The organism is Acinetobacter nematophilus, from assembly GCF_026344175.1.
In the GTDB taxonomy this organism is placed as follows: Bacteria; Pseudomonadota; Gammaproteobacteria; order Pseudomonadales; family Moraxellaceae; genus Acinetobacter; species Acinetobacter nematophilus.
Genome location: NZ_JAPKMY010000002.1, coordinates 634,387 through 692,057, shown reverse-complemented (window position 1 = coordinate 692,057; position 57,671 = coordinate 634,387). Strand labels below are relative to the sequence as shown.

Sequence of the window (57,671 nt, the reverse complement as noted above, 5' to 3'; positions counted from 1 at the left end):
TATAGCACATCGCAGTAGCTTGCTTTATGCACCTGCAAGCTTAATTTTGGCGGTAATGGCGTACTGCTCGAGTTTTCAGGAAATAATTAATTTACTCTGTGTCATGGTGAATTTATTTTTTTTTAGTTTTTCTATAGCAAGTTATGTTTTACATGGCTGGCTCAAAGATACGACGAATCAATTTAAGCAGCCCCATCAACTAGGCAATATACATTTACCGAAAACGTTACTTCGTTTAGCAATGATTTTATTGGTGATCGGAGAGATTTTTGCAACAGGAGTATTACTTTTAGGGATGATCAAAGGATTATTTTAATTTTTTGTTATACATGAAGATGGATGCTTGGCATCCATCTTTCATTCAGTGATTTTTGCGAGTTTTCGCGACTTATGATCTACAACATCCCAAATATAAAAAGCCGCAGATACAGCTAATGCATAGGCAAAATATTCAGGTTTTAAATTGTCCTGAATAAGTCCGTGGATGAGCAGGGTAGCCAAAAGGGCAATCGTTGTACTCAAATATGTGACTAGTTTTGTGTTTGCCTTCAAAGAATTAATGAAGACTTGCTTGTTGAAATGTAATGATAACATCTCCATCCCTCCTGTCTGCTCGACAAAAACCTAATTGTTTTAGTCTGGATTGGTTTATTCAGTTGTACCATATTTAATAATTATTTCAAGAGCAAATACTTCTATTATTCAAAATAATTATGACATATTTATTACAAATATGACTTATTTTATAAAAAATGAAAATATAAGTGATTTTTTTCTTAAATAGTGTAGTTAATGTTGAATAAGTGTGAATTGGTTATCAAATTAAAATACAGCAACTTATAATATGTGCAAGAGAATTTTGACTAAAGTCGATGAAAATTATGCAATATTTATGCAAGTTTTATAAAAAATTATGATCATGGGTAAAAAACAGATTTTAATTGTAGTAAATTGTAAATTGCTGTGATTTGTGGTTGAATTTTGAGCAGGTTGTAATCCTGCATATCATATATAGGTAAAATTCTTGTTGTCTAACTAATTTAGAAAATCATGTTCAGGATGTAAAGTGTAAATGTAGTTTACAGCAATCAAGAATAATGGGATGGCAAGTATTGAATTCGTTTTGAGTTGTGTCGCAAACAATAACAGTCTGTTGGGTAAACATGACAATTATTGATCACAGTTAAAATTGGATTTGGGTAAAATCAAATTTTAATGACGATGGTTAAGACGCTTTATTTCTTAACTTTATCGATAACGACACAAACAATTAAAACAATCAATGATGGAATAAGCCAAGCAAGGTTTTGTTCATTTAAAGGCAAGTTTTGGATCACTAAGGGTAAACTATCTTTAAATTCCGTGACTTTAATACCTTCAATAATTCCAAATAAAAATGCAACGCCAGTTACTGGTGCAATTACTGTTGCAGGATGATTAAATTTGCTCCAAAAGAAGCTCAATAGAATAACCACAATAGCGGGTGGGTAAATTGCACTGAGGACAGGTACAGAGAATGCAATCAGTTTAGTCAAACCTAAATTTGAAATGACCAAAGAGAATAAAACTAAAATGATCACTAAAACTTTATAAGGAATTTTAGTCAGTTCGGAGAAGTATTCTGCACATGCACAGGTTAATCCAATTGCAGTGACCATACAGGCAATAAAAATTAAAGCAGTAAGAAATAATGAGCCAAGATCGCCAAAAGCATGCTGAACATAGGCATGCAAAATCACTGCACCGTTTGCTGCATTGGGTGCTGCATCATGACTGCCTAAACCCAGTTTAAATAAGCTGATATAAACCAGTGTTAAACCGACACCAGAAATTAAACTTGCAATAATGGCATATTTAGTTACCAGTTTTTTATCAGTGACACCACGAGAATGAATGGCGTGGATAATCACGATACCAAACACCAATGCACCTAAAGTGTCCATGGTTAGATAACCATTTACAAAGCCTTCAGAAACAGGGCTGGTTGCATAATTATTTATGGCAGGAGAAATTGAACCCGTCGGGATGATAAAGGCTGCAATACCAAGAATTGCCAGTGCAATAATCTTAAGTGGAGCAAGAATATGACCTACGGTATCCAAAAGTTTGTTTGGATAAAGAGACACTAATGTTACAAAAGCAAAGTAAATCACGCTATAAATAAATAGCGGCGTACCACCTGTACCAAAGTATGATGAAAAACCAATTTCATACGAAACTGTGGCAGTACGTGGCGTTGCAAAAAGTGGACCGACTGATAAGTAGCATACGACGGTCAGAATTAAGCTTGCAACTTTGCCTAAAGGAGAACTTAAAATGGCAATAGAACCTTCAGTTTTTGAAAGTGCCATAATGGTGATTACAGGTAAGCCTACAGCGGTGATTAGAAAACCTAATGCTGCCAGCCATACATGTTCACCTGCTTGTTGAGCGACAATGGGTGGAAAGATAATATTGCCTGCCCCAATAAATAAGGCAAAAGTCATGAACCCTAAAGCAATAATATCCTTGGTACGGAGATTAGTCATAAAGTGTGGTTAAAAACGCAAAACAGCGATTTTAGTGGAAATGCGACATTTTTTGTATTTTATTTTATGGATAATATTCCTGTTTTTTATAAATTTTAACCAATTAACCATATGAGTTATATTTATGTGGATGATTCAGCTCTTAATTTGGTTAAATTCGAATAAGACATTTTTATAGAAAATTTTATGTGCTTAAAAAGCAAATCATCGCGGTTTAATACTCATTTTAATCATTACGAGTACCACTCCACATTTTTAAGTTATATCCTCTACAAGAAAAAGCCCTAAAGCAATTGAAAAAGCATATAATATCAATTCACTTTTGCGGACAGATCCAATGAAAGCTTCCACAGTCACCATCAAAACTGAACAAGACCTTGAAAAACTCAGAGTGTCAGGGCGTCTAGCGGCTCAAGTTTTAGAAATGATTGGTGCATATGTTAAGCCAGGCGTAACAACTGAATATTTGGATGATATCTGTAATGATTATATTGTGAATACCCTCAAGGTTATACCGGCGAATGTGGGATACTATGGTTATACAAAAACCACCTGTATTTCACCGAACGAAGTGGTATGCCATGGTATTCCATCCAAGAATACTGTTTTAAATGATGGTGATATTATCAATATTGATGTTGCAATCATTAAAGATGGTTATTTTGGCGATACCAGCCGTATGTATTATGTGGGTACTGTCAAGCCTGAATCTAAAAAGCTAGTAGAAACTACATATAAGGCGATGGTTGCAGGCATACATGCCGTAAGACCAGGTGCAACACTTGGTGATATTGGTCACGCCATCCAAACTGTTGGTCAAGGTGAAGGTTATAGTATTGTTCGTGAATATTGTGGTCATGGAATTGGCAAAATTTATCACGAACAGCCTAATGTGCTGCATTATGGAAAACCAGGACAGGGGCTTGTATTGAAACAAGGTATGGTATTTACCATTGAACCTATGATTAATGCCGGTAAAGCCAGTGTAAAAGAATTAAAAGATGGCTGGACTGTTGTGACCGCAGATAAATCTTTATCTGCCCAGTGGGAACATATGGTTGCTGTGACGGAAACAGGATTTGAACTGTTAACACCTTGGCCTGAAGGTACAGGTCATTATCCTGAAATCTAAAACTTTGGTCTAATGTTTGGCAGGTTTGACGCCTGTTATAAATTTTTATATTAAAAAAAATGAGATGTTTTCAACGTTAATTTTTACAGTTGTGAACTGTTTAATTTTATTCTAGCGTAAAAAATTATTGAGTTAGTTTTTTTATATATTGGTTTGCGTGTTAATTGGTCATTATAATCTGCCGCAGATTCTCTTGAAGTTTCTATTGTTGTTACAAGTTTCAAGCTTATCCATCCTAGGATAAGCTTTTTTTTATTTAAAATTGCCTTTCTCTATCGTATAAATTTTAAATTCAACAGCTTTTTAAACATATTGTGGCGCTGTATTGTTTGAAACAATAGAAGCATGAATGCATCTATTCAACTGAAGTTTGGATAAGGTAAGTCAAGCACTCATCTTATCGTGAGCAGTTATTTTCTGACGCCGAAATTTAAAATCAGTGAAACGGCAAAACCAAATAATAATCCCCAAAATGCAGAACCAATCCCAAAGAACTGTATCCCAGAGGCACTAAATAGAAAGGTCAGTAATGCCGCCTCACGGTCCTTGACTTCATGAAATGCAATCGCAATGTTGTGGCTGATGGTGCCAAACAATGCGATACCCGCCAAAGCAACGATAAATAAGTGTGGAAAAGACATCAATAAACTTGTTAATGTAGCTGCAAATAGCCCCATTAAAATATAGAAAAATCCACAGCTCATACCTGCAATGTAGCGTTTAGATGGATCAGGATGGACCTGATCATCAAGACTTACTGCCGCACTAATTGCTGCAATATTCACGGTATAACAACCAAAAGGAGAGAGCAGCGTTTGAGCCGTACCTGTCCAACCAATCAACTGATTGACATGTGGTTGATAGCCATAACTTTTAATCATGGCAATCCCAGGTAAGTATTGAGATGCCATATTGATCACAAATAACGGTAGCGCCAGTCCCAAAATTGCAGACCATGTGAATTCAGGCGCCATCCATACAGGTTTTGCCAATCCCCAATGCATTACTGGAACATGAAACTCCATAAAGAAAGGACAGATGATGATTCCTGCAATTACAGTAATCACGATACAGTAACGTGCCCATAAACGTTTTGTAATCACATAGACTGCCAATAAACTGAGGATAAATGCCCAGTCATTTTGCATACTGGCAAATAAGGCGATTCCAAATTTTAGCAATACCCCTGCCAACATGGCACTGGTCAAACTCTGTGGAATATAATTGATTATTTTTGCAAAAATACCTGAAAACCCAAGAACTGCTGTAAGCAAACCTGATACCAAAAAAGCGCCGATGGCTTCATAAAGTGAATAACCACTTGCTGTTGCAATGATTAATGCGAGTGCAGCAGTCGACCATGAGGTTGCAACGGGATATTTGAATTTCCAAGACAGAATTAAGCCTGAAAGACCAATACCGAGACCTAATGCCCAAAACCATGAGGTAATTTGTGCTGGATTTGCACCAAGTAATTGAGCAGCTTGAATCACCAAAACAGCTGAAACACTGATACCAATAAGAAAAGTTATAAAGCCTGCGAATACAGCAGGTACTGAGAAGTCTTGGAGAAGCTTTTGCATGATCCCTTGCTTTTAAATTTGATTGAATGGTTGAAAATGCATCCATCATACATGGATCATTTTAAAGCTGACAGCGTTAATTAGTATTTAATATCAAAAGCAAATAGAAAAATTGAATTTATTATCATTGTTGGATAATTCAAGCTTTTTGCGATCAAGCGATTGTATCCATGAGAATTGCTTGATCCTGACTTGGGCGCTTAAATTGGAATATTTTAACTTCAATAAAACATTGAATTAGAGTTTACCCCATTTCTTTCCTGCTTTTACATGGTTGAAACTGCAAGCTTTATACCAAAAGCGCAAAACAATAACCCTACCGCTGCTACACATCCCGCTGCAACTTTATAACGTGTATTAAAGAATGCTGCGAGTTTTACTCCAGAAAAAATTAAAATGGTTAAGTAACTCATGCTAATGATTTGTAAAATTATAGAAAGTGCAGCAAAACTTAATGCAGGATAAGGATAATCGGGATCAACAAATTGAACAAAAAAAGATAAATAAAATAAAATGGCTTTCGGGTTTAACAAACTAATCGTCAATGCTGTACGAAAAGGATGAAACTGTTCAGTCGTAGTTGATTGAGGAGAGTCTGATTGAATTGTCTGTGGTGTACTACGCCAGGTTTTAACACTGGCGATCAATAATCGAATCCCGAGGTAGGACAAATAAGTCGCCCCCACCACTTTAAGTATTACAAATAACCAAGGAAAAGCATGTAATAAGGATGCAGCACCCAATACCGTACAAAGGATCAGGATTAAATCACCTGTAAAAACACCCAAAGCACCAATATAACCTGTTTTAATGCCAAATCTTGATGCAATAGACATCACATAAAGTGAGTTTGGACCCGGGAGAATGACGATAAAAATTGTCCCTAATATATATGTCACGACATCCGTAATACCAAACACAATATTCTCACAGGTTAAGAAAAGCGAATAAAAAAGCCGAGTGTTTATGATAGCAAACTCGGCTTTAGAATGTGAGCCACTTTAGTGCATTTAAAGCACATCACATGGTTGAAATTTAATCAATAAAATCGGCTTCAAGTCCAAAAGATTGGCGTAATAATAAAGCCAATTGTTCACGGGCTTTAATAAAGCCATCGATTCCACTTTGCAACAATTGGAATGCCATCAAGTCTGCTTCTAGTTGCTGCTTAAATTCAGCTTTAGAAATTTCCTGATGCGGATGATCTTGGTGTGTTGGTGCATGGTCAGGATTTAACTGGGTGCTTACAGTACGTTGATCATCTTCCAATTTCTCAAGAAGTGCAGGAGCAACAGTAAGTAAATCACAACCTGCCAGTCCTAGAACTTGGTCTACACTACGGAAACTTGCTCCCATAACTTCTGTTTTAATTTGGTGCTGTTTGTAGTAATGATAAATCTGTTTGACAGAGAGTACACCTGGATCTTTTTCAATCGGATAGCTTTCAACATTTTCAGCTTTTTTATACCAGTCTAGGATACGCCCAACAAAAGGAGAGATCAGGGTGACTTTGGCATCGGCACATGCTTTGGCTTGATGTAAACCGAATAATAAAGTCAGGTTACAATGAATCCCTTCTGCTTCCAGTGCTTTTGCTGCCTGAATACCTTCCCAAGTCGATGCAATTTTAATCAAAATTCGATCTTGATTGATTCCGTAGGCTTGATACAGTGCTAACAGTTCTTTGGCTTTAGCAATCGTTTCTTCGGTATTGTAGGAAAGCGCAGCATCAACTTCAGTTGAAACTCGTCCTTCAACAAGATTTAAAATCTCTACACCCAGTTTCACTGTCAGAATATCAATGGTGCGTTCTACCAGTTCATCAAGTACATAGCCTTCTTGTTTAGCTTGTGTATAAGCATCTTCAATCAAGGTACGACTTTCAGGCTGTTGAGCTGCTGCTGTAATCAGTGAAGGATTTGTTGTTGCATCTAATGGGCGAAATTGTTGAATAGCATTTAAATCACCTGTATCAGCAACAATAGTGGTTAAGCGTTTTAATTGGTCTAATGCAGATTGAGTCATTACCGGTTATTTCTTAGTTAAAATATTTGTGATTTAGTTATAACACAATGCGATTTCAGCAAAATAGGAAAATGTACTGAAAGACATATTATTTTGTATGAATTCTTTGATTTCGAATGTGATTAATCAAAAAACGAGCAGCCGAACCTAAATTACTTTCACGGCTCCAAACCAAATCAACAAAATATTCAAATTTTGGCGTGAAATCGAGTAAATCTAATATTTTTAACTTATGTTTTAGTTCTGGGTTTTCATTAAACATTTCCAAGGGAAGTACTCCCCAGCCTAATTCCTTTAAAATGAGTGAACATGCCGAGTGGTGATTGTCGGTACGCCAGTAGTTTTTAGAATAGAGTAGCTCTGGTTTAATTGTGCGGTCTCGGCTGGCAACGACAATCTGTCTGGATTGCAATATTTGTTCAAAACTCACTTTTGAGTGGGCTGATAGTGGGTGATTGATTGCAGAAACTGGCACTAAAGCTTCTTTTTTTAACTCAACAAATTGTTCGCGGCTTTCTAGCATCTCACGTTCAAACATCAATGCCAATTGTGCTGTCTGATTCATGAGCATTTTAAGAGCATCTTCTTGTGGTGCCGAAAAAATGTTGATCTGTAAACTTGGAAACTGTTGGGCAAGCAATGCGATATATTCGGTCCAATCGGTATGTACCAACTCTGAAACCACCACTATATTCAGTGACGATTCCAAACCTTCACTGAGGGCAATGGCTTGTTGTTTCCATTGATTCATTTCGATGAGCAGTTGTTCTGTTTTTTCATATAAAAGTTGTGCCTGTGGCGTTGGTATAGGCTCACGCCCGACCCGTTTAAATAATTTGAGATTTAAATCAATTTCTAAATTGGCAATAGACATGCTGACCGCAGAGGGTACTTTTCCAAGCTGTCTTGAGGCAGCAGAAAAAGACCCTGTTTCTATAACTGTTTTAAAAATCACCAACTGTTCTTGATTGATATTCATGTGGAACCGTGATTAGTAATTTCAATCATGTGAAAATGAAAGAAATATAGAAAAAAGAATGAAGCTGATCTTTCAATAAAATTGAAAGAATCTAACTCGATTGATCAATATTATAAAAATATAATGCCATTATCGAAACAAAAAGAGTAGTTTTAAATGATGGTTTCCAAAAGAAGGATTATTCATGCATTGAGCTATGAAATCATCCTATTGGTGATCATAGCGATTGCGTTAAGTTTTATTTTTGAAGTTCCTATGGAAGTTACGGGTGTGTTAGGTGTGGCTATGGCTGTAACATCTGTTATATGGAATATGATTTTTAACCATTTTTTCGAGAAGTTCGAGCATAAAAGAAAGCTTAAGCGTACGATTGGAGTGCGAGTTCTGCATGCTATTGGTTTCGAAGGTGGTTTGATGTTGGCGACCATTCCAATGGTTGCTTATGCAATGGATATGACATTGTGGCAGGCAGTCCTATTGGATTTAGGAATGACCACATGTATTTTAATCTATACCTTTATTTTCCAATGGTGCTACGATTTGATCGAGGATCGTATGGGAATAAAACCCGTTCATTCTTAATTGAACACTAAAACATCCAACTTGATTTTGGTCAGAATAGTCATCGTTGCTTGAAAATGGTTCTGCTGTTTAAAACAGCAGAACCATTTTTCTCATTTTAATCTGCCATGTAAATCGGATATGAAATCTCCACAGAGACTTAACAAACTTTTGCAAAAGATAATCTAATGCGATTTGTTTTGTTAAATGATTCGCATAGAATATTCAACTCTATACAATCTAAAAGAGATGGATTAAGCAGATTATGGTGCAGACAGTTCAAGATCAACTGCCAAACAGGCACCAACTTGCTGCACAAGAATTAATTCAAGTTTCAGCAAGCTTAGAGCGTATTTATCTTGATCAGTTGCACTATTTAAAAGAGGTGAATGCTGATAACTTTTTTCAATTTGATCATGTGCAACAAAAACTTGGTATAGCCAATCAATTATTGCAGATTAAATTTGATGAGACAGCAGGGCTGTCTTTTGAGTTTCATCAGGACAAGCTGGTACATTTATCTGAGGCACCGTGTTATCCCAAGCGACTGATCGAATACGTCTCGCAAGAGATATCTTTTTATACCCGATCTTATGATGAAATTCACCCTACTGATCTAAAAACGAAAGCACAAATCCTCCGTCAAACATTGATTGAGCAGATTTTTGATTGGATTGAGGGTGAAAATAGAGTAGAGCAGTATTTATATAATATTCGTGAGGCAGATGCTGAGCAGATTGATCGAATCTTAATGCACTATAATTATTTTGATCGTGCTTATGTTTCTGATTTTGCTAAATATGGCAAAGCTATTCCGCTGAGTGTAGAAATTAATATTAAGCATTTACTGTTGATTAATTCTGTCTTGGGGCAAACATTCCTGTCTATTCAACAATTCATTCCAAAACTCCATCACGCTATTTTTGCACTAGACCAATTCCTGCCTAAACACTTTTTCCGTATTTTTAAAGTTTTTCATCCTGAGTCATTACGTTTGTGTGAGATCGAACAATATTTCACAAGTTATCGATTATTGTCTAAACATGCACAAGAGTTTCCACAAATGCTGGCATATACCAAGCATATGAAACGAGGTTTTTGGCAGTATCAGGATTTATTGAGTAAACAGCATTTTTTGCAGGCAGAGGATGAATATTGGGAATTAGATCAGCTTGTAAAATTACCCATATTCACATTAAAGCGTACAGTGAATTGGCTATACAAACAAAACGAACAGGTCAATGATTGGATTAGTCGGCATATGGTGGATGTAAACGTCAGAGTGACAATCACTGTATTAAGCCTGATTGATACTTCAAAAATCTCTCCTGAAGTCATATTGGCTGTATTGAAGTATTTTAAAAATAGTGCCGCACGTTTGTTTTTAATAGAGTGTCATTCGTTTGCAATTACAAATGAATGGCAAAAACATCCCAAGAATACTCGTTACTGTTTTGGTGGATCACTAAGTGAACATAAATCAAAGCAAAAGTTGATTTCAAATTCTTATTTATATATCGAAGAGTGGTTGGATTTCGCTGCATTGATTCTAGGTGATCAAGCTCAATCCTATAAGAAAATATTTGCTAAGCTCAGCCGTGTTGTTCAGGCATTTATGTTGTTTGTTCAGCATATTGCCAACCAATTACCTCCACAATTGCTAAGATTCATAGACCCTCAGTTGCAACAACATCCTGATTTTTTTATTCAAATGCGCAAACACAATATTCAGGTTGATGATTTTCGCAAGAAGTTTAAGCATATCAATACGGATCGAATGCCGCATTACAGTATTTATGACAGCTTTGTGCTTGATTATGTAATGCATTTATTTAATACGCATCATGAAATTGAACGTAATGTGACTTGGTCTGGTCTTTATCAACAGGCGAAGAAATGGCACATGCACAATGATCTTGTTGCAACAATGTCGAAACTCAAAGAAAAAATCACAGTGGATTCGTGGGATCGCATTACACCGATGCAAAAGATTTATTTTGAAGGGTGGTGTTATGAGGAGCTCAACAGTCTTCAAGGAATCACTCAAGAGTCTGTGGTTTTCAAACATTGTCTAGCTGTTTCATACAGCACAAGAATAGTGGAACGCGAATATGCTGCATTTCATATGTCAAATATAACCGAACCCAATCAAGTCATGACTTTAGGTTGTTATTATAAACTGGGACAGTTGAATTTTGATCAACTGCGTTTGCCCAATAATCATATCCCAGAGCAATATTACATAAGCAAGGCACTGTCATTTATTGAAAATGTAAATCAGCATTTAAAATGGAAAAGCAGTATTCAACCGAATGAGGAACTCGGTAACTTATAAGCATCGTTAACGGGGTTTATTCTGTTTTCTAAACTATTTTTGGCTTAACTTTTTAATTAAAAATCGTTAGGCTATAGCCGTCCCATCCTGTTTAGGTAATTCAAGGCTGTTATGAAACAAGAAACTGCACTCAAACTCATGAAAGCGGGTGAAAATGTCTTTTTGACTGGCTCTGCTGGTGCAGGAAAAACCTATACGTTGAATCAATACATCAATTATTTGAAAGTCCGCAAAGTCCCTGTTGCAATTACTGCATCTACTGGGATTGCGGCAACGCACATGAATGGTATGACGATTCATACATGGGCAGGTATCGGTATTAAAGACACGCTTTCAGATGATGATTTAAAGCGGATGAAAGAGCGTAAATATCTCAAAGAACACTTAGAAAATGCTCAAGTATTGATTATTGATGAAATTTCAATGTTGCATGCCAAGCAATTGAATTTGGTTAATCAGGTTTTGAAATATTTTAAAGAATCTGATGATGCCTTTGGTGGAATTCAAGTAATTGCTGCCGGTGACTTCTTTCAGCTTCCGCCTGTAGGAAAAAATAACGAACTAAATCGTGATAAGTTTTGTTTTATGTCTAATGCATGGGTCGAGGCAAAATTTCGGGTGTGTTATTTGACTGAACAGCACCGCCAGGATGACTCAGCACTCAATGATATTCTCAATGCAATTCGTGCACAGCATATCCAGCCACAGCATATCCAAGCCTTACAGAATACGCGTCATCAAGATATCGGGGATACATTTACTCGTTTATATACACATAATATGGATGTGGATAGCATCAATTTTCAGCATTTAAATGCAATTGATGGAGATGATCATCAATTTGTTGCAGTCACAGATGGCAATGAAAAGCTGATAGAAACATTAAAATCTTCAGTTCGAGCACCTGAAGAACTGACCCTAAAAAAACACGCCAAAGTAATGTTTGTTAAAAATAATTTTGACATGGGATATATCAATGGCAGTTTGGGCGAAGTGATTGGTTTTGAAGAAGATGATGAAATGGGAATGTTGCCAAAGGTGAAAATGACCGATGGGACAACTTTATTGGTCGCTCCGGAAACTTGGTCAGTAGACAATGAAGGAGGCAAAACCATTGCAAGTTTACAACAAGTTCCACTGCGTTTGGCTTGGGCAATTACCATTCATAAATCTCAAGGCATGACTTTAGAAGCTGCTGAAATTAATTTGAGTCACACTTTTGAAAAAGGACAGGGTTACGTTGCTTTATCACGGCTAAAATCAATCGAGGGGCTTAGATTGCTTGGCTTTAATGATCAGGCATTAGAACTTGATAGTTTGGCAATCAAGGCAGATCGTCGTTTTCAAGAACTTTCCAATGAAGCAGAACAGCACTATGCTGATGCTGATCTGACCACGCAGCACAATGCATTTATTCGTCACTGTGGTGGAACCTTGAATGCGACTGAAATAGAACGTAATGAGAAAAAATTGGCGCGTAATAACGGTAAAGTCAATTATGCTTCAGCTACATTGGACGAAACCCGAGAGTTGTTTGAAAGTGGTTATGAAATTCAAGACATTGCCATTGAGCGAGGTTTAACGCCAGCAACCATCATTAATCATTTGGCCAGACTGCATAAAGAGCAGGGGCTTGATATTTCTGTTGCCAATCCCGGTGAAGAAGTTGTCGAGAAAATACGAACCATTTATAAAAAATTAATGAAACGTCAGGATCCAAGTCATTTCAATGATGATGGGGCGATTAAATTACGCCCAATCGTAGAGCTGACAAGCCCCAAAATGGGTTATGACCAAGTGCGTCTAGCACTGCTGTTTGTCGAATAAAATCATTCTTGTGATGAAACAATGAATAAGTTTGAGAAAAAATTACTCAATTCGCGTATGGCAGTGTTATCAAAAGATAAGCATATGCAGGATTATAGTCTCAGCTTTCAGTTATGCCCATTTTATCATGCACAAACATTAATTGATTCAAGTATTTCTTTTGAGGGACTGCCATTACCTTCATATCATTTAAAGGATTTGAGTGGCGTGAAGTTGGTCTTTGATCAAGATGAATGCGATCAATTTAATGGCTGTTTTACGATCAACAGTATTCATAATCCAGTCGAACTTTATCAACTGGAATTTATTGAAAGTCGTGATGGCTTTTTAAAAGCTATTGCAAAAATCAAAATTGTTTTTGAATTTGAACAATTTGATGATTATGAAAACCTAGAATTGGTCATCAGTTCTACAGTTGCATCACAAATTTTATGATAAAACCGCTATCAATTAAGGTGAAGTAAATGCCACAGATGTTTATTGATTATTCTGACAATATCCAGAATTTAGATAAAAAGAAATTAATGCTGGGCTTAAACCATGCATTGTTCAATACGGGATTAGTGAGCGATGCGCATGATATTAAATCGCGGGTTAAGTCAGTATCTGATTATCTGATTGGTTTTGGAGATGAGGATGGTGCAGACAAGCAACACGCATTTATCTTTGTGCGCTTACAAGGTCTGAGCGGACGCACTGAAGAACAAAAAGATTTAATGACTGAAAATTTGTCACAATTTCTACAATCATTTCAGGACTATTCAGCACGAGGCTTAGAAATTCAACTCTGTGTAGAATTTGCTGAAATGCCAAGAGAAATCTATAAAAAAGTCTTTGTGCAGAAATGATTCAACTGGGGCTGAACATATAAGCCCCAAGTTTCATAGCCACCACGATACCCCATTGGACAAGGCTTATTTTGTATTGGCTGGTCGAGGACTTACAGGATAAAGTCTGTCTGGCTAAACATTCGGTTTAAAAATCTATCTGGATTTGCTTGAAGACCATGACTTCTAAAAAGTTTACTTTAAACTATAGGTTGAAAATCTGAATATCGCTATATTCCCAAATCCTATCCGTATTCATTTGATAAATTTCATCTAAGAATGCCACATTAAAACTTCCCACAGATGACGCTTTTTCATAAGCCAACTGACCTGCAATGGCAAAATGAATATGAGCTGAAATGGCAGCAATTGTAGGTGTGGTTACTGCACTATATGCCGCAATTAAAGCACCCAGAGCACAACCTGTTGCTGTGATCTTCGGTTGTAAAAAGCTTCCACCATTGATTTGAATTACATGATTAAGTTCTTTTGAAAGAATAAAATCTGATTCTCCAGAAATTGCTGCACATTCACAATGGTTTAAAAGAGCATGAGCCTGCAAATAAACTTGATGACTTGAAGCTACACTATCAACCCCCTTGGATTCAACTTGGTTGCCTGCAAGTGCGCTGATTTCTGATGCATTGCCACGAATAATGGTCGGATTAAGTAAAACCAGTTGATCAACCATTTCACTACGCCATTTTAGAAATGGACCATATCCTACAGGATCAAGAACCCAAGGTGTATTTTTAGCCGCCACAGTCTGTGCTGAAATCTGCATGGCTTGCATTTGTTCTGATGTTGGTGTTCCGACATTGATACTTAAAGCAGCTGCGATTGATGCAAAGCTTTCTGCCTCAAAAGGATTATCAATCATTGCCGGAGATGCCCCAGCAGCCAATAGCACATTGGCAGCGTAATTTGCTGCAACACTGTTGGTAATACAATGTACCAAAGGCTGTTGTGCTTGTAATTCGGTCCAAGCATCTACAACTTTTTGCAAGATAACATCAGTTTGGATATGAAGTTGATCCGATTGAGAATGGCTAATATTTTCAGGATGATTCATATAAGGTCCTTACTGAGTGAAGTAATGGTCTTGGTGTTTACAGTTTCGACAGAATAATGTCACATAATTCTGAGCATCATATTCAACGGTAAGCTCATTTGACCCACAATACATGCAGCGTTTCTGTGAATAGAAATTTAAACGTGGTTCAATCTTTTTCCAAGATTTCCAAACGGGTTGAAAGAAGATGCCTTCATCGTAGCCTAAAAATTGATAAAACAGAATTTCACTCATTTTACTCAATGGAATATTAGGAGGGCGAGGGAGTGTCGAGGTTTCCCATTTTTCTGCTAAGGCACGTTCACGATATTGCTGTACAGTTTTCTTAAGAATATTGGTGTTGATGAAATTTTCATTACGCACTTGTAATGCTTTTTTCTGATACAAGTATTCTAGAGCTGTTTGAATCAAGTAGAAAATCTGTCCAACAGCCAGAGAGTCAAGCAGTCGATAGCAAAAGCTTTGGAAGTTCTTATTTCCTGAAATCTGAATACCCCAAGTACGGCAATAATGTTGGGTAAATTGCACGATCTCCTGATACAGCACCACATAAAGTGCATTTTTAACTTCTTCTGAATTTCTAAATGGTATGCCCTGGCTCAAATTTTCATAAAACCAATGGCGAAGCTGAGTAGTAATACTAAATAGACTGGGTTCAGAATAACCATCTAAACGAACATTGATATAGTATTGATGTGCATCATCACTAAAGTCTTTAGGCACCAGTATATTTTCTTTAATCAATTGATTAAAAAGCTGACTTTGAAAGTAATAGTTGGGTGTAATCGAGTGGTATTTAATTATTTCCCAGTCAATAAACTCATGATGATGCGTATTTTCATGCACTTGGTTGTCTAAAAGACTCAATAAAAATAATTTATGCAAAAAACTGAGATGATCTAAACCTATTTCAAAATCATCTTTTTTCTTTAATTTTCTGGTTTCTTGCAGACGTGTTTCTTTAATTAATTTACGCCGTTTACTTTGACAGGTTTCACAATGGCAATTACCTTGCTGGTTTGGAAAAACCTGATGATGACAATGGCTGCATTGATGAAAGTGAATTTCTTTTTCAAATTCTTCAGCTTCAATATAATACATACTTGCCTGACACAATGGACAAAATGCACTTTCATCGAGCTGTTTTTGTAGAATTTGAAGCATATGGAGTTAAATACAAATTTATTGATGATTTTTCATTATACACATCTATATTGAGGAAAGCTGATTGCTTAAAATGAATGTTTTATAAAATCTAGTTATCTGATGATGTTTGATGCAATCGTACGGTTATTCAATGAGATTGAAAGATTGAATCTCAATTATCGAATACAACTGATTGATACGTTTGAGGTATCAGCATGGGATCATTTTCTAATCTTTCCAACGCCAAACTACATTGAATGTCGATATGGTATTTTTCGACTTACAACACTTCGACAGATTCAAATTGATTCGATTGAAAATCGTTATATCGGGCGGCGAGTGGCTTTGAAACGTATTGACCACTCTAGACTGTGAGAAGAAAAAATACAGCACTCTGGATTGTATTACTCATTTGAAAATCATGTATTCACGATCACTTTACACAAATAGCAGTGTCGAGATTGTTAAACATTCAACATGTATAAGTAAAAGTGGCAAATACGAGACTAATGGTATTTGCCACTAAACATGGAATTTAAAGTACAAGCTAGGTACTGATAGAAATTAATAAGCAGCAGGACAAGGTAGTTTTGAATCCTCAAAATGATCCATTTTAGCCTGTAATAAAGCTTTAGCCTTTTGAGCTGAAACTCTGTGCTGTCCTAGGCAATCATAGTGTCTTAAAATACTGCTGACATCCTCTGTTGATAATGGAATACCTTCACAAGTCATAAATAATGCAATCACTTGATGATCTACTTTTGCATCACTCAGCATTTGCATGGTCTTGATATTTTCAACACGGACAATATGGTCTTTAAAAATCATGTTGCACCTCTTTTTCTGTTGAGTATCTTTTATTGTGCGATATGCACCTATTAAAACAAGCAAGAATTGTGCTCAAAATGTAGTCGCTTTGAAAAAAGTGTAATGTTATACAAACTCAGCTGATTGTTATAATGAGTCCATGTTTTAAATGAATTTAATGTAAAGTAGTCACTTTAAAAATCTGGTTGTAATGATCCTTGCAACATTTACAGTCAATTGCAGAAGGGTAAAATGACTGCTTTGCAAGTCAAATAGCGATTCAATGTTTTGACCAAAATGGATTCTGTATTGACTTGAATTTGGAGTAAATCTCTGTCAAATCAGCTGCTTTTGATCAAGATCGAGGCTAAATAATTAATCCGCTAAATCAAGATAAAGAACCAATCAATGAGGTTTCAGGATAAAACTACAGTCACTGTCATAAAACTGTCATCACCACATTGCATAGTGCAATAAATTTTACATATTTTTGACATAAGAGTAGAGTAACATGGCATTTAAATACGGCATTGCTGCATTGGGTTTAATGTTAAGTGGGTCAGTTTTTGCAGCAGTCACGCTATCTGCGCCAGAAGAAATTGTTGTATTGGCTGTAAATGATCAAGAAGTCAATTCAGGTTTGATTCGCAAGAAGAACGAATATCAAGTTGATCCAGGTCAGACGGCGGTAAGTGTACGTTACCAACAGTATTTTGAGCATTTAAACGGTGAACACGATATTTTAAAATCAGGTGTGGTTACGATTACAGCACCTGATTTAAAAGATGGGCAAAATTATAAATTGGCTTTGGTCGGTGCGCCAAAGAATTTCGATGATGCAAAAAAATATGCAGAACAGCCAACGATTGCAATTTTAGACACTAATAATCGATTAGTGGTTCAACAAACAGGTGTCAATACTGAAGCCAAACCATGGTTTGGTTCTGGCGTATTTGGGCGTGTGATTGATTTAACTTCAAGTAAAAAAACGCCTGTAAATCAACCTGCACCGGTATATGCCGCGTCATCTCAAGCGGCGGTTTCAAATACTGCACCAAAAAGTGTATCTGCTGTAGCCAATAGCAATGCTGCTGATGAGCAATTGATTCAAATTTGGCAAAAAGCAAGCAAAGCAGAACGTCAAAAGTTTATGACTTGGTTGGCTGATCAATAGAATCAGATGGCACTTTACAGATGTTTATGCGTATGACGTCAGGATTCTTAAACAAGATCAAAGGCCATTTCGATGGTCTTTTTTTATGATTTATAGCTTAAAAGTTCTGTTTTTTGTTTGAGGGAAATATTTAAGCTCGATATTTCTATTCAAAAACCGCTCTTCAAGATTGCTATGCAAAACCGCTTTTCAAAATAGCCATTAGGTTTTATAAAGTTATTTGTTCACAATAAAATGATAGACCTAAAATTCAATGAAACATCAGCTTAGATTTAGACCTGCACAAATTTTAGATATTCAGAAATTGGTTGATTTGATCAATTGCGCCTATCGGCAACAACAGGGAAATAGTTGGACAAGTGAAGTACAAATGGTCACTGGTGCTCGAATCAATGCCGAACAATTGGCACAAATGTTGTCAGCTGATCATTTTAAATTATTTGTTGCTGAATATGCTGAAGAGATGGTGGGGTGTATAGGTCTAACATTTCAGCCATTGGCTGTGGAGATTGGTACATTTTGTATAGCACCTAAAATGCAAAATCAAGGGATAGGTAGGGAAGTGCTGGATTTTGCAGAGCGTTACGTACGAGATGATATGCGATCCATTTATCCTGATTTAACGTATTTTGTCATGTGGGTACTCAGTGTCCGTCAGGAGTTGATTGCTTATTATGAACGCTGTGGTTATCAACCAACGGGGCTCATTGATGATTACCCTTTAAGTGCAAATGTGGGTACACCAATTATAGATTTACATTTAATTGAAATGAAAAAGAATATAGCTGACAGGATTTGAACGGATATCAAACAAAAAAACCCTGAATAAATCAGGGTTTTCTTGTTTTTAGATTAGGTCAAGAACCAAGTGTAATAGCCCCACAGCATAAGTGGCCATGCCACATAGGGGCTAAACAGCCATTTCCATAACCAAAACTGTGGCAGAAATCCTACACCATGTATAAATCCACCTGAGATACCAATCATGACCATCATCAAAGCACTATGGTTATAGTGCCCATTGGCATCAAGCATTGCACCAGGGTGAATGAGTAATACAGCTGCAAGTGGCAATGCCATCAAAAATGAAATGGCCATTGCAAACTTGTTCGGCTTCCTTTCTTTTGTTGTCATTGCGATCTCTGCCATAATTTATTCCTCATCTAAATCTTGATGATGTTCGATATAGAGGGCACTTAACACACCTGCAAAGCATGCCATCAAGATCCCTAAAATCCAAGCGAAATACCACATAATATTCTCCTATTTGCTTAGACACAGCCTTAGTACAGGCTGTGTGAGTTCTCTTGAACATGTTTGTTGGTAATGACGCCCCACATTTTGTAATAACACCATGTGGTGTAGGCTAAAATTACTGGAACAAATATAGAAGCCACTACAGTCATTACCGTTAGGGTATTTTTACTCGAAACAGCGTCCCACATGGTTAAGCTTACAGTAGGATTGATACTCGACGGCATTAAGAACGGGAACAGAGCAAAACCAGCAGTTAAAATTGAACCTGTTACAGCTAAAGTCGAACCTGTAAAGCTCATACCTGCTTTATTTTTTCCTGCACCGAAGATGATCAGGATGCCCCCCAAGATTGCTGAAACTGGTGCCAGTATCGTGATCGGGTAAGTTGAATAGTTATTCATCCAACCGTGGTTGCCTGTAGTCAAAACTTCTTTTGCCAATGGGTTTGCAACAGCATTGGTATCAAAAGGTTTGACTAAGGTATAGCCCTCGATTCCACCAAAATACAGCCAAGCGCCAACAGCTAAGAAACATACCAAAAATATTGTACCCATGAGTTGAGTGGCTTTTGCTGAACGTTGACGTAATACCCCATCAGTACGAAGCATTAACCAAGCACCACCATGTGCACAAAGCATTGATAAACTGACAATACCGCAAACTAAAGCAAAAGGATTGAGCAGCGCAAAGAAACTACCTGTATAGGTTGATCGTACAGTCTCATCCAAGGTAAACGGTACACCCAAGAACATATTACCAAAAGCAACACCGAACACCAGTGCAGGTACCGCGCCACCTATGCATAAACCCCAATCCCATGAGTTGCGCCATTTGGTATTTTCAAGTTTAGAACGGTAGTCGAAACCAACAGGTCTGAGGAATAGTGCGAATAAGACCAGTAGCAGTGCCCAATACATACCTGAGAATGCTGTGGCATAGACCATTGGCCAGGCTGCAAAGAGCGCACCACCGGCAGTGACAAACCAGACTTGGTTGCCTTCCCAGTGTGGAGCAATCGTGTTAATGGCTGCACGACGCTCGTCGTCTGTTTTACCTACAAATGGCATCAATGCCATTGAGCCCATATCGAAACCATCGGTGAGTGCAAAGCCGATCAGTAAGACACCAACCAGAACCCACCAGATAATTTTGAGAAGTTCATATTCGATCATGATTGAGCCTCCCCAGCTTGAGCTTGTTGAGCTTCAAGTTTTTCAAAGTGATATTTACCAGTATGTAAAGAACTTGGTCCTAAACGTGAGAACTTGATCATGAGATACATTTCAATAATCAACAGCACAGTATAGAACGCTGCTAATGCAATGATTGAACCCCATACATCACCAGTGCTTAAACTTGATGCGGATAGGTGTGTAGGGAGAACTTCACCAATGGTCCAAGGTTGACGACCACCTTCAGCGACATACCAGCCAGTTTGTGCTGCAATCCAAGGAAGTGGTAAAGCAAACAGTGCAAATTTAAGTAACCATGGTTTATTTTCAGCATTTCGTTTTGCTACTGCAAAAGTTGCAAGGATAAATAGAAGGAGCATTAAGAAACCAGAAGCCACCATTGCACGGAAAGAAAAGAACAATGCTGTTACGTTAGGAATCGTATCTTTGGTGGCTGCCTGAATATGTGCTTCAGAAGCATCAGTGACATTTTCAGTATATTTTTTAAGGAGTAAGCCATAACCTAAATCTTTTTGGTTCTCTTTAAAAGATGCCATAAGTTCAGGAGAACGATCACCGGCACGAAGTTTTTCAAGTTCACTATAAGCCACCATACCATTGCGGATACGTGCTTCATGTTGAACCATTAAATCTTTAAGACCCGTTACTTCTTTATCCAATGAACGTGTTGCAATAATCCCCATAGCATAGGGAATTTTTATGGCATAGTCAGTACGTTGTTCTTCTTGGTTCGGAATACCAAATAAAGTAAACGGTGCAGGCGCTGGGTGAGTTTCCCATTCAGACTCGATTGCAGCCAGTTTTGTTTTTTGAACATCACCCAGTTCATAACCAGATTCGTCACCCAGTAAAATAACAGAAAGTGTTGATGCTAAACCAAAAATTGCAGCGATGGCGAAAGAGCGACGCGCAAAAGGTAAATCACGTTTTTTCAATAAGTAATAGCTTGAAATGGCTAAAACAAAGATTGCCCCAGTGACATAACCTGCTGAAACAGTGTGCACAAATTTTACCTGAGCAACAGGGTTAAAAATCAAAGCACCAAAATCTACAAGTTCCATACGCATGGTTTCAAAATTAAATTCTGAACCGACAGGATTTTGCATCCAACCATTGGCAACTAAAATCCACAGTGCAGATAAATTCGAACCGAGCGCAACCAACCATGTCACACTTAAATGTTGAACTTTTGAAAGGCGATCCCAGCCAAAGAAGAATAAACCAATAAAAGTTGATTCTAAAAAGAATGCCATCAATCCTTCAATGGCAAGAGGCGCACCAAAAATATCACCAACATAGTGAGAATAGTACGCCCAGTTTGTACCGAACTGGAATTCCATAGTCAGACCAGTGGTTACGCCTAGAGCAAAGTTAATACCGAAAAGTTTGCCCCAGAATTTGGTCATGTCTTTATAGATTTCTTTACCAGAAATCACATAAGTGGTTTCCATAATGGCAAGAATAAAAGCCAGACCGAGAGTAAGAGGTACAAATATAAAGTGATACATCGCGGTCATTGCAAATTGGAACCGCGAAAGATCGACCACGCTTTCAGAAATCATCAACGTGTCTCCTTGATTTGGGAAGGACTGCCAGCAATACGCTCAGCAACTTGGTTATCAAAATCTTTAGGAATAGTCGGCGCATCAAACCAGATATGTTTGATCGTCATTAAAAGTGCAATCTTAATTATTAATATGATTGCAATTTCTCTAACTAACCGACGGTTTAAATCATTAGGTTTTAAGCTCATGCGTTAAGCCTATTATTTAAATATGCTTATATTATTAAACAAAACACAACAAGAAATAAATAGATAAAACAGTTAAAATAAAAATATATTATTAAACTTAATTAAAACAGTGGCTTATTATTTTTGTATGTTAAAAAATATACTAAAAAACAAGGGTTTTAAAGTTGATCAAAATACTTAGAATTAATAAAAATAAAACCAACTAAAATGGTATTGTTTAGATTTTATTAAACCAACTAAAATGGTTTGATTTATTCTTAATCAAGAATAAACTTGATGGAAATGGTTGGTTTAATTCCGATGTATTATTTTTATTAAAAATAGAATTTAGAGAATCAAAAAATAGCTGAGATTTTTAGTAGGCTTTATTCGCCCTGATTAAAAATTCAAAAAAAGATCAATTAAATGAGAACTGTCATTGATTTAGTGATGAAATATAAGCTGTGTTTTTTTGTTCTGGAATATACAGTATTGTCTAAATTTTATTCATTTTAACTAATCAATAGGAAGGCACGGGATAAAAGAGGGAATTTTATGAAATGTTTAGTTGTTATTGGGCCTTTAATCAATGATATGTGTATGTCACCGCATGGCAGAGACACCCATTATGGCTCTACTTGATCATGTTCATGAATGGAGTATTAAAGATCGATATGCAACAGACTTTGCTCGGATATTAGTGTACGAAGAGCATTTTTTTTACAAAACCGCATAGGATTCACGAATAGAGAAACATCAATGTGCAGAGTTGGTTTTGGTACAGACTCCAATAATTGCTTTTAGTATAGGGATGGTTGAGTTTTCTGTGATACTCAAAAGCTCATTTGTTTGAGTTTGGGTATCGGATTTTACTCATGATCATTCATTTGTTTAGGAACTTCAACATAGACCGAATCATTTCATCTATACATTGGTGATTGCTTCACTTTGATCCCTACGGTGGAATGCACGCCTGATCATATGGCATCTTAAAATGAATATTGAAAATTACATTATTGGACATCTGCGTATCAAAATCACAGTTGTACGTGTTATGCATATACAAAACTGAAAAGTTAAACCAAGCTCAAATCGATTCATAGCTTAAGCGTTTTCAAACTAAAATTATAAAATGGACAAACTGATGAACTTCTGAGCATCTTGAATGCTGATGATCGACCCATAAAGTAGTCACAAAAAAGATGTGGAATTAATCCTAGTCTGAACTAAATAGCTGATTGGATGTAGAAATTTTCTTGGCGATGTAATGGGATTTTCGGAAACGGATTAAGATGATTTGGGATTGAAACTCTAGTTCACCAAACTCAGGTTCAACTTGGACATAGTGAAGTTGACCATTTTCATCACGTACACGCGCTTGCGCAGAAAAACCGGGACGCGCATTGCCGCTTGATACTGTTGCAAGGCGTCCAAGTAAATCCACTTGATTGGTCGTAATTTTAGGTTTAATCACTTGATCAAGACAGTGAATCATAAACACTGTAAAAAAAATTGCGATCACCAATGCTGGCAAAATCACATAATACCAAGCAGCAAATTCTTGTTTGGTGGCAAATATGGATAATTGTAAAAAATAGCCTGCAAAACTAAAGTTGAGCAATAAAAAAACGAAGATAAGAACTTTTGAAAATTTTACTTGTAAAAGTGGGGATTCAATCAACCAATCAGGAGACACTTTTTTAAGAAAAGTACTCGGTCGGATGCCTAGATAATAGCCAAAAGTTTCTGCCATGCTCAGTAAAATTAAAGCCAATACACTGAAATGAAAGGGCATTAATTCATGTTCAAATAGGAATTGTAGCATGGCAGCATCCTTGATCATTCATCTACAATGTAGATTCCACCATCCGAATGAACTGAAATATTAACTTTTTCCAGCTTATCACCAAGACACGGACCAGAAATACAGACACCTGTTTCGACTTCAAATAAAGCCCCATGAGTTGAACATTGTATATACTCTCCGTCTTGATCTAAAAATTGATTTTCAAGAAACTCAAGTTCTGTTTGAAGATGCGGGCACACGTTTTGATAGGCATAAAAAGCCCCATCCCGTTGAGTGATAAAAATTGTATCACCTGTCATTGTGTCGAAGGCACGTGCTTTACGCTCTTCGATTTCATCGGTCATTGCAATTTTTTCAGCCATTTTATGCACATTCCTTTTTGAATGTTTCGAGGAGATTTGCGTATTCTTTAATTTCCAAACGTGGTCCAAATTGAGCCACCACCTCACTAGAAACAAGAATAGCAAGTTGTGCAGCTGTTTGTAAATTTTCACCACAATTTAACGCATATAAGAATGCACCAGAAAATGCATCGCCAGCACCATTCGCATCAACGGCATTGACTTTACGACCAGGGACATAAAAATGTTGATCTTGATTCGAGACTAAAGCACCTTTCGCACTTAAAGTAATCACGACATCTTGGCTCAAGGTTTTTAACTTCGCCAAAGCCGCTTCGACAGTATCCGTTTCCGTATACAGCATAGCTTCTTGTTCATTACAGAAAATCAGATCAACACCATCGTCAAGTAATTCGTTTAAACCTTGACGAGCGTACTGCACCATGGCCGGATCGGAAAGGGTAAGGGCGATTTTAACATTATGTTCACGTGCAATTTGGCGTGCTTGCTTGACAGCTAAGCGTGCAGTATCACTGGTGGATAAATAACCTTCAATATAGAGCCATTGGGCTGTTTTCAAAGGTTCAAAATCCATTTGCTGTGCTGAAAGTTCCGCAGTAATTCCTAAATAGGTCTGCATGGTACGTTCCGAGTCATCACTGACAAGTACCATACACGTTCCTGTTACACCTTCGCTGATTGATTTTTGTGAAGTTATGATTCCCGCATCATTCAAACCGTCAAGATAAATACGCCCCAATTCATCATTACCTACACGGCAAGCATAAAATGCTGAAGAACCCAATGCGCTGAATGCAACTGTGGTATTGGCAGCAGAACCCCCTGAGGCTTGCCCTTTATAAACTTGGCTGGCATTTAAATTGTTGTAGAGTTGTGCTTGAGTGTCACCATCAGCCAATTGCATGGTGCCTTTTTGCAAATTTTGTTCAGTTAAAAAGTCATCTGAAACTCTAAATTCTTGGTCAATTAATGCATTACCAATTGCAAAAAGATCAACTGTTGCCATGTTCTTCATCACATCAATGTTAAAAAACTAAAGTTTACACCAATGCTTAGCTTTACAGTAGTTTGTTGAAAAAATCATTTATGAATAAAGCGCTACATTCTTCAATTTTTATAAGTTCTGCTATTGCACAGCTATTGAATAGTTCCTAAGATTCAAACACAAGCTCTATCTTGAGTTCGCTATATCATCAGGTTATAGATCGAGAATAGATAAAAGTTGAGTCAATGGTCTATCGTTTTTTAAACACATTGGAGATTGAGTGAATATTTTAATTCAGCAGGTTGATCAATTGCCTGCACAAATTCAAGATTTAGCCATTATTGCTGAAAAAGAAGGTTTTCACTTTATTCAACGGCTGATTGACGAATTTCAACAAGGAAAAAATAAATTTAATCGTCAAGGTGAGTTTCTGTTGGTGGCATTTGATGAAGATAAACTGGTTGCTTGTGGTGGTCTAAATATTCAAATGAGCGAAGATAGTGAGACCAATCAAAAGCCTGAAACACAGCATAAAATCGGTCGTGTGCGTCGTTTCTATGTTTTACCTGAATATCGAAAAACCGGTTTAGGCAAACGTTTATTACAAGAACTTGAAAAAAAAGCAAAATCTCATTTTTCTGCACTGTGCTTAAATAGCGAAAAAGATGCAGCACCATTTTATCAAAAGCAGAATTATGTATTTGTTGAAAATCACCCGAATTATAATTATTTCAAATATCTGATTTAATGAATTGAAAATTTTTTCTCCAAAAAGGTTTTTAGTGCTGCTCAAACAAAGTAATGGGTAAGCATGAGTCTATTGGAGAACAGTGATTTTGGGGATTGATCTAAATTAACCTGAATTCATTATAAAATTCTGGATGCAATATGATCCTCGGAAGCATCATCCGTAACTGTTTTAAGGCAGGACTTGTTTTATAATGTATTGTTTCTGTACTTATTAAATAGCTTATTGAATAGATTGCTGGTGGCTGGCGAGTTTTGCGTTGAGCAGCGATATTGATGAGAAAGATGATGGCTTTTGTGGAGTTTGATTCCTCAGACTGAAACAAAAGTATGGCGAGCCGCAGACAGATCTAAAAAAGGATAAAAATCAGCAAAATTTCATTAAGTTGATTGCTTTTGAATAAATTAAAGATGTAACTGCTTCGAATTGACATTAAATTAATCTTCGGGACTAAATTTTGAACAATTCACAAATGAATAATTAATAATATAAACATTAATTGGGGGGCAGTATTTATGCTTACCTGACCATAGGCGCCGTGGTGTGCGGTTTTCTGGATAAATCGATTGATCATGGAGAATTAGCGCTGAGTCTTTTCACAGCATCGGCTGTATTATTAAGTGCAATTTTTCTGTGTATTTTTATTACTCAGCGTTGAGATACAGATAAAACAACCGACTCAAATCATGACTTATGAAGATGTTCAGTTCAGACAGCTAAATTTTACAGGGAGGACTGAAGCTTTAGTCATCACTTTTTTATTTCACCTATTTCTCAATCTTTATATTTTAAAAGCAAAGCGTGATTAATTCTGATCAGTTTACTAAGAATTAGTGTTAGGAATGAATCGCATTTATTTAAGTTTCAGTTATACTTAAACGCATAGATAAACATTTAATATTGGAGATCGCATGACTGTAGATGTCACTGAAACCTTATCTCAAACTGTTCATCCTGCGTTTCAGCTGGTACGTCAACACCATGTAGAAGCTTTAGACATTTTAGTGTCTGAATATAAACATAAAGTGACTGGTGCAATGCACTACCATTTGGCTACAGATCACGATGAAAATGTGTTTCTTGTTGCTTTCCGTACTCAACCGATGGACTCCAAAGGTGAGGCACATATTCTTGAACACACAGCTTTGTGTGGTTCAGAAAAATTTCCTGTACGCGACCCATTCTTTTTGATGATTCGCCGTTCATTAAATACATTCATGAATGCGTTCACTGCAGCAGACTGGACAGCGTATCCTTTTGCGACTCAAAACAAAAAAGACTTCCAAAACCTGTTGGAAGTCTATATGGATGCTGCTTTTGCTGCTAATTTAAATCCTTTGGATTTTGCGCAAGAAGGCATTCGTATTGAATTGGAAGATGGTCAGCCAGTTTATAAGGGTGTGGTGTTTAATGAAATGAAAGGTGCAATGAGTTCGCCTTCTGATCAACTTTATCACCAATTGGCACATCATTTATTTCCGAAAACCACATATCATTATAATTCTGGAGGCGATCCTAAGGAGATTCCAGACCTGAGCTATGAAGAATTAGTGGCTTTCTATAAATCACACTATCACCCAAGTAATGCAATCTTCATGACTTTTGGTGACCAATCTGCCTATCATTTGCAAGAACAATTTGAGAAGCTGGCACTTTCTAAGTTTACAAAAGGTGAAACGATCTATTCAAAAGAAGAGCAACGTTTAACATCACCTATTAACGTACAAGAAACCTATGCAGTTGATGCAGAAGATTTAAAAGATAAAACATATCATATTCTGTCGTGGTTATTGCCAAAAACCAGTGATGTCAAACTGCGTTTAGGTATGCGTTTGGTTGAAGGCGTTTTATTGGAGAACTCTGCTTCACCATTACGTCATTATCTTGAGACCTGTGGTTATGCTCAATCTACAGGTCCAATCATGGGCGTAGATGATTCAAACTATGAGATGACTTTCTATTGCGGTGTACAAGGTTCAAATCCTGAACATGCTGAAACCTTTAGACAAGGCGTGTTGAATATTCTGCAGGAGGTTGCTTCAAAACCGATTGACAAGAATATGGTGGATGCGATTTTACATCAAATTGAATTACATCAACGTGAAATCAGTGGTGATGGTACTCCTTATGGTTTAACCCTGATCTTGAATGGTCTAGGTAGCGCAATTCATCACAACGATCCAATTCATGCATGGGATGTGGATAGCGTTATTGCTGAAGTCAAAGAAGAACTTAAGGATCCAATGTGGTTATCGAACTTAATTCAAGTTCATTTATTGGATAATCCACATCGTGTACAAATGACGCTTGTACCAGATGCAGATAAATCTGCACGTGAAGCACAAGAAGAAAAAGCACGTTTGGCAAAAATTGGTGCCGCTTTAAGTGATGCGGATAAAGCTGAAATTATTGCACAAACAGAGGCTTTGAAAATTCGTCAAGAGACACCAGATGATTTAGACCTGTTGCCTAAGGTTGGCTTGGAAGATATTCCCGCTGAGTTGCCCATTGTTCAAGGTCAATTACGCGAAATTATCTGCAACGGGATTGATACACCCTTGAATTTGTATCATGCAGGTACCAATGGCATTTATTATCAGCAAGTATTGATTCAAATTCCTGAACAGATTGTCAAATCTCCTTATTTCAACCTATTGTCCGTTTTAATGGGAGAAGTGGGTGCAGGTGAGTACGACTATTTAGAGCTGCAACAGCTACAAACTGCTGTGAGTGGTGGTTTGGGGATGGGGGCATCGTTACGCTCTAAAACAGATGATAAAGGTCAGATTAGTGCTTGGTTAACGCTGACCACCAAATCATTGACGGATAGATTTGATGCGATTGGATTACTCAAGCTTGCTTTTGAGCAATTACGTTTTGATGAGAAAGACCGTATTATCGAACTACTACAACAGCGCAAGACGCGTTGGGCTTCACGTTTATCTGGTTCAGGTCACAGTTATGCAATGCAAACAGCATCACGACATATGAGTGCTTTGGCTAAACGTGATTATGATAATACCGGTTTAGGGGCGTTAAATTGGCTTGGTGATCTGGTTGCGAAAATTGAAAATGATGTAGATGCTTATAACGAATTCATTGAAGAATTAAAATCAATACATCGTGGTTTAATGCTTGCACCAAAACAATTCTTGTTGGTGTGTGAGGAGCATCATTCAGAACGATTGGTGGAAGAAGTTCAAACAGTCTGGGATAAACTGCGCGTAAATCAAGCACCGATATATTTGTCTAAAGTAGAGCAAGATGATAGTCATGCCGATCAAGCTTGGTTGATTCAAGCCAATGTTCAGTTCTGCGCCTCTGCTTATCAAGCGGTGGAAGTTTCACATCCAGATGCAGCACCCCTGATGGTTCTGGCTGGTTACTTGCGTAATGGTTTCTTACACAGTGCGATCCGTGAAAAAGGTGGTGCCTATGGTGGTGGAGCGAGTTACGATGGCAATGCATGTTCTTTCCGCTTTTATAGTTATCGTGACCCACGCCTTGCAGAAACCTTCCAAGACTTTGATGCAAGTTTAGATTGGCTGTTGAACAAGGAACAGCATGCTTATCAGCTTGAAGAAGCAATTCTGGGGTTGGTTTCAAGTATGGATAAACCCGGTTCTCCGGCAGGTGAAGCAATCACGGCATGTTATGCCTTGCTTCATGGACGCACTCCAGCGTTTAGAAAGCAATTACGTGAACGTTTATTAAACGTTACAATTGATGATCTTAAGCGTGTGACACACACTTATTTGCGAGAGCAAAAACCTGTACGCGCGGTGGTTGCTCCAGTTGCTAAAAAAGATGTGTTGGAACAATTAGGTTTTGAAATTAAAAAAGTCAATTAACTCAAAATAAATTCTTTCTGGAGAATTCTATGTCGTTCAAAAGTTTTGAACGTACACCAGTGAACCTGAGCATCTTAATGATGCTCAGTTTTAGTTTGGTGACCACTGTTTATGCAGATGATGCGGCTCAAGTGAATCCTGCAAGCACTCAAGCTTGTGTGGCACTGGAATCAAATGCAGATCGTTTGGCGTGTTACGATAAGATATTTAAAACGCCTGCAGTTCCTGCTCAAGTGCTGGTTTCAGAACAGCGTGCAGCGATGGATATCGAGAAAGCAAAGCCGGAACCTGTAACGCTTAAAGAAAAAATTGGGCAAACTGCTGAAAATTTATTTGCTATTCATGGCGATAAGATTGATCCAAATACCTCGTTATTGGATCGCCGTTGGGAACTGTCTCAAGACAGTAAACTGGGGACATGGAATATTCGTGCACATCAACCCGTTTATTTGCTTCCAGCTTTTTGGACCAGCAAGAAAAATGAATTTCCCCAAAGTCCAAATCCACAGAATACTGTAAATGAAGATCAGAATTTAAAATCAATGGAAGCCAAATTCCAGATTTCCTTAAAAACCAAGGCAGTGGAGAATCTGTTCGGAAATAATGGTGATCTTTGGCTGGGCTATACTCAATCATCGCGTTGGCAGGTATATAATAGCGAGGAATCTCGTCCATTCAGAGAGACCAATTACGAACCTGAAGCAAGCCTGATGTTTAGAACCAATTATAATTTACTGGGTCTAAATGGTCGTTTGCTGGGATTAACATTAAATCATCAATCAAATGGTCGTTCTGATCCACTTTCACGCAGTTGGAACCGGGTGATTTTAAACCTTGGCTTTGAAAAAGATAATTTTGCATTGATGGTTCGCCCATGGTACCGCATCGAAGAAGACTTCAAAGACGATAATAATCCAGATATTAAAAACTATATTGGACGTGGCGACTTAACAGCATTCTACCGTTGGAATGATAATGATTTTTCGCTGATGCTGCGTCACTCGTTAAAAGGTGGTGATGATTCACATGGGGCGATGCAATTTGATTGGGCATTTCCAATCAAAGGTAAACTTCGTGGACATTTTCAGTTATTTGATGGTTATGGTGAGAGCCTGATTGATTATAATCATCGAGCAACTTATGTTGGCTTAGGTGTTTCTTTGATGAATTGGTACTAGTGATTATTGATGTCCAAATAAAAAAGTCGCTGTTTGATTTGTATGTCAGTTAAAGCTGCTGTTACAAGTAACAACAGCTTTAATTTTTAGAATTCAATGAAGAGATTAAGCGGCTGCTTTATCATGATTGATGAATGCAAGTCCAATTGCACCGACAATACCTGCTGCTGCAATGACCATAAAATTTTGTTCAAGTGGAAGGTTGAGGGTCACGATGTATCCAATAATCAGAGGGGCTAGTATTGCACCTAATCGTCCAATTCCACCCGCCATGCCAATACCTGTTGAGCGAATATTACTTGGATAGAACTGACCACAATATGCATATGCTACAATCTGCGCGCCTGTAGAACATGCACCAACCGCTGCAATAATGAAATAGAGTGTGGACTGAGAATGTTCAAAAGTCATCATATATAAGAATATGCCTCCTAAGAAATACATCGTGACCAAAACCCATTTGATATGAAAACGATCAGCTAGCCACCCACCCACAGCGCAACCCACCACAGCGCCCAGATTTAAAGCAATAACAAAACTCAATGCTGAACCTAAACTATAGCCTGATAACGCCATAAGCTTTGTGAGCCATGTACTGAGTGAATAAATCATAAATAAACCTGTAAAAAATGCGATCCAAAACATCACTGAACTGATCAAGCGACCATCATTGAATAGCTGTGTGATCGAAACATTTTCGGTTTTTGGCTCCATGGGAAACTGAAGTAGAGTGTTTGGGTTCACTGTTAGACTTGGTTCAATATTTTGAATAATTGAATGAAGCTGCGCTTTTTGGTTGCTTTTATTCAGATAAGTCAGTGATTCAGGCAAATACTTGAGAATAAAAGGAATAATGATGATAGGAATTCCAGCTGCAAAAAAGACAACCTGCCAGCCATATGCGAGAATAAATTGTTTACCTAATGCAGCCGCTAAAATGCCACCGACAGCATAGCCTGAAAACATCATTGTGGTCATAAAACTGCGCATTTTTTTGGGTGAAAATTCTGTCATATGCGCAACAATATTTGGCATAACTCCACCAATTCCCAGCCCTGCAATAAAGCGTAATAGGCTAAAACTTACCGGGTCTTTACAAAAACCGGCAGCTGCAGTGAATATGCTAAATAAAAAAACACAAATGGAAATCGTCCATCGACGTCCAATTTTCTCAGATAATCCCCCAAAAAATATTGCACCAAACATCATGCCAAATAGTGCAGAGCTTGCCATAAAACCAGCAGTTGATGCATTAACATGCATTTGTTCCATAATGGATGGAATTGCAGCACCAGCAACTGCAATGTCATAACCATCAATAACAATAATTAAAAAGCACCAAAATAAAATTTTAAAGTGAAATTTGTTAGGTTTTGCTTGGTCAAGGGTTTTCTGTACATCAATGTACTGCATAAGTGTTCCTTACTTAGTTTATGTCAAATTGTTGATATATTTTGTGTTGTTGATAAGAGTTTTTAAACATAATTCTCCTCATCTTTATCTATTTATATTGAAGATTAGAATACAAAATAGACTATTCGAATATATTTAAAAATAAAATAATGTCAATATGTTGATATATATTTTAAATATATAATTATTAAATATTTAAAAAACAATGGCATATATTTTTAATTGTGGATTTTAATAAAATCTATTCAACAATAGTCTGAATTTTATTGTACATACAATATTTTTAAATTACACAAAGAAGATGTGGTTTGTTTTTGAATAAATTAGGTATTGTGAATTATATGTATCAATATATTAATATTTTTAAATCCAGATTTATGCAAATTCACTGGACTATTATCGTAATTGGAGATTTGTTTTAACGTATAATTATAATTTGATAAATTTTTAGTGACTAAATTTCAGTTTAAATCATCTCTTTGTATGAAAACAAACAGTACTCTATTTTAATATTTTAGTGACTTGAGCGGTATTTTTCATCGTACAAATATGATAAAAATGAAAACTTACTTAGCTATATTAGAGAAGTAGCTTATATGGATATCTATCTCTAATGACTAAAAATGATAAAGCAAGTTTGGATCAAGTCTAATGTCAAATGAACAGATTAGCGCACATGATGCTAATTTATATGCCATCAATAACCGTTTAACCTTTAGACTCTTTCAACTCGGCAATACGCTTGATCGTATGAGTAGTAAAGAACTTGGTGTTTCTCCAGTGCACTGGGCTGTACTTGGAGCATTGTCAAGAGCGCAGGTAAGAGAGGGAATGTCTTTTTCTGATTTGACAGAATATCTTGGGGTAAGCCGACAAAACCTAGATGGTGTTCTTAAGCGTTTAGAGCGTGACCAACATGTCATTCGTTTCGCAGATCAAATTGATCGTCGTGCAAAAAAAGTGATGTTAACGGAACAGGGGCATGTATTTTGGAATCAGTTGCAGTTAAAAGTTTATGAATTTTATCGTCAGGCGATGGAGGGTTTTTTATTTGATGATAAAGTCACTTTTGTACATTTTTTGAATAAACTGAATAAAGGAATGCAGAATGTAAAGCTTGAAGATCAAGAATAAAGCGGTGATGCTTATAAAATCTTAAACGCTTTCTTTAAAACAAAAGCCATGTCATCTCGTTGATATGGCTTTTGTTTTCATTTTACTCGTTCAGACTTGCTTGCTTCTCAATATCTTCCTGTATGGCTTTTTGCTCAGGTTCAACTAAAAAACCTCCTGTTTGTCGTTGCCATAAATGTGCATAAATACCATTTTGAGCAATCAACTCTTCATGTGTGCCTTGTTCGGCAATATGACCTTGATCCAACACAATCAAGCGATCCATCTGGGCGATGGTGGACAGTCGATGCGCAATGGCAATGACTGTTTTATTTTCCATCAATTCATCAAGGCTGGATTGAATCGCAGCTTCCACCTCAGAGTCCAAGGCGCTGGTCGCTTCATCTAATATTAAAATGGGTGCATCTTTTAAAAATACACGAGCAATGGCAATCCGTTGACGTTGTCCACCAGAAAGTTTGACACCACGCTCTCCCACATAGGCATCGTAACCTGTACGTCCTCTTAAATCCGAAAGTTGAGGAATAAACTCATCTGCTTTGGCTTTACGTACTGCTTCATACATTTCTTCGTCAGTCGCATCAGGGCGACCATATTTAATATTTTCCGCAACAGTACGATGTAATAGAGATGTATCTTGTGTAACAAGTGCAATATTTTTTCTCAAACTGTCTTGAGTAACTTCTTCAATGTTCTGACCATCAATACTGATTTTTCCGTTATTGATGGTGTAGAAATGCAGTAATAGCTGAATCAGTGTCGATTTACCCGCACCAGAGCGCCCCACAATACCAATTTTTTCACCAGGCTGGATGTTTAAATTAAAGTGATCAATCACATTTTTACTATTATAGGCAAAAGTGACATCCTCGAAACGTATATTACCTTGGCTCACCACAAGTGGTTTTGCACCGTCTTTATCTTGGATACTAATAGGGCGACCGAGTGTTTGCATACCATCTTGAATTGTACCTACATTTTCAAACAGGGCAGATGTTTGCCACATCATAAACTCAGCCATACTGTTTAATTTGAGAATCATGGCTGTGGTTGCGGCAATCACACCGATGGCAGCCTGACCTTGTAACCATAACCAAACCGCAGTGCCCAAAACACCAAAAAATAAAACTGCAGTCAGTAGGTTAATGCAGATTTCATAGGAAGTGCCTAAACGCATTTGCTTGAACACAGTGCGCATAAACTCTTTCATTGATTCTTTTGCATATTGGCTTTCACGTCCTGCATGTGCAAATAGTTTTACGGTTTGAATGTTGGTATAGGCATCGGTTACACGACCAGTCATGACTGCACGAGCATCTGCTTGTTCTTTGGAAATACGTCCTAATCTTGGAATAAAATATTTTGCTGCGCTGATAAATAGTGCTAACCAAACCAACAGTGGAATCAGCAAAATTGGAGAAATTGAGCCTAATACAATACTGATGGTAATGAAGTAAATCACTACATAAGTCACCATATCACCCAAGATCACCCAGAACTCACGTACAGCAAGGGCTGTTTGCATGACTTTGGCCGACAAACGTCCTGCAAAATCATTGTGGAAAAAGTCCAAACCTTGACGAAGCAATAGATTATGGAATCTCCAACGCAAACGCATCGGAAAACTGCTATACAAAATTTGATGTCTGACAATAGATTGCATATTGGCGAAAAAAATATTCGCGAACAAGATGAGTGAAAGCACAATCAAATTTTGTCGGTGATTGGTCAAAAACTCTTCGGGTTTTGATTGCGTCAACCAATCCACGAGATGACCAATTTGTGAAAAAAATAGTGCTTCAAAGCTGGCTGTTGCAGCAGTGAACAGTATTAAGATCAATAAATAGCGTTTAACACCAGTGGCAGCCTGCCAAACGAAAGCAAAGAATGTCGTGGGTAATGGTTCGTTTAAACCTTTCGATGGATATGGATCTACTAACTTTTCAAACCATTGCAGCAACATAAAATCCTCATGGAAATTTTATAGATTGATTAAATTATAGGGACGGAATGATGTTATTGACTGAGCTGCTGTAATTGGTTTAAGCAGAATTCAGCAATATTGGGAGATTAAATCGGCTAAGTTTAATTGTATCGTTTAAGTGAGAATTACACCAGTTTTTATATCGAAAAAAAGCGATTTGCTATATTGATCATGTAAACTCTACTCTTGATCGAAGTATTTGAATCACTGAAATGGATATTCAATTATTGAATATCCATTTCAGTGTGTAGGGAAGGCTTATCTTAAAATATTTTTATCGACATGCTGGATATTCACTTTCCCGCAAAATGCCATACTTAAATCCAGTTCTTTTTGGATTATTTCCAAGACACGATATACGCCTTGTTCTCCATAAGCACCTAAACCATAAATAAATGCTCGACCAATTAAACAGCCTTTAGCACCTAGAGCAATGGCTTTTAAAACATCCTGTCCAGAGCGAATACCACTGTCAATATAGACCTCCGTTTGGTTGCCTACAGCAAGCACAATTTCTTCTAGTACTGAAATGCTCGATGGAGCACTGTCCAATTGACGACCACCATGATTTGAAACAACAATTGCGTCTGCTCCAGCATTAACAGCAGCGATTGCATCGTCTACTTCCATAATGCCTTTGATAATTAGTTTACCGCCCCATTGTTGTTTAACCCATTCGACATCTTTCCAACTTAACTTCATGTCAAACTGCTCAGTTGTCCATGCAGCTAAAGAACCAGTATTACTGATGCCATCGACATGACCGACAATGTTACCAAAACTTCTTCTTGATGTTCCAAGCATAGCGAAGCACCAAGCGGGTTTGGTGCACATATTGATGAGATTGCCCAAGGTTAATTTTGGAGGCGCTGACAAGCCATTTTTAATGTCTTTATGACGTTGTCCCATGATTTGTAAGTCAGCCGTTAAAACCAATGCCGAACATTTAGCATTTTTTGCGCGCTGAATAAGCTGCTGCATAAAATGACGATCTTTCATCATATACAGCTGAAACCAAAATGGTTGTGTGGTTGCGGCAGCGACATCTTCAATTGAACAAATGCTCATGGTTGACATGATATAGGGAATACCAAATTTTTCGGCAGCTTTAGCAGCCAGGATTTCACCATCGGCATGTTGCATACCAATTAAGCCTGTAGGCGCCAATGCGACAGGCATGGATACTGATTGTCCTAACATTTTAGTGTTCACGGAACGATTGTCCATGTCCACCAAAACTTTTTGTCGAAACAGGTATTTTTTAAAATCTTCACTGTTTTGCTGCCATGTCTGCTCTGTCCATGAACCTGAATCACAATAGTCAACAAACATTTTAGGAACACGTCGGTGATAAATCTCGCGCATATCTGCAACGCAGGTGATTTTTTGTAATGTATTCATGATACTTCCTTAATGAATTGTGCAACTGCAATTCAAATTGTTATTGGACATAAGTTGTGGCGGTTATTTTAAATTGATTATTTTAACAATGAGTAAAAAATAGATGAAAAGTAAACTAAATGATTGAATTTTACTCGTTGAGTGTAATGCAAGAATCTTTCCTTTAAACACTGGCTGTTTGTTTATTTATAGGGATTTTTTAGATGTTAAATCAAAAAAAGTACTGCATTTTCTGTCTATCTCATCATGCATTTGGAAAGATAAAAACGTAAATATTTCAGGATGAAAGTAGTAAATTTATTTCTTAATTTTGGGCTTTAGATCATTAATTGATAGGATTAATCCAAACAGTAGCGGTGTGCTGAATACACACAAAGCAACCAGTGAAATGCTATTGCCATAATCTATGCTATAGAGCATTAAGGCAATAATAATGGAAATGACTGCAGCCAGTTTCACACATTTTGCATGTCGGGTGAGTATGGAAAATCGGCTTTTCTGTGTTTTATTGATCTGTTTTGTGCTGACAAGATAAAGACCATAACTTGCAATTAAAATCAGCAATGAAGCGAGAGCAATGATCATGGGCCTGATTCCTGAATTTGTTTATAAGCTAATTTTTTCTGAATTTTTGCCACAGCTTTATTTTGAATTGGGGTAATTTTTTGATGTAAAAATATATTTAGGAAAGCAAAGATCCAAATCATGATATCAACACGGAGAAATAACCAATAATTATGGATTGAATGAATGTAGTGGTTTGAAACAAGATAATAGAGATTGAAAATAGGCAATACCAATGTCATTACAATAATTAATTTAAGCTGTGTTTTCCACAAATATTGCTGCTTTGAAACAAGGGCAACAATCAAGCTGAATAGCCATAAACTAAAAAATGTGTAGATCTCATAATTTGGACCTTCTGCTTTAATCGTTACAAAGCGGTTGGCGTATAAATAACCCAACATGGCAATCGGTAAACCAAGAATCAATGCAGTATTTAGCCGATTGACCAAGTAATGGCCAAAATGGAATTGATCATTTTTATTTTGAAGCTGTCGTTTTAAGCTCCACAATAATAATCCAGAGGCAATCATGGCACATCCCAATAGTCCAGAAAAAAATAATCCTAGACGGAGTAAAGGCTGGGCAAAATTTGCCATATGTAAACCATACATACTTGCATTTAAGGTTGCGATTGCACTGTTATTACGGGTATTGCCTAACAATGCACCTGTGGTTCCATTAAAACTCATTTGGGCTTGATTACGGGTAATCGAGTGGTCTTCTAATGCGGTAACAGTTACTTTGGCTAATTGTGTGTTTGGTTGGTCTACAGCAATATGATCAATACTGGTTTTTCCCCATTGTTGTTGTGTTCGTTGGAGAAAATACTGAATCGGTTTCATTTTTTCAGGTATTGCTGTTTGGGCTTGTGCCATTGTTGAAATATTGCGAATCTCATCGAAATATTGAAATGGACGGTCTGGATATGATTTTTTCATACCTGCAGGAAAGAGCAGATAGAAAAAGATAGCGAGCCCTGTAAACGTGATGGTTAAGAAAAAAGGCAATGCAATCACAGAGCTCATATTGTGGAAATCCAAATATGAACGTTGACCTTTAAAAGCTCTTAAGGTAAAGAATTCAGTAAATATTTTTTTATGGGTAATGATGCCTGATATTAGGATAATAAACATGATCAGTGCTGCAAATGTGACGATTAAACGACCAATAGCATAGGGAAGACCATATAACTGATAATGAAAACTATAAAAAAAATCGCCGCCTTGTGTTGCAGAAAGGCTGAGTTCTTTGCCTGTATTGGCATCTAAAGTTTTACTTTCGTAACCACCATCGGCTTTTTGCCAATAAATTTTATTGACAGGACTATTGGGATTAGCAATACCGATATACCAGCTTTTGGCATTGGTCGCATTTTTCTGTAAATAGTCGTAAGCCGATTGAATAGCAGTTTGCTGCCGAATTTGCATGTTGGCAAATTGTGGTTGCATCCACATATTCACTTCATGGCGATAATAGGTCACCGTACCAGTTAAAAAAATTGCAAACAATAACCAACCGAAGATGAGACCAATCCAAGAGTGTAACCATGCCATAGATTGACGAACAGATTTATGCATGAGTTAACCTATGAATTTTGAAAAAAGTAAGAGAACAATCACTAAAACGAAACTTATGATTGACATTTTTTTTAAAGATTGAATACAAAAACTGACCAGCACAAAAATAATATAAAAGAGCAGTGCGATAAATGCAGCGAGATAAATAGACTCAGCTTTTGCCAAGTAGGGGTAAAATATATCAATTAAATTGATCGATAATAAATAACTACATGCATAGCCTATACCAAATGCCAGTATAAAGCGGTATAACACTGATAATGGGTAAAGCAAAGTTTGCATAATAAGGACTTTCTTGCAATTGAAGATGCCTTAATCCATAGCGATTAAGGCAAGTTTAGATTAATATTTAAATTTTACAGCAACACTGTAGTTGGCTGGTGCACCATAAAATGCCTGACCATCTGGGAAGCTGTATAAATATTTTTTGTCTGTCACATTGTTGGCATTTGCCTGTAGCGAAATATGATTGTTTACATCATAGCTTGTCATCAAATTCAATAAAGCGTACGCATCTTGGGTAATTGTACTATTGACCGAAGAATCATACAGCTTGATGGCTTCTTGCCATTTTAACGATGCACCGATTTTAAGTTGTGGTAATGCCGGAATGGTGTATGTGGTCAATAGATTAAGGGTTTGGTTTGGATTATAGGTCCGAGCATCGCCACCGTTTTTTAAATCTTTTAAACTGAATTGACTATAACCAAATGCGATATTCAGGTGATCTGTGATTTGTCCAGCCAAACCGACTTCTACACCTTGAGAGCGTAAATCACTGGTTTCCACTTTTCGATTGAGTGGGTTTCCATCAGAGTTGCGTAGTGGATAATTACTTTGTTCTGTACGAAACACTGCCAGAGTTCCAGTAAGTTTGTCATCAAGCCATGCGCTTTTAATCCCTGCTTCGTAGCTTTCGCCATCAACTGGTTTAAGCGCTTTATTATCTGTTCCTAACCCAGATTGTGGGCGGAAAATAGAGGTATAGCTGAGATAGCCTGTGTATTCTGGAGTGAAGTTATAAGTAATACCAGCATATGGAGATACTTTGTTTTCATCATAGACCATCGATGAACCATAACTTACGCCTTCACTTTTTGCTTGAACATAGTTTAAACCGAGTAAAAGTTTTAAATCATCATTTAAGTGCAGGCGGGTCGCCGCATATACTGAATTGAGCTTTTGTGTATAGTTCGCAGCATCACTAAAAGCTGACCAAGTCACTGATTGGGGCGTCCAACTTGACCAGTCTGTAGTGAGTTGGCGTAAGTAGCCTAATGAATTATCGTTCCTGATATTACTGTCATTAATTGTGCCTGACGTTTGTTGATCATACTGCTTATTCTGCAGATAACTATAACCTAATGTGGCTTCATGCTCACGACCAAATAGTGAATATGAGCCTTGTAGATTCAAGTCTGCAAAATGACTTTTTAAACTTTCTTTGCCACCCCACGCAGTAAGGGCAACATTTCCACCATTTTGATCAGGATAACCATAATAATAAAGTAAGTTACTGTTATGATCGGTTTGGTTGTAATTATAGCTGAGCTTTGCTGTCCATTGATCATTGATCTTTTGCTTTAACTCTACAAATGCATTTTGTGTCTTATTGTCCCAATATGCCCAATCTGGATTAGGATTGTAATTACGGTGATAGGAAAGTTGTTTTCCATCTGCTCCTAGAAGTGGGAGAGCACCCCAGTTATTGGCATTGGGTTTATTCTGTTGTTGACTATAACCGACTGTGAGTCGGGTTGAATCTGTAAGATCAGCATCAATGATGCCTGAAAAACCATTTTTCTCTGATGAGTAACGATCCAGATAGGAATCTCCAGTTTGCTCATAGCCCATCAAACGACCACGAATGCGACCATCCTTATTCAGTGCGCTAGATACATCAGCTTCATAACGCTGAGTATTCCATGAACCATAGCTGATACCCGCATTGGCTTGAAACTCTTGCGTTGGTCGTTTACGGATATAATCAATGGTTGCACTTGGATCACCGAAGGCATTGGTAAGTGCATCTGCACCCTTAATCACATCGATTCGATCATAAAAATAGGTATCTGGATTGGTGTTATTATAATTATAACTGCTTGAAGGGAATCCGACCCCATCTGTCAAAAGATTGGAGATTTCAAAACCACGTGCTGTATAAGTCGAACGCTCAGTTTCTTGATTGCTGACAGTAATCCCAGGAGTATTACTCAATGCATCTCTTGTGCTATTAAGTGCGAAATCATTCATTTGCTGACGTGTAACGACATTGACTGTTTGAGGCGTTTCTTTAACAGGAATATTCAGTTTGGCTGCACTGGTTGATTTTTTAACGATATAAGATTTGCTTTGTTCAGAACTTATTTCACTTTGTTCAGCAGTTGCTTGCACTGAAATCGTGGGTAAGCTTTGTAAATCTTCAGCAAAACTTTGTTGCGCAGTGAATAGTGTCAAACTCATGATCGAGAGTTTGAATCTGTTTGGGAGAGAATTCAGCATGAGTTATCTTAAATGATAATAATTATCGCTTAGTTTATTGTTTGTCTGGTTTTGTGACAATAGTTGGCTAATTGAAAATATAAATTGAAAATAGGTTAATGATAGAAAACTGAGTGAATAGTCACCCAATTGAATTGCTATATACACGAATATCCAGATCTGGCTTTGTGGTGATTATATGGAGGCTTTGAGGTTAAACGAGTTTGACTATGCTATGATGCATGCATACTGCAAAGTGGGAAGAATATCTTGCAAAATCGAAAGCTTAAAATTGGTATTGTCGTTGGTGAGGTGTCAGGAGATACTTTAGGGGCCAAGCTTATTCGTAGTTTTCGTGAACAAGGCATTGATGCTGAATTTGAGGGGATTGGTGGCCCGCAAATGATTGCCGAAGGTTTCAACAGTTTTTATCCTATGGATATTTTATCCGTGATGGGTATTGTTGAAGTCCTCAAAGATTTAAAGAAGTTGTTTGCTGTACGCGATGGTTTGGTTGAAAAGTGGTCTGCCCATCCTGTTGATGTTTTTATTGGTATTGATGCTCCAGATTTCAATTTGCGTTTATCCAAGAGTTTAAAGCAAAAAAATCTTCCAATTAAAACTGTGCAATATGTGAGTCCATCAGTATGGGCGTGGCGGCAAGGGCGGGTACATGGAATTAAAGCCAGTATTGATCTCGTACTTTGTTTATTTCCTTTTGAGAAGAGCTTTTATCAAAAATTTGCAGTTCCTGCTGCGTTTGTAGGCCATCCACTCGCCAGTCAGTTGCCTTTACAAAATCCAATTTTGGATGCCAAACAAGAGCTTGGTTTGGATATTAGTCAAAAACATATTGCATTATTACCAGGCAGTCGCCGTGGTGAAATAGAACGACTTGGACCACTGGTTTTAGATGCGGCAAATATTATTCACCACAAATATCCAGATTATCAGTTTGTCATTCCTGCGATTAATGAGCTGCGAAAACAACAGATTGAAGCATTATTAAAACACTATCCAAATGATTTGGTTGCAAAAATTCACTTACTTGAAAATATTGATAAAGAGTCAAAAATTGGCCGTCAAGTCATGAATGCAGCAAATATTGTTGCTCTGGCTTCAGGTACAGCGACTTTAGAAGCATTGTTGTTGCATCGACCAATGGTCACTTTTTATAAACTCAATTGGCTGACTTATGTTATTGCCAAGTTGATGGTCAAAATTCCTTATTATTCTTTGCCAAATATCATTGCCGGAAAAAAAGCAATTCAAGAGTTGATTCAAAAAGATGCGACACCCGAAAAATTAGCGCGTGAAATAGAAAAGTTAATGGATATTGAAGCTTCTCAAATTCAGGTTATGCAGTTGATTACGATGCATAAGCAGCTTTTGGCGGGAAATAGTGAAGATCCAGTGCAAGCAATTTTAGCACTGTTAAAATCATAATTGAAAAATCATTGATGATTTAATTAAACGATTGGAATTATCTAGTTAAATTTAAGTGTGTTCAAGCATAGACTTTTGCATTGTTTAAAAAATCAGTATCCAATATAAAATGACTTTTAAATATTAAAGAACAATGTTGATGTTTTATTGCGAAACGATATGGCGGCATTACCCAATCTACATATGCGAGGGGCGTTGCAGGGGGTATTGGCAATCTATTTGAGGTTTTTTGTTTTTCCACTTCTAAAGATCGAAGTATAGCCTACGCAAATTGATCAAAAATTTTCTGGAAAAGATAAGGCAATAAATACTTTATCAATATATTGCACGTTTTAATATAGACAGAACGTTTATAAGAGCTTTAATCAAAAAACTCCTCCATATTTAAATGAAAGAGGAGTTTTGTGTGAATGAAATGCAGGGCCAAATGAATTTCTACTCTGCCCGCACTTTCAGTTCGTAACCTGTATATTTACGGATATTGATCACCCCAGTATCCATAATTAGATATTGACCTTTGATTCCTTGTAATTTGCCACGAATAACCGGAGTCTTGTCAAGGTTATGGGATTTGATCTTTTCAGGATAAATATCGACAGGGTAGACAAATTCACGAGGCAGTTCATCTTCAAGTAATTCAACCGTTTCATTAAACTCAAGATGCTGTGCAAATTCGTCACGGATGGTTTGAATTTTAGGTGCAAATTCTTGTACCAATTCATTACGAATTTCAATTAGATCAATTGGATCAGCTTCGCCTTTTAGCAGTTTGCGCCAATCCGTTTTATCTGCAACCTGTGCGCCAAACATGACTTCCAGTTGACCTGATAAGCGACGAGAACCCACTTTCAATATCGGTAAAGCTTGGGTTGCACCTTGGTCTAACCAACGTGTTGGCATTTGACCTAAACGGGTAATTCCAACCTTTAAAGCACTGGAGTTGGCCAGATAAACAATATGTGGTTGGAAGCAAACTTCGTGGGCAAAATCATTTTCACGACAGGTGCCTAAGTGGTAGTGGCAAGTTTCAGGCTTCATGATACACATGTCGCAAGATGCCTTGGTTTTCATGCATTTAAAGCAGTGACCTTGGGAATAAGACTTTGGGGTCTTGGCGCCACATGAAACACAATAGATATTCCCAGTCGCTTCAATCTCGATTTCTTGCCCCAGGCTAAATGGCAGTTCGATTTCTGAGCGATCTAATATAAATTTATATTCAACATTTGCCTTATGTGTTTGTTGATCAGTTAAACTAAGATCTTTAAGACCTGCATGCATTTTATGACAAATGCCTTGTAGTTCCATATTTAATTACTCGCTTCAAAAAAGGTGCAGTTATGGCTGAGCAAAATGTCATCACTTCAATGCTAGACGATTTATCGCAACAGCAGCCAATTCAAACTGCAGTGTGTATTGGGCAAAATTTGGCGCAATACTCTCAAAATTATTCAATTCAGTGGTCCTATTTTAACGTATCTGAGTTTTTAAATCTGCCTTTTACCCAGCGATATGATTTAGGATTTGTGGTTTTAGATACAGATGAAATGCAACAGCTTTCGGATCTGCATAAATCGCAATTGTTGGTGAAGTTGCGTGATCTCTTGGCAAGACGTATTGTAGTGGCTTGCCGGCTCAGTGATGAGCATCTGCTTCGATCATTGGGCTTTACACAATTGATCGACAAGACATCCCATGAAAATGATTTTGCGTTATGGCAGTTTAATATTTTAACTTATAAACATGTGCCAGATTGGTTTAACGCTAAGTTTTGGGCAAATCCTGAAAACTGGAATAAGTTTCGTTGGTAATTGGTTTTTTGATGAGACTAAAATGACATTAAGGTATTGCAAAAATTAACAATTCCAATTTTGTTGAATATCCTAAAGCCAAGTATGCTGTAGTCGTGTCATAAAACTTAAAAAAGGAAAACTTCATGACAGATTTAACAAATATTGTTGAAATTTTAGCAAAACAAGCACTTGGCGGACAACAACAATCACAAGGCGGGCTTGGTGGTGGATTAGGCGGTGTTTTAGGTTCAGTGCTTGGCGGTCTAGGTGGTCAACAACAGTCACAAGGCGGAGGTTTGGGTGGCGTATTGGGCTCAGTGCTTGGTGGCTTGACAGGTGGTCAGCAGCAACAAGCTCCGCAGGCGAGTGGTTTTAATGCATCTTCATTATTGATTGCCGTTGTTCCATTGGTTTTGGGGTGGATTCAACAGAATGGCGGTTTACAAGGCGCTTTGGCTAAATTACAGGGGGCTGGTTTAGGTGGTCAAGTGCAAAGCTGGGTTGATCCATCGCAAGGCAATAGTGGGGTAAATGTTGAACAAATCCAAAGTCTATTTGGCAGCCAACAAGTTGAACAAGTTGCGCAGCAGGCCAATGTTCCAACCAATGAGGTGTATGGGGCAATTTCGACTGTACTACCGCAAATCATTGATTCACTTACACCGCAAGGTGAAGCAACGGATCATAATGAAGCCAATGGCGATATTCAAAATGTATTGAATCTGGTTTCTGGTTTTATGAAATAAATCTTATTTTACAATAAAAAAAGCCAGTAAAGATGTTCTTGACTGGTTTTTGTTGATTTATTTGGACTGAGGTTCAGGATCATCACCAATGGCTTCGCTGCTTTTCACTTCTCCGCTGGCTTTCCTTTTAATATATTTGATCTGACCATAACCTTCAGCATACCATTCATCTAAAGTAGCATCGCCAATTTGTGAAACAAAATGACAAGCATTATTGAATTTTAAAGTATTGTCATCATTGTCAATCAAACTAAGATTTTCAAACCCAACAAATTCGATATCAACAGTTTTATTATTTACAGATTTATCCGTGTTGTCTACTTGAGATTCAATCACAGCATTATAAGTCATCTGAAACTTTTGATGAGGCATGAGGTTAGATGGGAAGGTTGGAAGAGGTGCTTGGTAGGTGGTTTTTACCAATACATCATTGGGATTTGAACCAAGCGCAGCAATACCATAATCTAAATTCGCCAACATGGTGCGACCCGTGAGGTCGTAGATATAATCTGTTCGAACACCAGCCCCTTGTCTCACGATCGCAATTGCATTCTGATTGTTGAAGATTGTCGGAACAATCTGTATTTCAGTTTCATCACTATTGTTTAACGTAAACTTTTTGTTGGGCTCAAGCTTAAAACAATCATCTGAATTTGCAGTTTTCATGGGTTTTTCTTCGAATGTTTTTTCAGTTTGATGCACTGTATTGTCATGCGATTTGTTTTTAGAGCATGCAACAGTCAAGATTGAAAGCAAGCTGATAACAACGACAGTTTTATTCATTTTTATCCTAAACGATAAAGTGTAAATTTCACGAGGCTATTTTTAACGATGATCTGATAAAAAACAACCATATTCTTAACAAATATGGTTGGAGTAAAAATTGAATTTATAAGTTTATTTTAATCTGATAAGGCTGTTTTATCTTCCTCTTCATCGTCCTCGGTGGAATCCATACCGAGTTCTTTGAGTTTTCGGGTGAGTGTATTGCGCCCCCAGCCGAGTAACTCAGCTGCATGACGTTTGCGGCCACGTGTTTGCTGTAGTGCTGCATTAATCAACGTCCGTTCAAACATCGGTGTGGCAATGTCTAAGATTTTCATCTCACCATTTTTGAGTTTTTGAATCGCCCATTGCCCTAAAAGTTCATCCCAGTGGTGTAGTGCTATACGATCAACGCCTGTTTGAATTTGTCCTTGATCATCAGTTTTGCTGATTGGGATTTGTTTTAACTCGGATGGTAGATCTTCTGGATACACTTCACGACCCGTGATCATGACAGTCAGCCATCGGCACGTATTTTCCAGTTGGCGCACATTACCTGGCCAAGGAAGTTTCTGAATATATTCTTGTGTTTCAGGGCGCAAGATTTTTGGACTTACCCCAAGTTCTTTACCTGCACGTGCTAGAAAGTGCTGTGCCAGCATCGGAATATCTTCAGAGCGATGTGCTAGTTTGGGAATATGGATGCGAATAACATTTAAACGATGATAAAGGTCTTCGCGGAAACGGCCGTCATGTACCAGCTTTTCTAGGTCTTGATGCGTAGCAGCAACAATACGTACATCTACACGTACAGGAATGTGTCCCCCAACACGATAGAACTCACCATCAGCCAAAACACGTAGCAAACGGGTTTGTGTTTCAAAAGGCATATCGCCGATTTCATCTAAAAACAGCGTACCGCCGTTGGCTTGCTCGAAACGTCCTTGACGTTGGGTATTTGCCCCTGTAAAAGCACCTTTCTCATGTCCAAATAATTCGGTTTCAATCAAATCTTTTGGAATGGCGGCCATATTTAAAGCAATGAAAGGTTTACTACTTCTTGGTGAATGGCGATGCAAAGCATGTGCAACTAATTCTTTACCTGTTCCAGACTCACCATTGATTAATACAGTAATATGAGATTGTGAGAGTCGTCCAATTGCACGGAAGACCTCTTGCATTGCAGGAGATTCACCAATGATCTCAGTTGATTGAATCGGTGTTGCTTTAGCTGACTCTTGTTGCTGTAATTTATTGATGTGTAAAATGGCGCGGTTGACCAGCGCGAGTGCTTCATCAATATCAAAAGGTTTTGGTAGATACTCAAAGGCACCAGTTTGATAGCTGGACACCGCGGACTCTAAATCCGAGTGTGCCGTCATGATGATTACCGGAAGATCGGGATAACTTCCTTTGACCTTGCCTAAGAAGGTAAGACCATCAATACCCGGCATGCGAATATCTGTCAAAATAACATCGGGTGCATGTGTAGGTAACTGGTCCAAAGCGGATTGTGCTTCTTCAAAGCTGGTCACATCAAAACCTTCTTCTTTGAATGTTTTTTCCAACACCCAACGCATGGCACGGTCGTCATCGATCACCCAAATTTTATTATGCGACATGGTTAGACTCCCAAGGTAAATATAGGCTAAATACTGTTTTTCCAGGAACAGATTGACATTCAATCATTCCGTTATGTTGATGCATGATATTCTGTGCAATGCTTAAACCAAGCCCAGTTCCTTTGGCTCGACCAGTGACAAGTGGATAAAAAACGGATTCCAAAATTTCTTCAGGTACGCCAGGACCGTTATCTTCGATATCAATACGAATGGCTGATTTGTTTAATACGCCATTAATGGTGACAAGGCGTTGGATGCGTGTACGCAATATTAATTCAGGTTGATGATCAACGAAGAATTCTCGATTTTCTGTCATCGCCTGAACTGCATTGACACTAATATTCAACATGACTTGAATCAATTGATCTCGATCAGCTTTTACGTCAGGTAAAGAAAGATCGTAGTCACGCGTAATTTTAATTTTTTTCTTGGTTTGATTCACGATGAGTGAACGAACGCGTTCCAATGGTTCGTGAACATTGACCGCTTCATAACTTGGAATTTGGCGTGAGCCAAGCATGGTGTCTGCTAAGTTTCTTAAGCGATCAACTTCACTGATAATAATATCTGTGAATTCTGCATACTGAGGATCGTTTAAACTTCGCGCTAAAAGCTGAGTTGCACCCCGAATACCGCCCAAGGGGTTTTTAATCTCATGTGCAACGCCACGTATGAGCTGTCGTGCGACTTGGTGCTGCTGAATAAGATTCTCTTCTTTTGAAATTTTCAGCATCCGATCAATCGGATTCAATTCTATTAACAATAATGGGTGATAGGGTTTGCCAGTATTCAGTTGAGATACCGAGTAATCAACATGCATATCTTTAAAATTAACATTGATGATCGCCTCACGACGTGTATAGGCTTGACCTGTTTTAATGGTGTTGTTGAGCGCATCCAAAGTATTAAAGCTATCGTTTGGTGCATGTAAGATATTGATTACAGGCTGACCAGCTGCGCGAAACAAACTAATATCAAACAGGGCTTCGCAAGATGAATTGAGATAAAAAATATTTAGATTACAATCGACCAAAAGGATTGCTGTGGTTAAATTATCCACAAGCAGTCGATAGTCAATGGTTGGGTATTGATCCATTAGCAGAGCTTTCCTGTCTTAAAATAGCGCAATGGCATCTGCACCTCTATTCTATTTATCCCAATCAAGGGTATTGAATTGATATAAATCGTGCTCATATAAAGCAAGATGCACGCCAACTTTTATTTATTGCGCAGTTTTCTTACATGAATAATAAAAATTGCGCATTTAACGATCTTTATTCCCTGTATATCAGTCATCATGATATTAAGCTATCATGGTTGTGTCCCAAAATGGTGCAATATTGAAATCTTTATCACTTGATTGGGTGTATTTTGGTGCATTATATAAAGAGTCGTGTTTCCACCTGTTTTTATCTCTGGAAAAGTCATACAATACGCGGATTATAGTGGAGCGCAGATTCATGAAGTCCCCCAAAGTCGGTTTTGTATCTTTAGGTTGTCCTAAGGCATTGGTAGATTCTGAACGAATTTTAACTCAGTTGAAAACTGAAGGTTATGATGTTGCATCAGATTATGATGGTGCTGATTTAGTTGTTGTGAACACCTGTGGTTTTATTGAATCTGCAGTACAAGAGTCTTTAGATGCAATTGGCGAAGCCATGAGTGCAAATGGTCGTGTAATTGTTACAGGCTGTTTAGGTAAAGATGAAGACAAGATTCGCCAAATGCACCCCAATGTACTTAAAGTTACCGGTGCGGCTGCATATCAGGAAGTAATGGAAGCTGTACATCAGTATGTTCCAGAGCCACCTAAGCACAACCCTTTTATTGACCTTGTCCCAGAGCAAGGAATTCGTTTGACCCCAAAACATTATGCCTATTTGAAAATATCGGAAGGATGTAACCATCGTTGCACATTCTGTATTATTCCAAGTATGCGTGGTGATCTTGTATCACGTCCTGTCGGTTCAGTGTTGAGTGAAGCGCAAGCATTGAAAAAAGCAGGAGTGAGAGAAGTCTTGGTGATTTCACAAGATACTTCGGCTTATGGTGTGGATACCAAATATAAGCTTGATTTCTGGAATGGCCAGCCTGTTAAAACCAAATTCTATGACATGTGCGAAGCATTAGGTCAATTGGGAATTTGGGTGCGTTTACATTATGTCTATCCATACCCGCATGTTGATGCGGTGATTGATTTAATGGCACAAGGTAAAATCCTGCCATATCTAGATATTCCTTTTCAACACGCCAGTCCGCGCATCTTAAAATTGATGAAGCGACCAGCCCACAGTGAAAATACATTAGAGCGCTTAAAATTATGGCGTGAGAAATGCCCTGAATTGGTGATTCGTTCTACATTTGTAGTGGGTTTCCCTGGTGAAACTGAAGAAGATTTCCAAATTTTACTTGATTGGTTGCAAGAAGCTCAACTTGATCGTGTCGGTTGTTTTACTTATTCGCCTGTAGAGGGTGCGACTGCCAACGATTTACCTGATCACGTTCCAGAGGAAATCAAGCAACAACGCTATGAACGCTTTATGGAAGTTCAGCAAGCGATTTCCGCTGCCAAATTACAACAGCGTATCGGTCAAACGATGACTGTGTTGGTTGATGGGTTGGAAGATGAGTTTCCTGTGGCTGTTGCACGTTCTTATGCAGATGCACCTGAAATTGATGGTAACGTATTTGTTGAAGATATAGATAAATCATTGATTAAGGCAGGTGACTTACTTGAAGTCGAAATCACAGATGCAGATGAATACGATTTATTTGCAAAGTTGATCAAAATTAAATCGGCGTAAAAGTAATTGATTTCAAATTGATTGAATACGAATAAAATTGTAGATATAAGTATTGGAGTTTTGTGATGTTAGATTCTAAAAAGCCGCGCTATGAGCGAATTTTGCTCAAACTTTCAGGTGAGGCGCTTGCAGGTAATAAAGACATGGGAATCGATGCACCTGTGTTGGATCAAATGTCTTTATCTATTGCCCATTTGGTGGGTTTAGGTGTGCAAGTCGGTATTGTTGTTGGTGGTGGTAATTTATATCGCGGCAGTCAATTACAAAAAGATGGGCTTGTTGGTCGTGTAACTGGTGATCAAATGGGTATGCTTGCGACTGTCATGAATGGTCTGGCATTACGTGATGCTTTGGTGCGCCGTAACATTAAAACTCGATTAATGTCTGCGCTTCCAATCGGTGCAGTGGTTGAGTCTTATTCAAGCCGTGATGCCATTCGTCATCTCACTCAAGGTGAAGTTTGCGTATTTGTTGCAGGTACGGGTAATCCATTCTTTACTACTGATACAGCAGCGTGCTTGCGTGGTATTGAAATTGAAGCGGACCTGATCTTAAAAGCAACAAAAGTGGATGGTGTCTACAACAAAGACCCAAGTAAATACGATGATGCAATTAAATACGATCATTTAAGCTTTGATCAGGTTTTAGATGAGAAACTTGGTGTAATGGATTTGACGGCAATTTGTTTGTGTCGTGATCATAATGTGCCACTTCAAGTGTTTGATATGAACAAATCAGGTGCACTACTTTCTGTAGTAATGGGTGAAAAAGAAGGAACACATGTTACAAACTAATGTACGTGTGGGATAAAGCTCTTTATACTACTGCAATTTTACGTTATACACATTTATAAGTAAGGAAGATCATATGATTAACGATCTTAAAAAAGACGCTGAAGACCGTATGAACAAATCATTAGAGTCTTTGGAACATGGTTTCGCAAAGGTTCGTACTGGCCGTGCGCATCCATCAATCCTCAATGGTGTTATGGTTCCTTACTATGGTTCTGATGTGCCATTAAACCAAGTTGCAAACGTTGGTGTTGAAGATTCACGTACTTTGCTGGTACAGCCATTTGAGCGTTCAATGGTATCTGCAATTGATAAAGCGATTCGTGAATCTGACTTGGGTTTAAACCCCGTAACTGCTGATTCAATTCGTGTACCGATGGCTGCATTGACTGAAGAAACACGTAAAGACATGCAAAAAGTTGCGCGTAATGAAGCTGAAAATGCAAAAGTTGCGATCCGTAACATTCGCCGTGATGTTTTGGGTGATATTAAGGCATTGTTGAAAGATAAAGAAATTTCTGAAGATGATGAGCGCCGTGCAGGTGATGATATCCAAAAAATTACAGACAAGTTTGTTGCTGAAGTAGATAAACGTCTTGCTGCTAAAGAAGCTGAATTGATGAAGGTCTAAGATTTATAATGACCACATCTGAAGACAACCATCTTCCAAAACATGTTGCCATCATTATGGATGGCAACAATCGTTTTGCTAAAAAGAAACAACTACAAAAAGGTGATGGACATCGTGAAGGTAAAAATGTCCTTGACCCAATTGTAGAGCATTGCCGAAAAGTGGGTGTTCAAGCCCTGACTGTGTTTGCATTTTCAAGTGAAAATTGGAATAGGCCACAGTATGAGGTTGATTTGTTGATGAAATTGTTGGAAGAAACAATTCATGAGCAAATTCCTCGTATGGAAAAATTTGAAATCGCGTTGAGATTTATTGGTGATCGTAGTCGGCTTTCTCCAGAGCTACGTGAATTAATGTTGCATGCTGAACAAAGGACTGCTAAGTTCAGTAACATGACTTTAACAATTGCGGTGAGTTATGGCGGTATGTGGGATATTACGGATACTGCACGTAAACTTGCACAACAAGTTAAAGATCAAAAAATTGATGTGAATCAAATCAATGCTGAATTATTTGCACAACAAATAAGTTTGGGGGATTTGCCACCTGTAGATTTGTTGATTCGTACAGGCGGTGATTACCGATTATCTAACTTTTTATTGTGGCAAGCTGCCTATGCTGAGTTGTATTTTACTCAGACGTTGTGGCCTGAGTTTACAGTGCAAGAACTGGATTATGCGTTTAATATTTTTTCAGGGCGAGAAAGGCGTTTCGGAAAAACATCTGAACAAATTCAACAAGAACATATAGAGAACTGAGAATGTTAGAGCGGATTATAACCGCATTGGTATTGGTTGCAGTCGTGCTGAGTTGCATGTTTGCAACAAAATCACAATACCCAATGTTAGTGTTAATGATTATCGCAGCTGGGGCGGCAGGCTATGAGTGGTTTAAACTCATGCCACATGAATCTGACTCTGTAAAAAAATTAAAAGCTGCTGGATTTGGTTTACTTACCGCTATTTTTTCTGGTTTAGCATTATATTTTAATGACTTGGCACTTATCCTCTGGAGTGCATCTATCCTTACTTGGTTGTGTAGTCTGTATTGGGTTAAAAACTATCCTGAATATGATGGCTGGTACAACATTACATTGAATATCGTTGGACTGGTACTGATCAGTGCTGCGGTCACTGCTATTTTCGAAGTATGGAAGAGTTCACCGTGGTGGCTGATGTATCTGTTTCTTTTGGTTTGGGGGGCAGACAGTGGCGCATATTTTGTTGGACGTAAATTCGGCAAACGCAAACTGGCACCGGATGTTAGTCCCAATAAATCCATTGAGGGTTTAATTGGCGGGATTGTGACAGTTGCTATCGTTATTGTCATTGTTCAATCGATTTACCTGCATTTAACGCTTTCACAACATATTCTTTTCCTTGTTCTGTCTATTGTGACGGTATTTAGTTCAGTATTGGGCGATTTGTTTGAATCCATGATTAAACGTCGCGCTGGAATTAAAGATTCAGGTCGTATTCTCCCAGGGCATGGTGGAGTGCTTGACCGTATTGATTCATTGCTTGCTGCAGCTCCAATTTTTGCAGCAGGAATGTATGTTTTAAAACTTATTGGTGTAGATTTATAGATGTCACAATCTGTTTGTATATTAGGTGTTACAGGTTCTATCGGGCGCAGTACTTTAAAAATTTTAGAACAGCATCCAGATCAGTATTCGGTTTTTGCTGTGACTGGTTATACTCGAATAGAAGAACTCAGTGAAATATGCAAACAGTATCGGCCAAAATGTGTGGTTGTTCCCTCAATAAAGGTAGAAGAACTACAACAACGATTGAAAGCATATCAAATCACTGAGATTGAGATATTAACTGATGAAGATGGCTTGATTGAGGTCTCTAAACATCCAGAGGTGGATGTGGTGATGGCTGCAATCGTTGGGGCTGCTGGATTACTCCCTACATTGGCTGCTGTAAAAGCAGGTAAGCGTGTTCTGCTTGCAAACAAAGAAGCCTTGGTGATGTCGGGAGACATCATGCTGCAAGCAGCTCAAGAACATGGTGCTGTATTATTGCCTGTCGATTCTGAGCATAATGCAATTTTTCAATGTCTCCCGCAAAATTATTTACAGATTGAGCGCCAAGGTGAGCCTTTGCTGGGGGTAAAACAAATTTTATTGACCGCTTCAGGCGGTCCTTTTTTGAATCATACGCTTGAACAACTCGAAACAGTAACACCAGCGCAAGCCTGTAAGCATCCGAATTGGTCAATGGGGCAAAAAATTTCCGTTGATTCTGCAACATTGATGAATAAAGGCTTAGAATTAATCGAAGCGTGTCATTTATTTTCAATTAAAGAACAATTTGTTACAGTTGTTGTTCATCCACAAAGTATTATTCATTCAATGGTTCAGTATGTGGATGGTTCGACTTTGGCTCAAATGGGTAATCCAGATATGTGTACCCCGATTGCACATGCGCTTGCATGGCCTGAACGGATTCAAACACATGTGCCACCATTAGATCTGTTCATCCATTCACAACTTGATTTTCAAGCACCAGATATTGTTCGTTTTCCAGCGCTTAAGTTGGCTCGTCAAGCCATGCAATCTGGAGGATTGGCACCTTCAATTCTCAACGCCGCCAATGAAATAGCTGTTGCAGCATTTTTACAGGAAAAGATTGCATTCTTGGAAATTACACAAGTGGTTGAACATACTTTAAATCACGTTCAAAATGGTTCAGCAGATTCGATTGAAGCGATTTTGCAGACAGATCAACTTGCTCGACAAGTTGCTTCACAACGCATTACACAATTGGGAAGCTGATCATGAGTGTTCTATTTATCATTGTTGCTGCAATTTTGCTATTAGGTCCTTTGATTGCAATTCATGAGTTTGGACATTATTGGGTAGCACGTAAACTGGGTGTAAAAGTCCTTGTTTATTCAATTGGATTTGGTCCAACTTTATTGAAATGGACCTCTAAAAAATCCGGTATTCAATATCAACTGTCAGCTTTACCGCTAGGTGGTTATGTCAAAATGCTGGATGAGCGTGAAGGCAATGTCAGTGCAGAAGATCTGCCTTTTGCATTTAACCGTCAGTCTCCTTGGAAGCGGATTGCGATTGTTGCAGCAGGTCCATTCATTAATCTGATTTTCGCCATTTTATTATTTTGGGTGTTATTTTTACCCGCACAAGAACAACTGAATACACGTGTAGGTGCTGTTTTACCCAATACGCCTGCAGCGACAGCTCAAATGCAGGTGGGTGACAAAATTGTTGCGATTGATGGTACACAAGCAACTACATGGGAAAAGCTGAATTACGCAATTGTCGATCGCGTTGGCGAAACTGGTCATATTGATGTACAAGTTGAGCGTAATGGTCAAGCACAAAGTTTTGCTTTACCGATCAAAGATTTCTTAAAGGATCAAAGCCAATCACCATTTGATGTGCTTGGTTTTACCCCTTATCGACCGCATATTCCAGCCACCGTCTATAAGTTAAGTGCAGATGGTGCTGCAATTCGCCAAGGCATGAAAGAGGGTGATCAAATCATTTCGATCAATCAAGTAAAAATGAAAGATTGGTTTGATGTGGTCGATGTGGTACAAAAATCACCTGAAAAATTACTCAATGTAGATGTATTGCGCCAAGGGCAAATTGTACATTTACAAGTTATGCCTCAAGGTAAGCGTGACAACATGGGGAATGTGACAGGTATGTTGGGTGTGCAGGCACAGACCAATAAACTTTCTATTCCTGCTGAATATAAGCAGACCATTCAATATAATCCTGCTGAAGCATTTGTTGTTGCTGTTGAAAAAACAGGACAACTTTCAGCAATGATTTTGAATTCTATGGTGAAAATGGTACGTGGTTTAATTGGATTGGATAATTTATCTGGTCCGATTACCATTGCTAAAGTCGCTGGTCAAAGTGCTGAAATGGGGTGGCAAACTTTCATTTCTTTTATGGCTTTGATGAGTGTAAGTTTGGGGATTTTAAATTTATTGCCTATTCCGATGCTGGATGGAGGACATTTGGTTTACTACATTATTGAAGCGATTCGTGGTAAGCCTGTTTCTGAACAAATACAATTGGTTGGGCTAAAAATTGGTATGGTACTGCTCGGAAGCATGATGCTTCTTGCAATATTTAATGATTTTATGCGTTTATAACGCGATACTGGATTAACTTACTGGAAAATAATAGGCATGCAGCACTCACATTTATTTATGCCATTGGCACTCGTTAGTGCAATGGCAGCTGTACAGCAAGTACACGCGGCAGATGAGTTCATTGCACGTGATATTCGTGTAGATGGATTGGTTCGTTTAACGCAACCAAATGTTCTTGCACTTTTACCAATAAATAGTGGTGACCGTGTTAGTGATCCAGTTATCGCAGAGTCTATCCGCGCTTTGTATGCATCCAATCTTTTTGATGATATTCAAGCTTCAAATCAAGATAATGTGTTGGTTTTCAAAGTTGTCGAACGTCCTGTTATTTCAAAGATCAACTTTAAAGGCAACAAACTCATTCCGAAAGAAGCTTTAACAGACGGCTTAAAGAAAATGGGTTTGGCTGAGGGCGAAGTTCTCAAGAAATCAGCCTTACAAACTTTAGAAACAGAATTAGAGCAGCAATACGCACAACAGGGGCGTTATGATGCCGACATTAAAGTTGAGCAGGTTGCGCGACCAAACAACCGTGTTGAACTGAATATCAATTTTAATGAAGGAAAGGCGGCTAAAGTTTTTGATATCAATATTATTGGTAATACTGTAGTTAGTGATGATGATATCAAGCAAGCATTTGCTGTAAAAGAAAGTGGTTGGCTTTCTGTGATTTCCCGTAATGACCGCTATGCTCGTGAAAAAATGTCTGCGAGTTTGGAGTCACTACGTGCTTTGTATTTGAACAGAGGTTATATCAACTTTGATATTAACAGTTCAAACCTCAATCTGAGTGAAGACAAAAAACATATTTTTATTGAAGTTTCGGTCAATGAAGGTGAGCAATTTAAATTTGGTGAGTCTAAATTCTTAGGTGATGCACTTTATAAACCTGACGAATTAAAAGCACTGCAAATTTATAAAGACGGTACGACTTATTCTCAAGAAAAAGTCAATGCAGTGAAACAACTCTTACTTCGTAAATATGGTAATGCAGGTTATTACTATGCTGAAGTGAACGTGGTTCCTGAAATCAACAATGAAACCCATACAGTTGATTTAAATTACTATATCAATCCAGGGCAGCAAGTCACGGTTCGACGTATTAATTTCACCGGTAATACTAAAACTGCTGACGAAGTGCTGCGTCGTGAAATGCGCCAAATGGAAGGTGCACTGGCAAGTAATGAAAAAATTGATTTGTCTAAGGTGCGTTTGGAACGTACAGGTTTCTTTAGCAAAGTTGACATTAAGCCAGTTCGTGTACCGA

General features: G+C 37.9%; 52 protein-coding genes (2 of these 52 only partly in view). 25 read left to right on the top strand and 27 right to left on the bottom strand.

What is annotated here, in order from left to right; genetic code table 11:
- On the top strand, positions 1-316 hold the 3' portion of the coding sequence (locus OSH00_RS06950; RefSeq protein WP_266129815.1) for a hypothetical protein. 143 nt of this gene lie to the left of the window's left edge; only the last 316 of its 459 coding nucleotides appear in the window; its start codon lies beyond the left edge, outside the window; the stop codon is at positions 314-316.
- Positions 317-357: 41 nt separating this feature from the next.
- Here OSH00_RS06950 and OSH00_RS06945 read toward each other — a convergent pair whose 3' ends face one another.
- A complete protein-coding gene (locus OSH00_RS06945) occupies positions 358-594 on the bottom strand; it encodes a hypothetical protein (RefSeq protein ID WP_196076277.1) in 237 nt (78 codons plus the stop codon).
- A gap of 641 nt (positions 595-1,235) precedes the next feature.
- Entirely contained in the window at positions 1,236-2,528 is a 1,293-nt protein-coding gene (brnQ, locus tag OSH00_RS06940) for a branched-chain amino acid transport system II carrier protein (RefSeq protein ID WP_266129814.1), read from the bottom strand.
- Positions 2,529-2,865: 337 nt separating this feature from the next.
- Between brnQ and map the strand changes: the two genes are divergently transcribed.
- Entirely contained in the window at positions 2,866-3,660 is a 795-nt protein-coding gene (map, locus tag OSH00_RS06935) for a type I methionyl aminopeptidase (RefSeq protein WP_266129813.1), read from the top strand.
- A 410-nt stretch (positions 3,661-4,070) separates the two neighbouring features.
- Here the strand turns inward: map and OSH00_RS06930 are convergent, their stop codons facing one another.
- The 4 genes from OSH00_RS06930 to aceR all read right to left on the bottom strand — a co-directional run bounded on the left by OSH00_RS06930 (position 4,071) and on the right by aceR (position 8,247).
- Positions 4,071-5,243, bottom strand: a complete 1,173-nt coding sequence (locus OSH00_RS06930; protein ID WP_266129812.1) for a benzoate/H(+) symporter BenE family transporter — start codon at positions 5,241-5,243, stop codon at positions 4,071-4,073.
- A 266-nt stretch (positions 5,244-5,509) separates the two neighbouring features.
- Entirely contained in the window at positions 5,510-6,163 is a 654-nt protein-coding gene (gene leuE / locus OSH00_RS06925) for a leucine efflux protein LeuE (RefSeq protein ID WP_266129811.1), read from the bottom strand.
- A gap of 115 nt (positions 6,164-6,278) precedes the next feature.
- Positions 6,279-7,268 (bottom strand): transaldolase, encoded by a 990-nt coding sequence (gene tal, locus OSH00_RS06920; RefSeq protein ID WP_266129810.1) that lies wholly within the window; start codon positions 7,266-7,268, stop codon positions 6,279-6,281.
- An 88-nt stretch (positions 7,269-7,356) separates the two neighbouring features.
- Positions 7,357-8,247, bottom strand: a complete 891-nt coding sequence (aceR, locus tag OSH00_RS06915) for an HTH-type transcriptional regulator AceR (RefSeq protein ID WP_196075481.1) — start codon at positions 8,245-8,247, stop codon at positions 7,357-7,359.
- Positions 8,248-8,403: 156 nt separating this feature from the next.
- Between aceR and aceI the strand changes: the two genes are divergently transcribed.
- From aceI to OSH00_RS06890, 5 genes are all read left to right on the top strand, one after another.
- Positions 8,404-8,829, top strand: a complete 426-nt coding sequence (gene aceI / locus OSH00_RS06910) for a chlorhexidine efflux PACE transporter AceI (RefSeq protein WP_266129809.1) — start codon at positions 8,404-8,406, stop codon at positions 8,827-8,829.
- A 244-nt stretch (positions 8,830-9,073) separates the two neighbouring features.
- Positions 9,074-11,143 (top strand): hypothetical protein, encoded by a 2,070-nt coding sequence (locus tag OSH00_RS06905; protein WP_266129808.1) that lies wholly within the window; start codon positions 9,074-9,076, stop codon positions 11,141-11,143.
- Between the two features lie 111 nt (positions 11,144-11,254).
- The gene (locus OSH00_RS06900) at positions 11,255-12,970 is read left to right on the top strand and encodes an AAA family ATPase (RefSeq protein WP_266129807.1); all 1,716 of its coding nucleotides are present in this window, start codon (positions 11,255-11,257) and stop codon (positions 12,968-12,970) included.
- A 21-nt stretch (positions 12,971-12,991) separates the two neighbouring features.
- On the top strand, positions 12,992-13,405 hold the full coding sequence (locus OSH00_RS06895; protein ID WP_266129806.1) for a hypothetical protein: 414 nt from the start codon (positions 12,992-12,994) through the stop codon (positions 13,403-13,405).
- A 29-nt stretch (positions 13,406-13,434) separates the two neighbouring features.
- Positions 13,435-13,818, top strand: coding sequence for a 5-carboxymethyl-2-hydroxymuconate Delta-isomerase (locus tag OSH00_RS06890; protein ID WP_266129805.1), 384 nt, complete (start codon positions 13,435-13,437; stop codon positions 13,816-13,818).
- A gap of 184 nt (positions 13,819-14,002) precedes the next feature.
- Here OSH00_RS06890 and thiM read toward each other — a convergent pair whose 3' ends face one another.
- Entirely contained in the window at positions 14,003-14,869 is an 867-nt protein-coding gene (gene thiM / locus OSH00_RS06885) for a hydroxyethylthiazole kinase (RefSeq protein WP_266129804.1), read from the bottom strand.
- 9 nt (positions 14,870-14,878) lie between these two features.
- Positions 14,879-16,033 (bottom strand): hypothetical protein, encoded by a 1,155-nt coding sequence (locus OSH00_RS06880; RefSeq protein ID WP_266129803.1) that lies wholly within the window; start codon positions 16,031-16,033, stop codon positions 14,879-14,881.
- A gap of 105 nt (positions 16,034-16,138) precedes the next feature.
- Here OSH00_RS06880 and OSH00_RS06875 point away from each other — a divergent pair, with 105 nt between their 5' ends.
- Complete coding sequence (locus tag OSH00_RS06875; protein ID WP_266129802.1) at positions 16,139-16,390, top strand: hypothetical protein; 252 nt, start codon at positions 16,139-16,141, stop codon at positions 16,388-16,390.
- A gap of 189 nt (positions 16,391-16,579) precedes the next feature.
- Here the strand turns inward: OSH00_RS06875 and OSH00_RS06870 are convergent, their stop codons facing one another.
- The gene (locus OSH00_RS06870; protein ID WP_196075489.1) at positions 16,580-16,843 is read right to left on the bottom strand and encodes a hypothetical protein; all 264 of its coding nucleotides are present in this window, start codon (positions 16,841-16,843) and stop codon (positions 16,580-16,582) included.
- Between the two features lie 490 nt (positions 16,844-17,333).
- On the opposite strand from OSH00_RS06870, the gene OSH00_RS06865 reads away from it, so the two are divergent.
- Together OSH00_RS06865 and OSH00_RS06860 are read left to right on the top strand one after the other, a co-directional pair.
- Complete coding sequence (locus OSH00_RS06865; protein WP_266129801.1) at positions 17,334-17,996, top strand: YccT family protein; 663 nt, start codon at positions 17,334-17,336, stop codon at positions 17,994-17,996.
- Positions 17,997-18,249: 253 nt separating this feature from the next.
- Positions 18,250-18,795: a GNAT family N-acetyltransferase gene (locus OSH00_RS06860; protein ID WP_266129800.1), complete on the top strand. Its 546-nt coding sequence runs from the start codon at positions 18,250-18,252 to the stop codon at positions 18,793-18,795.
- Between the two features lie 53 nt (positions 18,796-18,848).
- Here OSH00_RS06860 and OSH00_RS06855 read toward each other — a convergent pair whose 3' ends face one another.
- From OSH00_RS06855 to OSH00_RS06820, 8 genes are all read right to left on the bottom strand, one after another.
- On the bottom strand, positions 18,849-19,145 hold the full coding sequence (locus OSH00_RS06855) for a cyd operon YbgE family protein (protein ID WP_004830434.1): 297 nt from the start codon (positions 19,143-19,145) through the stop codon (positions 18,849-18,851).
- Positions 19,146-19,148: 3 nt separating this feature from the next.
- Positions 19,149-19,250, bottom strand: coding sequence for a cytochrome bd-I oxidase subunit CydX (cydX, locus tag OSH00_RS06850; RefSeq protein ID WP_002120988.1), 102 nt, complete (start codon positions 19,248-19,250; stop codon positions 19,149-19,151).
- Between the two features lie 29 nt (positions 19,251-19,279).
- Entirely contained in the window at positions 19,280-20,425 is a 1,146-nt protein-coding gene (gene cydB / locus OSH00_RS06845; RefSeq protein ID WP_004830436.1) for a cytochrome d ubiquinol oxidase subunit II, read from the bottom strand.
- Entirely contained in the window at positions 20,422-22,008 is a 1,587-nt protein-coding gene (locus OSH00_RS06840) for a cytochrome ubiquinol oxidase subunit I (protein ID WP_004830438.1), read from the bottom strand. Before OSH00_RS06840 ends, cydB begins: the two co-directional genes overlap by 4 nt.
- Entirely contained in the window at positions 22,008-22,199 is a 192-nt protein-coding gene (gene cydP, locus OSH00_RS06835) for a cytochrome oxidase putative small subunit CydP (protein WP_004830439.1), read from the bottom strand. The genes OSH00_RS06840 and cydP overlap by 1 nt, the downstream gene beginning before the upstream one ends.
- Positions 22,200-23,394: 1,195 nt before the next feature.
- On the bottom strand, positions 23,395-24,003 hold the full coding sequence (locus OSH00_RS06830) for an OB-fold-containig protein (protein WP_266129799.1): 609 nt from the start codon (positions 24,001-24,003) through the stop codon (positions 23,395-23,397).
- A gap of 14 nt (positions 24,004-24,017) precedes the next feature.
- The gene (locus OSH00_RS06825; protein ID WP_196075437.1) at positions 24,018-24,329 is read right to left on the bottom strand and encodes a Rieske (2Fe-2S) protein; all 312 of its coding nucleotides are present in this window, start codon (positions 24,327-24,329) and stop codon (positions 24,018-24,020) included.
- A gap of 19 nt (positions 24,330-24,348) precedes the next feature.
- Complete coding sequence (locus OSH00_RS06820) at positions 24,349-25,353, bottom strand: adenosine kinase (RefSeq protein WP_266129798.1); 1,005 nt, start codon at positions 25,351-25,353, stop codon at positions 24,349-24,351.
- A gap of 259 nt (positions 25,354-25,612) precedes the next feature.
- Between OSH00_RS06820 and OSH00_RS06815 the strand changes: the two genes are divergently transcribed.
- From OSH00_RS06815 to OSH00_RS06805, 3 genes are all read left to right on the top strand, one after another.
- Positions 25,613-26,080 carry a GNAT family N-acetyltransferase gene (locus OSH00_RS06815; RefSeq protein ID WP_196075428.1) on the top strand — a complete coding sequence of 156 codons (468 nt, stop codon included), beginning with the start codon at positions 25,613-25,615 and terminating at the stop codon, positions 26,078-26,080.
- 911 nt (positions 26,081-26,991) lie between these two features.
- Positions 26,992-29,931, top strand: coding sequence for an insulinase family protein (locus OSH00_RS06810; protein WP_266129797.1), 2,940 nt, complete (start codon positions 26,992-26,994; stop codon positions 29,929-29,931).
- 29 nt (positions 29,932-29,960) lie between these two features.
- Positions 29,961-31,109, top strand: coding sequence for a phospholipase A (locus OSH00_RS06805; protein ID WP_266129796.1), 1,149 nt, complete (start codon positions 29,961-29,963; stop codon positions 31,107-31,109).
- A 105-nt stretch (positions 31,110-31,214) separates the two neighbouring features.
- Here the strand turns inward: OSH00_RS06805 and OSH00_RS06800 are convergent, their stop codons facing one another.
- Complete coding sequence (locus tag OSH00_RS06800; protein ID WP_266129795.1) at positions 31,215-32,522, bottom strand: MFS transporter; 1,308 nt, start codon at positions 32,520-32,522, stop codon at positions 31,215-31,217.
- A 651-nt stretch (positions 32,523-33,173) separates the two neighbouring features.
- On the opposite strand from OSH00_RS06800, the gene OSH00_RS06795 reads away from it, so the two are divergent.
- Positions 33,174-33,656: a MarR family winged helix-turn-helix transcriptional regulator gene (locus OSH00_RS06795; RefSeq protein ID WP_266129794.1), complete on the top strand. Its 483-nt coding sequence runs from the start codon at positions 33,174-33,176 to the stop codon at positions 33,654-33,656.
- A gap of 82 nt (positions 33,657-33,738) precedes the next feature.
- On the opposite strand, the gene OSH00_RS06790 is transcribed toward OSH00_RS06795, so the two are convergent.
- From OSH00_RS06790 to OSH00_RS06765, 5 genes are all read right to left on the bottom strand, one after another.
- Positions 33,739-35,616 carry an ABC transporter ATP-binding protein gene (locus OSH00_RS06790; protein ID WP_266129855.1) on the bottom strand — a complete coding sequence of 626 codons (1,878 nt, stop codon included), beginning with the start codon at positions 35,614-35,616 and terminating at the stop codon, positions 33,739-33,741.
- A gap of 282 nt (positions 35,617-35,898) precedes the next feature.
- Positions 35,899-37,041 carry an alpha-hydroxy acid oxidase gene (locus OSH00_RS06785; RefSeq protein ID WP_266129793.1) on the bottom strand — a complete coding sequence of 381 codons (1,143 nt, stop codon included), beginning with the start codon at positions 37,039-37,041 and terminating at the stop codon, positions 35,899-35,901.
- A gap of 297 nt (positions 37,042-37,338) precedes the next feature.
- On the bottom strand, positions 37,339-37,626 hold the full coding sequence (locus tag OSH00_RS06780; protein WP_266129792.1) for a hypothetical protein: 288 nt from the start codon (positions 37,624-37,626) through the stop codon (positions 37,339-37,341).
- Entirely contained in the window at positions 37,623-39,185 is a 1,563-nt protein-coding gene (locus tag OSH00_RS06775; protein ID WP_266129791.1) for a PepSY-associated TM helix domain-containing protein, read from the bottom strand. The genes OSH00_RS06780 and OSH00_RS06775 overlap by 4 nt, the downstream gene beginning before the upstream one ends.
- 342 nt (positions 39,186-39,527) lie before the next feature.
- Positions 39,528-41,687 (bottom strand): TonB-dependent siderophore receptor, encoded by a 2,160-nt coding sequence (locus OSH00_RS06765; RefSeq protein WP_266129789.1) that lies wholly within the window; start codon positions 41,685-41,687, stop codon positions 39,528-39,530.
- Between the two features lie 249 nt (positions 41,688-41,936).
- Here OSH00_RS06765 and lpxB point away from each other — a divergent pair, with 249 nt between their 5' ends.
- Complete coding sequence (gene lpxB, locus OSH00_RS06760; RefSeq protein ID WP_266129788.1) at positions 41,937-43,112, top strand: lipid-A-disaccharide synthase; 1,176 nt, start codon at positions 41,937-41,939, stop codon at positions 43,110-43,112.
- Between the two features lie 435 nt (positions 43,113-43,547).
- Here the strand turns inward: lpxB and OSH00_RS06755 are convergent, their stop codons facing one another.
- Positions 43,548-44,420 (bottom strand): DUF2797 domain-containing protein, encoded by an 873-nt coding sequence (locus tag OSH00_RS06755; RefSeq protein WP_266129787.1) that lies wholly within the window; start codon positions 44,418-44,420, stop codon positions 43,548-43,550.
- A gap of 32 nt (positions 44,421-44,452) precedes the next feature.
- On the opposite strand from OSH00_RS06755, the gene OSH00_RS06750 reads away from it, so the two are divergent.
- Both OSH00_RS06750 and OSH00_RS06745 read left to right on the top strand, forming a co-directional pair.
- The gene (locus tag OSH00_RS06750) at positions 44,453-44,923 is read left to right on the top strand and encodes a DUF6231 family protein (protein ID WP_266129786.1); all 471 of its coding nucleotides are present in this window, start codon (positions 44,453-44,455) and stop codon (positions 44,921-44,923) included.
- 125 nt (positions 44,924-45,048) lie between these two features.
- Entirely contained in the window at positions 45,049-45,651 is a 603-nt protein-coding gene (locus OSH00_RS06745; RefSeq protein WP_266129785.1) for a YidB family protein, read from the top strand.
- A 57-nt stretch (positions 45,652-45,708) separates the two neighbouring features.
- Here the strand turns inward: OSH00_RS06745 and OSH00_RS06740 are convergent, their stop codons facing one another.
- From OSH00_RS06740 to glnL, 3 genes are all read right to left on the bottom strand, one after another.
- Positions 45,709-46,434 carry a hypothetical protein gene (locus OSH00_RS06740; protein ID WP_266129784.1) on the bottom strand — a complete coding sequence of 242 codons (726 nt, stop codon included), beginning with the start codon at positions 46,432-46,434 and terminating at the stop codon, positions 45,709-45,711.
- 119 nt (positions 46,435-46,553) lie between these two features.
- Positions 46,554-48,038, bottom strand: coding sequence for a nitrogen regulation protein NR(I) (gene glnG / locus OSH00_RS06735; RefSeq protein ID WP_266129783.1), 1,485 nt, complete (start codon positions 48,036-48,038; stop codon positions 46,554-46,556).
- Positions 48,028-49,134, bottom strand: coding sequence for a nitrogen regulation protein NR(II) (gene glnL / locus OSH00_RS06730; RefSeq protein WP_266129782.1), 1,107 nt, complete (start codon positions 49,132-49,134; stop codon positions 48,028-48,030). Before glnL ends, glnG begins: the two co-directional genes overlap by 11 nt.
- A 364-nt stretch (positions 49,135-49,498) precedes the next feature.
- Between glnL and rimO the strand changes: the two genes are divergently transcribed.
- The 8 genes from rimO to bamA form a co-directional block, all read left to right on the top strand.
- Positions 49,499-50,842 carry a 30S ribosomal protein S12 methylthiotransferase RimO gene (gene rimO / locus OSH00_RS06725; RefSeq protein ID WP_196075302.1) on the top strand — a complete coding sequence of 448 codons (1,344 nt, stop codon included), beginning with the start codon at positions 49,499-49,501 and terminating at the stop codon, positions 50,840-50,842.
- A 65-nt stretch (positions 50,843-50,907) separates the two neighbouring features.
- The gene (gene pyrH, locus OSH00_RS06720) at positions 50,908-51,636 is read left to right on the top strand and encodes a UMP kinase (RefSeq protein WP_004830468.1); all 729 of its coding nucleotides are present in this window, start codon (positions 50,908-50,910) and stop codon (positions 51,634-51,636) included.
- 73 nt (positions 51,637-51,709) lie between these two features.
- A complete protein-coding gene (frr, locus tag OSH00_RS06715; RefSeq protein ID WP_266129781.1) occupies positions 51,710-52,264 on the top strand; it encodes a ribosome recycling factor in 555 nt (184 codons plus the stop codon).
- Positions 52,265-52,272: 8 nt separating this feature from the next.
- Complete coding sequence (uppS, locus tag OSH00_RS06710; RefSeq protein ID WP_266129780.1) at positions 52,273-53,022, top strand: polyprenyl diphosphate synthase; 750 nt, start codon at positions 52,273-52,275, stop codon at positions 53,020-53,022.
- 2 nt (positions 53,023-53,024) lie between these two features.
- Positions 53,025-53,849, top strand: a complete 825-nt coding sequence (locus tag OSH00_RS06705) for a phosphatidate cytidylyltransferase (RefSeq protein WP_266129779.1) — start codon at positions 53,025-53,027, stop codon at positions 53,847-53,849.
- Positions 53,850-55,046: a 1-deoxy-D-xylulose-5-phosphate reductoisomerase gene (gene ispC / locus OSH00_RS06700; RefSeq protein WP_266129778.1), complete on the top strand. Its 1,197-nt coding sequence runs from the start codon at positions 53,850-53,852 to the stop codon at positions 55,044-55,046.
- A gap of 2 nt (positions 55,047-55,048) precedes the next feature.
- Positions 55,049-56,404, top strand: a complete 1,356-nt coding sequence (gene rseP / locus OSH00_RS06695; protein ID WP_266129777.1) for an RIP metalloprotease RseP — start codon at positions 55,049-55,051, stop codon at positions 56,402-56,404.
- Between the two features lie 36 nt (positions 56,405-56,440).
- Positions 56,441-57,671 carry the 5' portion of an outer membrane protein assembly factor BamA gene (gene bamA / locus OSH00_RS06690; protein ID WP_266129776.1) on the top strand. Its footprint extends 1,343 nt past the window's final position, so only the first 1,231 of its 2,574 coding nucleotides appear in the window; the start codon lies at positions 56,441-56,443; its stop codon lies beyond the right edge, outside the window.

Excerpts from the sequence above, each read along its gene's own strand:
- OSH00_RS06945 (WP_196076277.1), bottom strand. The coding sequence starts at position 594 with ATGTTATCATTACATTTCAACAAGCAAGTCTTCATTAATTCTTTGAAG.
- brnQ (WP_266129814.1), bottom strand. The coding sequence starts at position 2,528 with ATGACTAATCTCCGTACCAAGGATATTATTGCTTTAGGGTTCATGACT.
- map (WP_266129813.1), top strand. The coding sequence starts at position 2,866 with ATGAAAGCTTCCACAGTCACCATCAAAACTGAACAAGACCTTGAAAAA.
- OSH00_RS06930 (WP_266129812.1), bottom strand. The coding sequence starts at position 5,243 with ATGCAAAAGCTTCTCCAAGACTTCTCAGTACCTGCTGTATTCGCAGGC.
- tal (WP_266129810.1), bottom strand. The coding sequence starts at position 7,268 with ATGACTCAATCTGCATTAGACCAATTAAAACGCTTAACCACTATTGTT.
- aceR (WP_196075481.1), bottom strand. The coding sequence starts at position 8,247 with ATGAATATCAATCAAGAACAGTTGGTGATTTTTAAAACAGTTATAGAA.
- aceI (WP_266129809.1), top strand. The coding sequence starts at position 8,404 with ATGATGGTTTCCAAAAGAAGGATTATTCATGCATTGAGCTATGAAATC.
- OSH00_RS06905 (WP_266129808.1), top strand. The coding sequence starts at position 9,074 with ATGGTGCAGACAGTTCAAGATCAACTGCCAAACAGGCACCAACTTGCT.
- OSH00_RS06900 (WP_266129807.1), top strand. The coding sequence starts at position 11,255 with ATGAAACAAGAAACTGCACTCAAACTCATGAAAGCGGGTGAAAATGTC.
- OSH00_RS06895 (WP_266129806.1), top strand. The coding sequence starts at position 12,992 with ATGAATAAGTTTGAGAAAAAATTACTCAATTCGCGTATGGCAGTGTTA.
- OSH00_RS06890 (WP_266129805.1), top strand. The coding sequence starts at position 13,435 with ATGCCACAGATGTTTATTGATTATTCTGACAATATCCAGAATTTAGAT.
- thiM (WP_266129804.1), bottom strand. The coding sequence starts at position 14,869 with ATGAATCATCCTGAAAATATTAGCCATTCTCAATCGGATCAACTTCAT.
- OSH00_RS06880 (WP_266129803.1), bottom strand. The coding sequence starts at position 16,033 with ATGCTTCAAATTCTACAAAAACAGCTCGATGAAAGTGCATTTTGTCCA.
- OSH00_RS06875 (WP_266129802.1), top strand. The coding sequence starts at position 16,139 with ATGTTTGATGCAATCGTACGGTTATTCAATGAGATTGAAAGATTGAAT.
- OSH00_RS06870 (WP_196075489.1), bottom strand. The coding sequence starts at position 16,843 with ATGATTTTTAAAGACCATATTGTCCGTGTTGAAAATATCAAGACCATG.
- OSH00_RS06865 (WP_266129801.1), top strand. The coding sequence starts at position 17,334 with ATGGCATTTAAATACGGCATTGCTGCATTGGGTTTAATGTTAAGTGGG.
- OSH00_RS06860 (WP_266129800.1), top strand. The coding sequence starts at position 18,250 with ATGAAACATCAGCTTAGATTTAGACCTGCACAAATTTTAGATATTCAG.
- OSH00_RS06855 (WP_004830434.1), bottom strand. The coding sequence starts at position 19,145 with ATGGCAGAGATCGCAATGACAACAAAAGAAAGGAAGCCGAACAAGTTT.
- cydX (WP_002120988.1), bottom strand. The coding sequence starts at position 19,250 with ATGTGGTATTTCGCTTGGATTTTAGGGATCTTGATGGCATGCTTTGCA.
- cydB (WP_004830436.1), bottom strand. The coding sequence starts at position 20,425 with ATGATCGAATATGAACTTCTCAAAATTATCTGGTGGGTTCTGGTTGGT.
- OSH00_RS06840 (WP_004830438.1), bottom strand. The coding sequence starts at position 22,008 with ATGATTTCTGAAAGCGTGGTCGATCTTTCGCGGTTCCAATTTGCAATG.
- cydP (WP_004830439.1), bottom strand. The coding sequence starts at position 22,199 with ATGAGCTTAAAACCTAATGATTTAAACCGTCGGTTAGTTAGAGAAATT.
- OSH00_RS06830 (WP_266129799.1), bottom strand. The coding sequence starts at position 24,003 with ATGCTACAATTCCTATTTGAACATGAATTAATGCCCTTTCATTTCAGT.
- OSH00_RS06825 (WP_196075437.1), bottom strand. The coding sequence starts at position 24,329 with ATGACCGATGAAATCGAAGAGCGTAAAGCACGTGCCTTCGACACAATG.
- OSH00_RS06820 (WP_266129798.1), bottom strand. The coding sequence starts at position 25,353 with ATGGCAACAGTTGATCTTTTTGCAATTGGTAATGCATTAATTGACCAA.
- OSH00_RS06810 (WP_266129797.1), top strand. The coding sequence starts at position 26,992 with ATGACTGTAGATGTCACTGAAACCTTATCTCAAACTGTTCATCCTGCG.
- OSH00_RS06805 (WP_266129796.1), top strand. The coding sequence starts at position 29,961 with ATGTCGTTCAAAAGTTTTGAACGTACACCAGTGAACCTGAGCATCTTA.
- OSH00_RS06800 (WP_266129795.1), bottom strand. The coding sequence starts at position 32,522 with ATGCAGTACATTGATGTACAGAAAACCCTTGACCAAGCAAAACCTAAC.
- OSH00_RS06795 (WP_266129794.1), top strand. The coding sequence starts at position 33,174 with ATGTCAAATGAACAGATTAGCGCACATGATGCTAATTTATATGCCATC.
- OSH00_RS06785 (WP_266129793.1), bottom strand. The coding sequence starts at position 37,041 with ATGAATACATTACAAAAAATCACCTGCGTTGCAGATATGCGCGAGATT.
- OSH00_RS06780 (WP_266129792.1), bottom strand. The coding sequence starts at position 37,626 with ATGATCATTGCTCTCGCTTCATTGCTGATTTTAATTGCAAGTTATGGT.
- OSH00_RS06775 (WP_266129791.1), bottom strand. The coding sequence starts at position 39,185 with ATGCATAAATCTGTTCGTCAATCTATGGCATGGTTACACTCTTGGATT.
- OSH00_RS06765 (WP_266129789.1), bottom strand. The coding sequence starts at position 41,687 with ATGCTGAATTCTCTCCCAAACAGATTCAAACTCTCGATCATGAGTTTG.
- OSH00_RS06755 (WP_266129787.1), bottom strand. The coding sequence starts at position 44,420 with ATGGAACTACAAGGCATTTGTCATAAAATGCATGCAGGTCTTAAAGAT.
- OSH00_RS06750 (WP_266129786.1), top strand. The coding sequence starts at position 44,453 with ATGGCTGAGCAAAATGTCATCACTTCAATGCTAGACGATTTATCGCAA.
- OSH00_RS06745 (WP_266129785.1), top strand. The coding sequence starts at position 45,049 with ATGACAGATTTAACAAATATTGTTGAAATTTTAGCAAAACAAGCACTT.
- OSH00_RS06740 (WP_266129784.1), bottom strand. The coding sequence starts at position 46,434 with ATGAATAAAACTGTCGTTGTTATCAGCTTGCTTTCAATCTTGACTGTT.
- glnG (WP_266129783.1), bottom strand. The coding sequence starts at position 48,038 with ATGTCGCATAATAAAATTTGGGTGATCGATGACGACCGTGCCATGCGT.
- glnL (WP_266129782.1), bottom strand. The coding sequence starts at position 49,134 with ATGGATCAATACCCAACCATTGACTATCGACTGCTTGTGGATAATTTA.
- rimO (WP_196075302.1), top strand. The coding sequence starts at position 49,499 with ATGAAGTCCCCCAAAGTCGGTTTTGTATCTTTAGGTTGTCCTAAGGCA.
- pyrH (WP_004830468.1), top strand. The coding sequence starts at position 50,908 with ATGTTAGATTCTAAAAAGCCGCGCTATGAGCGAATTTTGCTCAAACTT.
- frr (WP_266129781.1), top strand. The coding sequence starts at position 51,710 with ATGATTAACGATCTTAAAAAAGACGCTGAAGACCGTATGAACAAATCA.
- uppS (WP_266129780.1), top strand. The coding sequence starts at position 52,273 with ATGACCACATCTGAAGACAACCATCTTCCAAAACATGTTGCCATCATT.
- OSH00_RS06705 (WP_266129779.1), top strand. The coding sequence starts at position 53,025 with ATGTTAGAGCGGATTATAACCGCATTGGTATTGGTTGCAGTCGTGCTG.
- ispC (WP_266129778.1), top strand. The coding sequence starts at position 53,850 with ATGTCACAATCTGTTTGTATATTAGGTGTTACAGGTTCTATCGGGCGC.
- rseP (WP_266129777.1), top strand. The coding sequence starts at position 55,049 with ATGAGTGTTCTATTTATCATTGTTGCTGCAATTTTGCTATTAGGTCCT.